Raw genomic sequence first — 57671 nt, 5'->3', positions numbered from 1 at the left:
CTTCCCGGGTCTTCGCCTTGGCCCCGATGCGAAGGTGGACGCCATCGGCGCGAGCGTAGGTGCCGATACCGACGCCGGAGGCGCCGTAGAGCGGCTTCGCCATCTCATCGACAGTGCCTTCGCCGATGCCTACGGTCTTGATGGTGCGGGTGACGAGGACCTGTCCGTCGGAGCGCCGCTCAAGTTCGGGTTGGACTTCCTTGAGCCACATGCGCTCCATCTCTGGAGGGACGCCGGGCATGCAGACGATGATCCGGTGGTCGCGCTCGACCCACCAGCCAGGGGCGGTGCCGCGAGGGTTGTCGATGGCTCTCGCGCTTGGGATGAGCCACGCCTGCTTGATGTTTGATTCGGGCATGGGGTAGCCGCGGCCGGAGAACCAGGCGCGCAGGCGGGTCTCCAGGTCGGGGTCGACTTTGGGGTCTTCGCCGAGGACCTTCGCGATGCCTTCGCGCGTCATGTCGTCTTCGGTCGGTCCGAGTCCACCGGTGCAGAAGATGATGTCGGAGCGGTTCCAGGCGCGGTCGAACGTTTCGACGATGCGGCCGATGTTGTCGCCGACAACGGACTTGTAGAAGAGGTCGATGCCGAGCTCGGGGAGGCGCTGGGCGATGTAGGCGCTGTTGGTGTCGATGATCTCGCCGAGAAGGATCTCGGTGCCGATGGCGATGATTTCTGCTTTCACGGTGGCAGTGTAGAGAGCACGCGTGAGCGTGTGAATCGCGGCGAGCGCGGATTCAGATGCGGGCCAACTCGCGCTGCATCTGAGCGAGCCCCATCGGCCCGAGGTCGAGGGCATGGCGGTGCCAGTCTCTCAGGCTGAAGGCTTCGCCATGGCGCTTCTTCGAAGCTTCGCGCGCTTCGAGCCAGCAGCGTTCGCCGACCTTGTAGCTGATCGCCTGGCCGGGTGTGCCGAGGTAGCGGATGACTTCGCTTTGCATGAAGTCGGGCGGGAACTGGGAGCGCTGCAGGCAGAACTCCTGTCCGAGGTCGGCGTTCCAGGTCTCGCCGCCGTGGAAGGCTTCGGAGGCTGGAATGCGAAGGTCGAGGTGCATGCCGATGTCGACGATGACACGGACGGCGCGCATCGCCTGGGCGCGGAGCATCCCGAGGTAGTAGTCGGGGTTTTCGAGGTAGCCGAGTTCGCCCATGAGGCGTTCGGCGTAGAGCGCCCAGCCTTCGACGTAGCCGGAGGTGCCGCCCATCAGTCGCTGGAAGCGGGAGAGTTCAGCCGCGAGGTACTTGGCTGTCGCGCGCTCGAAGTGGTGGCCGGGTACACCTTCGTGGTAGGCAATGGAGACTTCGCCCCAGAGCGGAAAGCGAGACTTGCCGCCGGTGGGGTACCACGTGCGGCCCGGCCGTGCGAAATCCTCGCTGGGGCTGGTGTAGTACATCGCGAGGGAGCCGCCCGGCGGCGCGATCATCGCTTCGATCTTGCGCAGCGGGCCGGGGATGTCGAAATGAACGCCGTCCATTTCCGCGATGGTGCGATCCTGGAGGTCCTGCATCCACTGCCGGAACTCCTCGACACCATCAATAGCGCGGTTGGGGTCCGATTCGAGGAAGAGCTTCGTTTCTTCGATGGAGGCGCCGGGAAGGATTTTCGCGCAGGTCCCCAGCATTTCGGATTCGATCCGGTACAGCTCGTCCCAACCCCAGCGATAGGTCTCTTCGAGGTCGAGCTCGACCCCGTTATAGACACGCGAGGAGAGCTGGTAGAGTTCGCGGCCGACGCCGTCCTTTTCGACGGCACGGTCCATGAACTTCTCGGAGAGGTAGCTGCTGAAGCCGGAGTAGGCGGCCGCAGCTACATCGGCACCTCTTTCGATATCGGACCGGAGTCCGGGAGACGGGATGCCGACCGCATCGAACGCATCGAGCAGGCCGTGGAAGAACGACTTCGAACCATCCGCGCCGGCGTAGGTGGCCGACTGTTTGATTGCCTGCGCGACCTGGCGGCGGGCCGAGGCGGCGCCGATGCGGAGGCCCTCTTCGAGGGAGACGCGGAATGTTTCGGCGCCCCATGGAATGAGGGCCAGGCGTGCGGCGATGTTCCGCCAGTCTTCCTCCGTCGCACGCGGCATGAGGTCGAAGGACATGCGCATGGTGGTGGTCGCGTTGCGGAAGCCGCTGAGGCGGTACTGATCGCCGGCGGCGACGAGTTCCTCGCGCAGCGACAGCACATCTTCCATCGCTTCTTTCGCCACGCGGTCACGGTCACCGGTGACTTCAGCGGCGGCGAGCTTCGCCAGGGTCGCGCGGCGGAGGGCGGAGTGGGCTGCAACTCCCTCGGGTGAGAAGTCGGTCATCTCGGAGTCGTGGCCGGGCACGCCGATGGCCGTCGCTGCTATGGGATCGAGCGCCGCGATCTGGTCGACGTAGTCACTCGCGATGTCATAAATGGCTGTCATTGCCGCCCCCGGGAAGACTGGTGGCGACGAGGGTATCACGGGTTCGGGCAGCGGTTTGAGACTCAAGTCCAGGGCAGGCCGGCGCTTTTAGCCGTGAAGTCATCGTGCATGGCGGCGCCAGTCGCGACAGCTTCGCGGGAGTAGATCGTGGCTTCGGCGCCCTTGCGGTCGCGGACCACGCCTCCCGCTTCACGCACGAGGAGGAGGCCCGGAGCGATGTCCCACGGCTGGAGGTCCGAATGGATGTAGATGTCCCAGCGCGCGGAGGCAACATAGGCGAATCCGAGGGCCGCCGAGCCAGAAATGCGCAGACTCTGCATGCCCGGCCAGACGGCCTGCGCGAGTTCGAGCTGGCGTGCGCCCCGCTCGGCGTCGTACCCCATGTCGATGGCGACGACCGCTTCCGCGAGGGTGCGGCAGTCCGAGACGGCGATGCGCCGGCCATTGCAGAAACAACCTTCGTCCTTAAAGGCGAAGTACGTGTCGCCCAGGAGTGGATGGGTGGTGACGCCGAGGACGGGTTGGCCTGCGTGGCAGAGCGCGAGGTTGAAGCCGAAGTGGGGGATGGCCCGGGAGAAATTCTTGGTCCCATCGAGCGGGTCGACAACCCACATCCAGTCGTCGGACCGGGTTTTGCTCTCGGATTCCTCACTGAGGATGGCGTGGCCAGGGAACTCCTCTCGGAGAATCGAGAGAACGATGTGTTCCGCGGCGAAATCGGTTTCGGTGACCACGTTTCCGCGGCCTTTCACGCCTGCAAGCGACGCCTGGCCGTAGCCCTGGCGGATGAGTGCGGAGGCCGATTCGGCACAGCGCATGGCTACATCTGCCGCGGACTCTCCGGACGTGCCGTGGGGGAGTTCCATCGCCGCGATGCTACGAGGCTGGGGCGCTTGGTGCATCGCGACTGCCGGTGCGCATGCCGATCACATCTTCTCGGGGGCAGCCATCCCCATCAGGTCGAGCACCCGCGCGAGTGCGACTTTCGCGGCGAGGACGAGACGGAGGCGCGCTCGGGAAAGATCGACGTTATCGGTGATGACCTTGAGCGACGAGTCGTTCGCCTGCTTGAAGGCGTCGTTGAAGCCGTGGAACGCGTTGGCGAGCGACATCGCGTAGTGCGGAAGCTGTTGTGGCTCCAAGGAGGTTACGACGATTTCGATGACGTCGGTGAGCCGCATCATTTCGCGGATCAGGGCCAACTCCGAAGGGTGCGTGAGGAGGGAGACATCGCCGCCTTCAGGCGTCAGTCCCTGGTCGCGTGCGCGCTCGAGGATGGAGCAGAGCCGAGCGTGAGCGTACTGGACATAAAATACGGGGTTGTCACTGGACTGCTTCACGGCAAGGTCCAGGTCGAAGTCCATCTGGGCGCCCGGAGAACGAAGAAGGAAGAAGAAGCGAGCGGCATCTGCGCCGACCTCGTCCACCAGCTCGTCGAGGGTGATGATTTCGCCGCTTCGCTTGGAGAGGCGGACGACTTCGCCGCCGCGTTTCAGGGTGACCAATTGGTAGAGGAGGATGTGGAGCCCTTCAGGGTCTGCGCCGACGGCCCGTGTGGCCGTCTTCAGGCGCGAAACGTGCCCGTGGTGATCGGCTCCCCAGACGTCAATTACGACATCGAAGCCGCGCCGGATGAACTTGTCCCAGTGATAGGCGATGTCGCTGGCGTAGTACGTAGGGTGGCCATCGGAGCGGACGACTACGTTGTCCTTATCTTCGCCGAGCTCGCTGGAGGAGAACCAGAGGGCACCTTCTTTGTCGACGAGGAGGCCCTTCTCACGAAGGATGCCCATGGCGATGCCGTAGGCGCCTTCCGGGTCGTAGAGTGACTTCTCGCTGAACCAGTGGTCGTAGCGGACTCCAAACCTGTCCAGCGTTTGACGGATGTTCCGGACCATGAGTTCGATGCCGAGATTACTGAGGTCGGACGGTGCAGGGAGACCCTCTGGGCGGAGGAAGCTGTCCCCTGCTTCGTCACGGATCTGCTTCGCGAGGTCAGCCATGTATTCGCCCGGGTACCCATCCTTCGGGATGTCGACGTTCCGGCCGAATTGCTGCTGATAACGTGCGTAGAGGGTGTCGGTGAACGTGTCTGCCTGTGTGCCGGCGTCGTTGACGTAATACTCCCGGGAGACCTCGTAGCCTGCTGCCCGGAGGGCGGAAGCGAGGGCATCGCCGATGGCCGCGCCGCGACCGTTGCCAACGTGGAGCGGTCCCGTCGGGTTCGCGGAAACGAACTCAACCTGGGCCCGGCGGCCGGTGCCGAGGTCGACATCAGCGTAGTTCGCTCCTTCCCGGATGACGTGCTCCACCTGGGCCTGGATGAAGGAACTGGAGAGCCTCAGATTGATGAAGCCAGGCGGGGCAACTTCAACGGGCTCGAGTAGTTCATCGGTCTTGATGTGGCGGGCGATGGCCGCCGCGACCTCGAGTGGTGGTTTCATCGCCGCGCGGGCGAGGCGGAGGGGCAATGCCGTCGCGAAATCGCCGTTCGCCGGGTCCTTCGGTCGTTCGATCACGGCCGGCGGCAGGGGAACGTCCGGAAGGTCCCCGTGGTCGACGGCTTCCTGGGCCGCGCGATCGACGAGGTCGGCGAGGTGGGTGCGAATCGTTCGGGTATCGGGCATTGAGCCAACAGCGTACAGGGGTGCGCAGGGAAGGGCGAAAGGACGCGCGACCAGTAGCAGGGCGAAAGCTACAAAATGTGTCCATTCTGATCTCGTCACACGGGAGGCGGACGTCTACCGTTTCCGGCATCTCCCGCAAGGAGCCAGACGATGGCCCTCCCGAAGATCCGCTTCACGCGGCAGTCCTCCCCCGCGAAAGCGCAGACCGAAGAGGCCCTTCGCGCACGCGCTGCGGAAGCGATCGGCGTGAAAGTGGTTGACGCCGATCGGAAGTCTGAGGGCGAGACGATCGCCGACTCGACGGTCAGCACTGACAAGTTCGAAACGCTCATCGAGGAGCGGAAGAAGGGAGACGAGGAAACAGCGCTCGCTGACGAGGCCGATGAGCCGCGCACGAAGGATCCGCGTGATGGGCTCTCGGGCGCCGGGACGACTGATATCGCGTCGATCTTTGGTGAAGCGCCATCGACGGCGGATCAGCTGGCCGCTGCTGCCGGGGTGGGGGCGGACAAGCTGGCGCGGGCGCAGGCCGCGACCGGTCATGGTGGCGGAACAACCGCGGGCACGGGTGGGGAACCAGGGACCAGTTCCGGTTCCGGGAGCACGAGCAGTGGCGGCCCGAAGGGGAGCGATGGTGGCCCGACGGGGAAGTGGGGCCTCGGAAGCGGGCGCACGACCGACCCGGGAAGCGGATTCGGGGATGTCGCTGGCGGCGGCGAGGAGGCGGGGTACGGCAAGGGAATGTTCGCCCAGGGGGCGTTGAGCGGCGTGGCACCAGTCGGCTATGACGAGGAGGAGGGGGTCAGAGCCGGTGCGGGCATGAAGGAGCTCGCGGAGAAGTACAAGGGTCTTCCTTCGGTGAGCCCGGACAAGATGCAGGGAGGGTACTTCGCGGACTTCCGGCAAGCAGTCGACGCCGCTGACGAGTTAAGCACTCAGTCCCACGCGAGCAAGGATGGGGTGGTCACGAGCCAGAAGAAGGCAGACGGGACCATCATCGTGACGAACCGGGATAACGACACGACGACACGGTTGAGCCCGGACGGCTCATCGGAAACCACGCAGACGAGCACCGGGAAGGTGGTCGACAGGACACCCGCGCCGAGCCAGCCAGTCGATGAAACGGCGCCGCTGCCACCGGAGATCCAGGCGTCCCTCGACGCGACCAAGGCGCACCTTCGGACGTTGAAGCCGAACCCCGGGAGCGGCGATATCGACCCCAACGACGACCGAAGTGCAGTGGAAGCCGGGGGCGGGGAGCCTGAGGACCTGAAAGCGAAATTGCTGGTAGACCCGCCGCGAGCCGAATCGGGCATCGGGGCACGGGGCGGGCGGACTCCCGGGATGCCCGGGCTGCCGGGCGATGTCGATCCGACCGAAGATACGTTCATCCCGGGGCAGCAAGGTCCGGAGGACGACCCTTTGGCGGGGCTCAACGATCCCACACTCAAGCCGCGATCGGCGAATGAGGAAGAGGACGATGACGACAACGACGATGACGATGACGATGACGAGGCGTAGGGGCGAGAATACGGACGGATGAGTTACACACTCGGTATCGACCTGGGGACCACCTACACAGCTGCCGCAGTAACGCGCGACGGGCGTACGGAGATCTTCCAACTCGGTGACCGGACTGCGTCGATCCCGAGCACGGTCCTCTTACGGGAGGATGGCGAGATGCTGGTCGGCGACGCTGCAGCACGCAGATCGGCGACTGAGCCGGGGCGTGGCGCCCGGGAGTTCAAACGCCGCCTCGGCGACCCGGTGCCGCTACTACTCGGCGGCACTCCCTACAGCGCCGAAGCGCTAAGCGCCCACGTGCTCAAGACCGTGCTTGCCGACGTAGCTGCTCGCGAAGGCGGCGCGCCTGATGCGGTGGCGGTCACCCACCCCGCCAGTTATAGCTCCTACCGGATGGACCTGCTCTCCGGGGCCTGCCGGCAGGCGGGAATCGCCCGGCCGGTGTTCTGCTCGGAGCCGACGGCTGCGGCCGTTTACTACGCTTCGCACGAGCGGATCGCACCTGGCGAACGGGTTGCGGTGTACGACCTTGGGGGGGGCACATTCGATGCAGCCATCCTCGAGAAGACCGGGGACGATTTCAGTCTCGTCGGTCAACCGGACGGCATCGACCGGCTCGGAGGCATCGACTTCGACCAGTCGGTTTTCGGCCATGTGGCGGACTCCCTCGAGCTGAACCTGAAGGCGATCGGTGAGACGGACACGGGCCGAGCGGCCCTCGCTCGCTTGCGCGAAGAATGCCGAGAGGCCAAGGAGTCACTCTCCTCGGATACCGAGACGACCATCCAGGTTCTCCTTCCCGGAGTGCAGACCCAGGTGCGACTCACGCGGGCGGAGTTCGAAGCGATGATCCGGCCGCGCATCGAAGAAACCGTTGCGGCGCTGCGCCGGGCAGCTGCGAGCGCAGGTCTCGAGCTCGAGCAGGTCGACCGTGTGCTCCTCGTGGGTGGCAGTTCGAGGATCCCACTCGTGGGCCAGATGGTGTCGGCGGCAGCGGGTTCACCGGTGATGGTTGATACGCACCCGAAACATGCGATCGCCCTCGGGGCCGCGATGATGGCGGCACGGAGCCTGGTCCCGGCATCGCCGGAGCCAGTGCCGGTCCTGACCGGCGCTGCGGCGCCAGCAGCGAAGGCGAGCGTGCCGCCACCGCCGGCCGGGCAGCCTCCATCAGCGGACGGGATGAGAGAGGGAGGTGACCCGGCCGGAAGGGGAAAGCCGGACAGGCTGATGGTGATCGGGCTCGGTGGGCTCGCCGGAGTGCTCGTCATTGCGGGGGCGGCCTTCGCGTTGACTCGGGACGATTCGGGCGATGAGAAGCCAGCAGATGTCGTTGGCGGAGGCGCCACGGCGACGCCAGCGTGGACAAGCGCACCAGCACCGACCGGGACGATGGCAGCGGCGATCACCAACGCGCCAACGGCCGCCTCAACGACCATCGCAACGCCGGCTTGGACGGCTACTTCGGCGCCGACGTGGACGCCGGTGGTTGTCGCTACGGCCGCGCCCACGGCGACGCCAGTCCCGACCGCGTCGGCCGCGATCAAGGGCATCACGGTTTCGTACGGGAACTACATGGTGGACTTCACGACCTCCTCCCTCGTGCTGAACGGCGTGAGCGGTGTCGTGCATCTGCATTTCTTCTGGGACACGGTGCCGCTGGCGAACGCGGGAGCGCCTGGCGCCGGGCCATGGTTCGTTTACGGGGGCGCGTCACCATTCACCGGGTACTCGGTGGCGGAGAAACCAGCAGGAGCGAAGCAGATGTGCGTCCTGGTCGCCAATCCCGACCACAGTGTCCGGCCCGGGACCGGTAACTGCTTCACATTGCCGTGATGCCAGGCACCAGCGGGCCAGAGTGTTTCACCGAGGGACCCCCTTGAACCTGGACGAGGCCGAGGGGGTGCTGCGCGACACCTCCGACCAGGTGGTTGTCCTTTGCCGGGAGCTGGGCCGCGAAGACCTGGCCGTGCGGACGGAAGACGTCGTTGCGCGGATCGGCCGGGATGTCCTTGTTGTCGCAGTCACTGGAGAGTTCAAACGGGGCAAATCGTCGCTGGTCAACGGGCTGCTTGGCGTCTGGGTGTGCCCGGTGGCGCCCGACAGGTCGACGGCGATCCCAACGATCTTCCGCCACGGTGAGGCGAACGCCGTGAGCCTGACGGTGGCGGAGGGCCAGGGCCAACGCGTGGTGAAGGGCGTGCCCGCGGACCTGAATGGCATGGTGCTTGAAGGCGACCGGGACGTGCCCGGGCTGCGGCGCCTGGTGGCGGTCGCGGAGATCCCAAACCGTTTCCTCGAAAGCGGCTTTAGCCTGATCGATACTCCAGGTGTCGGGGGGCTCGGACCGGGTTACGGCGAGGCGGTAGTGAACCTGGGAGGGGTCGCCGACGCCGCGATCGTTGTCGCAGATGCGGGCGCTCCATTGAACATGGACACGATCGCATTCGTGGAGAAGCTGTCGCGTGCGTGTCCGGCCCTGGTGGTCGCCTTGAGCCGGGCGGACCTATACCGGCACGGCGGAGCGGCGGGTGAGATTGGTGAACAACTGAGCGACCGAGGGATCGAAGCGGACGTGATTCCGATCAGCAATTCGCTGCGCAGGGAGGCTCTCCGCACGGGGGACGCGCAACTCAACGAGGAGTCTGGATTCCCGGCACTGCTCGCTGCGATCGAGAGCATCTCGTCCCGGAGGGAGGTCACGGCCCGAGTGGCAGCGGAGGCGAAAATTCGGGGTGTAGTGGGGGCGCTTTCTCGCGAGGTAGACGCTCGACAGGCGCGAGCCGCCTCTCCGATGCCAGACTGGGCAACGCTGGTCGCGGAGGCGCGGGCGGCGCTGGACTCTGCACGCAAGGACGCGGCGAGGTGGCCGACGATGCTCAACGACGGCGTGTCCGATGCCGCGACGGCGGCGGAGTTTGATCTGCGCGCCGGGTTGCGCCGGGCATTGAAGGAGTTCGAGGAAGAACTCGAGCTCGGTAGCGGCGCAATCCGAGTGGAGGAGTTCCGGGGGAGGGTCCAGGCACGAGTGCAGACCGAACTCGCGCCTGTTTTCGAAGCACTTGAGTCCAGGCTCGCCGGCGTGGAACGGGAACTGCACTCGCTGTTTGAGAGCGAGCCGGCGGACACTGATGTCACGGCGCTCCCACCGGATCTGCCCTCGGAGTGGGGCACGCCTCAGGGACGCCAGAATCGCGGCCTGAAAGCGGCTGCGGGCGGTGTTTATGGGGGTCTGCGAGGGGCGCAAAGCGGGATCATGCTTGTGGGTGTGTTCGCGGGCATTGCTGGCTTTGGGCTTGGCACACTGGCCCTTGTGGGAATTGGAGCGGCATTCGGCGGGAAACAGCTGATGGACGAGCGCGGGAAACGTGCCCTTTCACGCCGGCAGCAGGCGCGGACAGCGGTGCGGCAGTTCATCGACGAGGTACAGGTGCAGGCGGCCAGAACTGTCCGCGACGTCGCCAGGGAGCAACTCCGGCGCCAGCGGGAGGTTGCCGGGGAGCGGGCCGCCGCATGCGTTGCGCGGAGGGCAGAGGCACTGCGGCTGTTGGAGGAAGAGCGGGAACGAACTGTCGCCGAGCGAGCCGCTCAGGCGCGCGCGCTGGAAGCCTGGCGGTCGCGGTTGGACCGGGTCGGTGCTCGCCTGGCAAGCGGGAGCGACCGGTGAGGCCCGACTCACTCACCGGCCAGTTGCACCGGCTGTGCAAGGAGCTGGCGGAGACCGCGCCGGGCGAGCTTTCGCGCGTCGGTGTCGAGGCGGCCTCGCGGCTCGATGGACCGTTGCTGGTGGCCCTCGCGGGGCGAACCAAGGCGGGCAAATCCACGCTGTTGAACGCGCTGGTCGGCGAGCGGGTGGCGCCGACGGACATGTCCGAGTGCACACGATTCGTCACCTGGTACCGCGATGGACCGGAGTACAACGTGACCCTGGCGGGAGAAGACGGGGCAGCAACGAGGCTCGCGTTCGAACGGCAGGGAGGGCGGGCGCAAATCCGGCTGCCCGAGCCACCACCCCGGGACTTCAGCGAAATCACCGTATCACTGCCGTCCCGCCGTTTGCGGCGGGTCCAGCTGGCGGACACTCCGGGGTTTGACTCCACGGACGCAATGGTCGGGGCGAGAACCCGGCGCCTGCTCGAACGGCCGGAAGGGGAAGGGCTCCTCCCGCGGGTCGACGCTGTGGTCTACCTGCTGCGCCACGCGCACAGTGCCGATTTGGCTTTCCTGGATGTGTTCGACGAGAGCGGCGTACCGGGGTCGCCGATCCAGGCGGTCGGAGTGCTTTCCCGCGCCGATGAGTTGTTCGACGGCGGGCTGGAGGCTATGGATTTGGCCGCGCGGGTCGCAGACTCGCTCGGCCGGGAGCCCCAACTCCGCCCGTTGCTGGGCGCGGTCCACCCGGTGGGCGGCTTACTCGCAGAGACTGCGGTCACGCTGACCGAACAGGAATTCGGCTGGCTCACGGCGGTGTCGGCTGCGACGGCGGAGGAGCCGGGGCTTGCTCTTCTCTCCGTGGACCGGTTTTGCGATTCCGCTCCGGGCGACCTTCCGCTCGCGGTGCGAGAGCACCTGGTCCAACGCTTCGGGCTGTTCGGATTGCGGTGGAGCGTTGCCCGGCTTGCAAGCGGCCGCGTCAAGGATTCGGCCGGCCTCGCTTCCGCGCTGTCGGCCGTCTCGGGGTTGGACGCTTTGCGGGATGTGCTGGAGCGGCGGTTCGTTTCAAGGGCTCGGCGACTGGTGTGCCAGTCCGTGATGGCGTCGCTCGGCGCTGCGGCGATCCGGTTCGCAGACAGGGAGCCGGCGGCTGTCGCCGGGATCCGCGGCGAACTGGAGCGGATCCGGGCCAGCGCCCACGAACTGGCGGAGATCCGGTTGCTCGACGCTGTACTGACGGGAGAGGCGACCCTCTCCGTGGAAGAAGCCGGAGAGGTCGAGCGGATCGTCGGGGACGGCAGCCCACTGCAACGGCTTGGGCTCGGAGAGGGAGCGCCGATCGGTGACGCGCAGGCGACGGCTGCGGAGCGAGCGACATACTGGAAGGAGCGGGCGGAAAGTCCGCTGCTGATGCCGTTTGAGCGTGACCTCCTGGGGATTGCGGCGCGCTCGTATGAGGGCATCTACTCGGAACTGAGCCAGGCCCCGGGGTAGTGGCTAGGGCGTCCCCGCGACTGTCCGGGCGAAGAACGGTTCGACTTCATCGCGGGCCGACGCGAGTTCGGCCAACGCGGCGACGGTATTGGGGTCCACCGGGATCCAATCGTTGAACCAGAGCGACGGCTGCTGATTCGCGGGCCCGGTGACCGCCAGGAACTTGAGCGGGCCGAACTGTGAGTGGCGCCAGACCACGGGGTAAGAAAGTCTCACGCGGTACATTCGTCCGGGTACCGTCATCCAGAGGCCGAGGAAGCGTTGAACGTAGTGCGGGTCGCCGTTGAGGAGGTGCTGGACGGCGGCGCTCAAGTACGGTTGGCGGGCCGGGTCGAGGGCGGCATCGTCCCCGTAGTGGCCCTTCACGACGCCGATAGCCACAGAGAGTGCTTCATCCCAGTTCACGAGCCGGTCGGCGAACCGTGGAGTGCTGAGCATGCTCAGGAATCCGCGCTCGAACGGCCCATTGAGTTCTCGATGAAGGTTCACTTCCCACAGCCTCTGGATAACCGGGTTCGCAGCGGCGACTTCGAACAACTCGGTCGTCACACACGACGGGTGGGGTGAGGCAGCGATTTCGGCCGCCGCTTCTTCAAGCGTGAACCACTCGCTGGCGAGCCGAGCGGCCGGCGACCGACCATCCGCGGCATAGCCCGCGCCCTCCATGATCTCCTGGCGGGCGAAGGCATCGGCGGAAAGCCAGTCGAGAAGGGTCCCGAGGGAATCCCTGCCCGGATGCCGGACGCCGGTTTCGTAGGCCTTAATCGATGAGGGCGAGATCCCGGAGCGGGCCGAGAGTTGGTTGCGGGTGATGCGCTCTTGCTCGCGCAGGCGGCGCAGGAGGTCGAACCATGTCGTCACGAGGCGGTTCTAACCCTCGCTGAAGGGGAAACTGCCGGAACGGGCGAGACACCTGAGCTCGCGCGCCGCCGACTCAGCGCGGTCGATTACGTCCCGGGGGTAGCCGTAGAGCTTCTGATGGACCTCGAACTCGTCCTGATCGAGGAGTTCGATGCATCCATTTGGGCGGACGGTGACGTCCAGGTCGAGGTCGATGTAGCCGATCTGCTGGCCGTCATAGGTCGGCGGGGTCGTGACGTTGCAGTACCAGAGTGCGAGGGGACAGCCTGGACGGGAGAGGCGGAACACGTTGTACCAACGGTCGCGCCAGAAGTAGACGAGTGAATCGTAGGGAGAACGAAATTCACCGCGGCTGGTGTAGATGGGCGTGCGGGCGCGGTAAGAAGCGACGAGCAAGTTGCCGTCGTCGGAGACGACGTGGAACGGCTGGATCCAGTGAGCAGTGCCGTCGTACTTGGTTGCTCTCAAGAGTGCGCGGGTACCCGGCCGGGCAACTGGGGCTGGATGCACGTCCATTGGCGGATGATACACAGCGGACTGGCTACGCAAGCAGGCTTACGTGAAGTTGAGCGAAAAAAGGCTCAGTCGGCGACGATGGTCAGGCCAGCGATGACGCCTGCCAGCAAGCTGGCGGCGGCCAGAACGTAGCAGAAAATCACCGCGCCCTTCGAGAACGTCTGCTGGATGTCGTGATGCATCGGCGCCGCATTGGGGTCTTCGTGCCCGTGGGCTGCGTGGCTGTCTGCCATGGATAGTGCTCCAGCAAGAGGTAAGGCAAATTGTGGAGTCCGCGCGGCTTGTGCGCATGTTGGACAGGGTACTGCGGTAGGCTCTCCACCGTGAGGCAGCGCCGGCCGAAGCAACTGGTCGTGAAGACCATCACGGTCCCGGAGAACCTCCAGCGCTCCTGTGAGGACTTCAACGCCGGCCGCTTCTTCGAAGCTCATGAACACCTGGAAGAGATCTGGCAGAACGAGCGAGGTCCTGTGCGGGACGCATACAAGGGGCTCATCCAGATCGCTGCGGCGTTCGTCCACCTGACCCGAGGCAACTACCCGGGCGCGGAGCGGCTGCTGCGGACCGGGACGGGCTACCTGGAGCCATTTCGTGCAGCGGGCGCACTCGGGTTCAACATCGAGGCGATCGCGAGCGCGGCTGAAGAGGCGCACGTGCGGCTGGTGGCAGGCGGTGTCAGAGCATTCACGACCCGCCAGCGTCCCAACTACGAGGTGGACCTTGCCGCACTCAGGCGGCAGGCGGTCCGTGACGGCGCGTGGGGGTTCGATGAGAGCGGCGATGCGCTGGAGATGGAAATCACGGTTGCGGGCTGACGTTTTCGGAATCACCCAAAAGAAGGTTTCCGGGATGTGGAGACGGGGCTAGTCTGAATCTCATTGGTTCGAGCGAGTGAGGGGGAAGACATGAGCGACGCCCACGGAGTGGCGGACGAAGTGGTCATCGAGGCGCGTGGCGTCGTGAAGACGTACGACACCGGACTTGTCCAGGTGAAGGCATTGCGGGGTGTGAACCTGCGAGTACGCAAGGGTGAGATGGTCGCGATCATGGGGCCATCGGGTTGTGGAAAGACAACCCTCCTGAACAGCCTCTCCGGCCTGGACGACTTCGACGCCGGGACGGTGACGATCAGCGGCCACGACATTGCGCGCATGCCGGACGACCGGAAGACGGAGTTCCGGGCGAAGGACATGGGGTTTGTTTTCCAGACCTACAACCTGCTCCCGGTGCTGACGGCCGTTGAGAACGTGGAACTCCCCCTGATCGTCTCGGGCACGCGTCCGAAGGCGGCACGGGAAATGGCGTTGACCTCACTGGATCGGGTCCGGCTGCGGGATTGGGCGAACCAGCGGCCGTCGCAGCTTTCAGGGGGGCAGCGGCAGCGCGTCACCATTGCGCGAGCCCTCGTGAATCGGCCAGCCATCATCTGGGCGGATGAGCCCACCGGCGCGCTGGATTCGGCAACGGCGACCGAAATCATGGACCTGATCGTCGAACTCAACGAACAAGAGCATCAGACGTGCGTCATCGTGACCCACGACCCGAAAGTCGCGGCCCGTTGTCACCGCACGATCCAGATGGCCGACGGCCTGATCGTGCGAGAAGACAGCCAGGCTGAAATGGCTGCTGTGGCGGCCGGGCATTAGCGCAGGAGAGGCCTGATTGAACGAGCTATTCGGCGTCTCGATGAACCTGATCGCAGCGGTTTGCGTGGCCGCTACGGCACTGATCCTGGCCGCGGTCGCGTTCATCGCGTGGCGAAACCCGGTCATGTTCAAGATGGGGCTGCGGAACATCCCCCGGCGGAAGGCGCAGACGGCCCTGATCATCGTCGGGCTGATGCTTTCGACATTGATCATGAGTGCCGCGTTCGGGACGGGCGATACGCTGACCACCTCGGTAACGGCTGAGGTCTATTCGATCCTTGGCGAGGCCGATGAGTGGGTTTCGTGGGATGCCGAGAAGGAACCACGTCCGCTGGAGGAACAGGTTATCCCGCTCGAGACGGTCGAGCAGTGGCAGGCGAAGTTCGCAGGCGATCCGGATATCGAGGCCATCGTCCCGTTCCAGCGGGAATCCCTACCAGTGCTCAACACGCGGACGAAGCTGAACGAGCCTTCTGCGAGGATTGTCGGGTTCCGGGCGAAGGACGCCGCTTCCCTGGGGGGACTCAAGGACAGCGCCGGGCGCCCAGTGACGCTCGCCGGCAACGAAATCGCCATTAATGAGGACCTCGCTGGCGAGATAGACGGGAAGCCCGGCGACGTCCTGTTGGTGTACTACAAGGCGGAGCCGATCGAGTTCGTGGTGAAAGCGGTCGTGCCATCCGGGGTGCTTTCGGGCGCCATCGACCCGTCCGCAGCAAGCGGCGCCGCCGTGGATTTCGAGACGATCGCGAACCTCACGGGACGGGGACAGAACGCGGACGCGGTGATTGTTTCGAACACGGGTGGTGTAAAGACCGGGCTGGCGCGTTCCGACATTGCGGTGGAGAAGCTCGAAGCGGAGCTGGAAGGCACGCCCTACACGGTTTCGGCACTCAAGAAGGAACTGGTGAACTTCGCGGAGCTCATCGGTTCGGCGTTCACCACGATCTTCGTGGTCTTTGGACTGTTCTCCATCGCCGCCGGTGTGCTCTTGATCTTCCTGATCTTCGTGATGCTCGCCGCAGAGCGGAAACCCGAGATGGGGATGGCCCGGGCGGTTGGGGCGAAGCGTCGCCAACTCGTTGAATCGTTCCTGGCGGAGGGTATGGGCTACGACCTGGGTTCCGCGGTGGTCGGATTGATCGCCGGCATGGGCGTCACCTACGCGATGGTGGAAGTGATCAAGATCTTCGCCGGCGACAACCTCGGCCTGGACCTGACGGTGACGTTCACGGGGCGAAGCCTCGTGGTCGCGTTTTGCCTGGGTGTGATAGCCACCTTCCTGATGGTCTTTGCGTCGTCATGGCGGGCGAGCCGGCTGAATATCACGGCGGCAATCCGTGACTTGCCAGAGTCGCACCCGGTAAACCCGGAGGCTTCGACGTGGAAGGGGTACTACCGGGCGGCCCTGAACGGCATTGTCGCGCTGGCGCTCCCGATCGGGCTCTCGCTGCTGCTGGTCGGGCCGGTCGGCATGGTCATGGGCCTGCCGTTGGCGCTGGCCGGACTCGTCAGTCCCTGGGTCTTCGCGCTCCGCGGGTCCAACACCGCGGCACCGGCCGATCATCGGACCAGTGAAGGCCCCCCGAAGTGGCCCTGGATCCTTGGCGCGGCCATCCCGGTTGTAGGGTGGGTGCTCATCCTGGCGCCGTACTGGATAGCTGTCGGTCTGGTCGTGTTCTTCCGGGACCGCCGTCCGGCGACGCTTCCGCCGTGGCTCGGCGTCCTCTCCCTGCTTGTCTGGCCGGTCGCGCTGGTGACGGTGCTCTTGCAGGCCTGGCGCGTCCGGATCTCCTGGGCAGCGGGAGTGGCGACAGCGTTCGGCGTCGCCGGGATCGCGCTGACCTACGGAGGAATGGACCGTGACTCGGCGTTCTTCTTCTTGCTCGGAGTTTCGGCCGTCGCCCTCTGGATTGCGGTGACGTTGCAGTACTTCGGCCTGTCGGATCGGTTCTCGTTCTCGGCCGTGAGCGCCCTGGTGCTCGTGCTGTGGTATCTGCCCTCGAAATGGGTTGAGCCGGTCACGGGTCCGTTGAACGGCGACATCGAGATGTTCTTCCTAAGCGGGATGGTGATGGTCACCTGTGGGACGTTCATCATCGTCTACAACGCCGACATCATCCTTCCGGCGATCGCCAGGCTCGGTTCGCGGTTCGGGCGCATTGTGCCGGCCCTCAAGACGGGGGTGGCCTATCCGCTGACGTCGCGGTTCCGGACGGGAATGACGATCGCGATGATCGGCCTGATCATGTTCTCACTCGTGATGATGGCGGCGATCAACACGAACGTAGCGGCGATCTATTTGAACGACGACACGCGGGGCGGGTACGACAACGTGATCGGCGTAAACCGGAACAATCCGATCGAGGACATCCGCGCGGCGATCAGCGCCGGCGGCGCCGACGCTTCGGCGATTTCGGCCGTAGGGGAACTGCGGACAGCAGCCGCCCAGGAGGCGCAGGTAGAGAACCGCGACGAGTTCAAAAATGCCGAAAACGACGAGGGCGACAAGATCGTAACGGAATGGAGCCGCTATCCCGTTTTCGGGGCGGACGCGGGCTTCATGGCTTCGAACAAGTTGACGTTGAAGTTCCGAGCAGAAGGTTACGCAAGTGACCGGGACGTCTGGGCGGCCATGGGTGGGGATGCCTCCCTCGCGCTGATCCCATCGTCGGTGACGGTGGCGCAGCAAGGGTTCGGCGGCGGACCGGCGACCGGGGACCTCTTGCGGCTCAACCCGGTGGAGGACGGATTTGCGCCGTTCACGCTGACGCTTCGAGATCCCGGCACCGGGAAGGAATCGACGGTGACGGTCATCGGGCAGATGAGCGATGCCGCGGACACGTTCTTCCAGATAACGAGCCCGGACTTCTCGATCGGGATCCTGACCGGGAAGCAAACGGTGCTGGAGACGTTCCCGCAGTCCCAGGGGCAACGCTACTACCTGACGCTCAAGGCCGGAGTCGATTCGAAGGAGTACGCCAAATCGGTGGAGGCCGCGCTGGTCCAGGCCTCAGCCGATTCGATCCACCAGCTGCTCGACGACCAGCAGAAGATCCAGAACGGATTCATGCTCGTCTTCCAGGGTTTCATGGGATTGGGCCTGATCGTCGGGATCGCCGCGCTCGCCGTAATCGCCTCGCGGGCGGTTGTCGAGCGGAGGCAACAAATCGGGATGCTGCGGGCGATCGGGTATCAGCGCGGGATGGTCGCACTGAGCTTCCTGTTCGAGTCGGGCTTCATTGCGCTCTCCGGGATCTTCCTGGGGGTGGCGCTGGGGCTTTCACTCGCCTGGGTGCTCTACGTCAGCGACGACTTTGGAGACACCAACGGGATGCCCTTCGCTGTCCCGTGGCTGAACCTCGGGATCATCTGCGGCATCGCGTTCGTGGTTTCGATGTTCATGACATTCCTGCCCGCTCGCGCAGCTTCCCGGGTGCCGGTGGCTGAGGCCCTGCGGTACGAGTGAACCGGAAGCGATAGACTCCCGCGATGGACCGCCCGGAACTGCTTGGAACGGGTATGTTCAGCCTCGAAGGCCGGGTTGCGGTAGTGACCGGGGCCGGCCGGGGGCTGGGACGATCGATGGCACTCGCACTGGCAGCGGCGGGAGCGGACGTGGTTGCGGCCAGCCGGACTATGACGGAGATCGAGTCACTCCGGGATGAGATACGGACGTTGGGGAGGCGCGCTGAGGCGGTGACCTGCGACACGACGCGCGAGACCGCATGCGAGCGCCTGGCCAGCGAAGCAGTGGAGCGGCTCGGGCGTGTCGACATCCTGGTGAACAACGCCGGGATCAACATCCGAAAGCCCGTACTCGAACTTGCCGCGGAGGAGTACCGGGCAGTCCTCGCGACGAACCTCGAAGGCTACTTTCTTTGCGGGCAGGCGATTGGGCGCCGGTTGGTTGCCCAGGGCACAGGAAAAGTCATCAACATCTCGAGCATCATGGGGACTGTTGCCCTGCCTGGTCAGGCGGCCTATGCGAGTTCGAAAGGGGGCGTGGAGCAACTCACCAAGGTGATGGCACTGGAGTGGGCGCCGTTCAACGTGCAGGTGAACGCGATCGGGCCGACCTACTTCGAGACGGAACTCACGAAACCGCTCTTCGAGGACGAGGAGCGCCGGGAATTCATCACGGGACGGACGCCGATGGGCCGCTGGGGCAAGGCGCACGAATTGGCCGGGGCCGTGATCTTCCTCGCCAGTGGCGCGAGCGACTACATCACTGGCCAGACGTTGATGGTCGACGGTGGCTGGACAGCCTGGTAGCAGAAACGCCCCTCAGGTGAGGGGCGTTTCGGGATTGAAACCAGTGCGGTTGGCTCAGACGAAGTAGCGGCCAACGCGCGTAGTGACCTGGGCGCGAAGAAGGCTGATGCGGCTTGCCGCAAGGTGATCCTCGCTGGACGTGTCGCCATCGGCGGTGTCGTCCTTCGATTCGTTGAAGTACTCCTCGCGATGGAGCGCTTCGGGGCTCGGCTCGCCGGGGACGAGGATCTGGAGGGTGGATTGGTGGATGAACATGTGTGGTCAACTCCTCCGTACAGGTGAATTGTGCGGTCTTTCACAACCACCGTAGCAGAAGTTTCGGCGGGAATTGACGAAGCTGAAGGAATTTCAGGCTGATGTTGAAGGGTTCCATAGCTGCCATAGGCTGAGGACATAACCGTCCGGGGCCATGACCTGGCATTCCAGGGTGCCCTCGTACTCGAAGGGGGGCGCGATCGATTGGCCGCCGAGCTTGCGTGCCAGTGCGAATGAATCGGAGACGGAATCGACCTCGAACCGGAGTTCGGCGCCGATCCCGCGGGCGACGCCTTCTCGCGAGAGTGCCTGGAACCACGGGTGGCCGCGGTACGACTCGTCATCGTGGACCGTCACAGCGGCTTCTCCCGCGCGAAGAGCGGCAAAGCCCGGGTGGCGTTGGTCCATTTCAAGCCCGGCGACTTGCTGAAGGAAGTCGGCCAACGCGAAGACGTCGGTACTCCAGAGCGTGATCCCAAGCCGGCATTGTGTTGCCATTTGCGGCCTCCGCCGAGCCCTCCCACCGGTGGGCACTATAACGAACGGTCAACTAGAAATCGCCGAACTCGTCATAACTGTGGGCGTTACGTGAACCAACAGCCGGATTTCCGTCGGCTTCGGCCTATGCCGGGCGGAATTTCGGCAGTGCAACGTCCTCATGTTGCTCGAACTCGACAATAACAGGCATGCCGACGCGGATCTGGTCGTTGGGGATCCCGACGACGTTCGTGGGCAGGCGGGGACCTTCTTCGAGTTCGACGATGGTGACGTTGTACGGAGCGATCGCGGCCCAGCCAGGGTGGTATTTCTGGTGCATGACGCCGAAGGTCCTGACGGCGCCGCGACCGCTCGCCTGTTCCCAGGTGAACTGATCCGAGAGGCAGCCGTCGCAGTGCGGCCGGGAGGGGAGCCGCCAGAGCCCGCATTCTGCGCAGCGCATGAGCATGAGCTTGCCAGCCATCGCTCCATCCCAGAATTCTTGCGAGGTCTCATCGGCTTCCGGCAATGGCCGGGGGAAGTCTTCAGACATTGTTTGGTACCTCAGTTCGCGTGGGGGCTCAGGATGAGGCAGGCGTGATAGCTCAGGCTGCCGCCGTTGCCCGTGGCAAGGATGACGTCGTTCTTGACCTGGCGATCTCCGCCGTGGCCGCGTCCCTGGATGATGGCCTCGGAGAGCGGAGTCATGCCCCACATGTAGTAGGCCGAGAGTTCGCCACCGCCGGTGTTTGTGGGCAAGGAACCACCAGGTCCGAGCTTGCCGTCTTCGACGAACGGCCCGCCCTCACCCTTCTTGCAGAACCCGTAATCTTCAAGTGTGACGAGCACCGTGTAGGTGTAGCAGTCGTAGACCTGGCAGCTCGAGATGTCGCTGGGGCCGACGCCGGCCATCCCGTAAGCGGTCCTGGCGGCGAGCTTTGCCCCGGTCTCGGTTTCCCAATTCGAGCCGGTCCGGGAGTTATCGCCGGGGTGGCCCTGTCCCATGCCCCAGACGTAGACCGGGGGTTGGGGCATTTCCCTGGCGGCGGCAGCCGAACTGACAATGACGGCGACGGCGCCATTGGAGACGAGGCAGCAATCCAGCAGGTGGAGCGGCTCGATGATCCAGCGGGAGTTGTGGTAGTCCTCCATGGTGATCGGACTGCGCATCTGGGCGAGGGGGTTCATCGTCGCCCACTGGCGCTGGCCGACAGCGATGGTACCGAGCTGGTCCTGGGTGGTCCCGTAGTCAGCCATGTGGCGCCGCGCGGCGAGCGCGTAGGGGGTGTTGGCGCCGTAGTAACCGGAGGCCGGGTAGAGGCCGGACATGCCGCGAGGGCGCTGTGGGTTGCGGGCCGCGCCGCCGTAGGCAGCCCCGGCCGACGACCCGTCCTTCAATGGCGCATCGGCGAAGACGCAGAGGACGTGGTTGGCCATGCCCGAGGCGATGGCGAGCGAGGCATACTGGACCATCTGGGCGGCAGTGGAGCCGGCGGCGTTCATGTGGTTGAGCAGGCGCAGGTCCTGGAGTCCAAGGTAGTTCTGCAGGCCCAGTGATACACCGCCCCCCGTCGTGCCGGTGACGCCAGCGTTTATGAGGAGACCGTTGATCTGGTCTTTGCGAAGGCCGGCATCCTTGATGGCGGTGCGCGTGGCGTCGGCTGCCAATTCCATGGTCGACTTGTAGATCCGGCCCATCGGTGTCATCCCGAAACCGGTGATCGCGGTAGCGCCGCGCATTGGATGTCCCATAGTAGTGTGGCTCCTTGTGGGGCCGATTCTACCGGCTGGCGCGGGAAGGAGTAGCGGTCCTGGAGGGCGTCGGTGACAGGTGCAAACGAGAGGGCTCTGCGAAACCGGTGGTGGCCCGCTGAAGCAGCGCAGGGCACAATTCGTGGGTGAGTTACCGAGTAGGAATCATCAATGTCACCGGCTATGCAGGAATGGAAGCGGCACGCCTGCTCTGGAAGCACCCGGGAGCGCGAATCGTCGCTGCCACGGGGCGTTCCCTGGCCGGCAAGCGTCTGGGAGAGGCGTTCCCGCACCTTGCCGTCTACGGTGACTTCCGTATTACGGAAGAGATCGAGGCGGAGGTCGACATCGTTTTCTCGGCGCTGCCGACGGCCGAGAGCGCGAAGGCATGCGCGCCCTTCGTGCGGGCAGGCACCAAAGTGGTGGATATCGCCGCGGACTTCCGGCTCAAAGAGCCGGGAGCGTTCGAGCACTGGATGAGCGGAGGAAACCCGCATCCGGCCCCGGAACTCCTGGCGCAAGCGGTCTACGGACTTCCGGAATTGAACCGCGACCGGATTGCAGGCGCGAACCTGGTCGCGAACCCGGGCTGTTACCCGGCGGCAGCAATCCTGGCGCTGGCGCCTGCGGTCGCGGCCGGGCTCGTATCGGACCCCGTGGTGGTGGACGCGAAGTCGGGCATTTCGGGAGCGGGGCGCGGCACCGGCGGTAGTTACGGCTATAGCGAAGTGAACGAGGACCTGAGCGCCTACAAGATCGCGAACCACAACCACCAGCCCGAGATCCAGCAGGAACTGGCGAACCTCCGCGAAGGGCCGCCGCCGAAGGTGACGTTCGTCCCTCACCTGGCGCCGATGACGCGCGGCATCCATGCGACCTGCTACGCCCCGCTCACGCGGGCTGTGACGCGGGCGGAAGTCACGCGGATCTACCGGGATTTCTATGCGGCAGCACCGTTCACGGATGTCGTGGAGACGCCGCCTCACACGAAACAAACACTCGCGAACAACATGTGCCTCGTCCATCCGGCAATCGATGAGCGAAACGGGATGCTGATCGCGATCGGGGTGCTCGATAACCTGGTAAAGGGCGCGGCGGGGCAGGCAATCGAAAACATGAACCTGATGCTCGGACTCGACCAGACGGCGGGACTCGACCTCCCGGCGGTGTACCCGTGAGCGAGCCGCTGCTCGACCTTTCGGGCCATTCAACGACGCCGCAGGGTTTCCTCGCCGGGAGTGTCTATGCGGGAGTGAAGACGTACGGGGAAGGCAAGCTTGACCTGGGCATCCTGGTTTCGGAGCGGCCGTGTACCACTGCCGCAACGTACACCCGGAACGTTCTCCATTCGGCTTCGGTGGACATTAACCGGGCGAGGTTGGCGGCGCGGCCCGCGCGTGGCGTGGTCGTCAACAGCGGAGTTGCGAACTCCAGCACGGGTGAGCGAGGGATCGCGGATGGTCGCCAGTTGACTGCATGGGCGGCCCAACGCGCCGGGGTAGAGGCGGAAGACGTGCTCGTTTGCAGCACCGGAGTGATCGGCCACTACCTGCCGATGGACAAGCTGGAAGCCGGCGTGAAGGCGATCGAGCTTTCGCGCGATGGCGGTGCGGCACTCGCCCGCGCCATCATGACTACCGACACGCGACCGAAGTCGGCTGCTGTGCGGTTTGGCGAGTACACGCTCGGTGGGTGTTGCAAGGGCTCGGGGATGATCCACCCGAACATGGCCACCATGCTCGCTTTCCTGACGACGGATGCACCGGTGGAGCAGGGCTTCCTTCAGCAGGCGCTGAGCGAGGCCGTCGACCGCTCGTTCAATCTCGTTTCGATCGATGGCGACACGAGCCCGAGTGACACGGTACTGCTGTTCGCAAACGGGGCGGCCGGGGGAGAGATCATCGCGGCCGCTTCGCCACTGGCAGGCGATTTCCGCGCTGCACTCGGGGCGCTGTGCGTGTTTCTCGCCAAGGAGATAGCGCGCGACGGAGAGGGCGCCACACGGGTGATCGAGTTCCGGGTGACCGGGGGTGCGACCGAGGCCGAGGCGCGGACGATGGTCCGCCTCCTGTCGACCTCCTACCTGCTCAAGAGCGCAGTCCATGGCGCCGACCCAAACTGGGGGCGGGTGACGGCAGTGATCGGAAGATCAGGACTGACGGTCAATGAGCCGGGCGTCGCGATCTCTATTTGTGGGATCAAGGTGTTTGAAAAAGAGCGGCCCACCGAGTTCGACGCGCTTGAGCTCTCCCGGGCGATGAAGGCGGATGTCGTCGGGATCGACGTCGACCTGGGCGCCGGTGATGGTGAGGCCACTGGTTGGGGTTGTGACCTTTCGGCCGAGTACGTCTCGATCAACGCGGATTACCACACGTGAGCCCGACGGGGCCGCTCGTCATCAAGATCGGCGGGAGCACCCTTGGCAGCGCGGACACCACGTTCCGGGACATCGCGGCGCTCGCCAACTCCGGCGAAGTGCCGATCGTCGTCCACGGTGGTGGCGCCGAGGCGAGCCGCTGGCTGGAAGCGATGCAGATCCCATCGCGATTCGAGCGCGGACTGCGTGTGACGGATGAACGAGTTCTGCCGGTCGTGGTCGCGGTCTTCGCCGGCCTCGTCAACAAGCGCATCGTGGCCGCAATCAATGCCGCGGGGGCCTCGGCGGTGGGGCTGTGCGGGGCCGATGGAAGGACTCTCGAGTGCCGGCTTGCGGACCCTGCCCTGGGTTTCGTCGGCGAGCCGGTCGCGGTCCATCCAGAAGCCGTGATGGCCCTTCATGCAGCAGGGATTGTTCCCGTGATCGGCCCGATAGGCTTTGTGCCCGGGGGCGAGACGGACCAGCTGGTAAACATCAACGCCGACACCGTCGCGGGGAACCTCGCGGCCGCCGTCGGTGCGAGCAGGCTGGTGTTCCTCACGGACGTCGAGGGCGTCCGGGGCGCGGACGGAACTGTGGTTCGGAGGCTTACCGGCAAGGATGCGCGTTCGCTGATTGCCGACGGGACGGTTGGCGGCGGGATGATCCCGAAGGTCGAAGCCTGCCTCCACGCCCTGGGGCTCGGGGTCGAGGTGCAGATCGTCGATGGAAGACACTCGGGCATGTTGCTGGCGTCGGCCGGGGCGGGCACGACATTCGCACGGGACGGCGCCTGACGCCAATTGTTCACATTCGGCGGTATGCTTGGGGGGCAGGCCCCCCGTTCGCGGGGCAGAGAGGCAGATCGTGGACGAGACCGAAGCGCCGCCGGCGCCCACACCGAATGTGGACGAAGTGGTTCCCAGCCCGGCGAAGCCTGTGTACGACCTCGACGATCCGGCGCTTTACATCAACCGGGAGTTGAGCTGGCTCGAATTCAACCAGCGCGTGTTGGAGGAAGCTCTCGACCCGCGGAACCGCTTGCTCGAGCGGGTCAAGTTCCTGGCGATCACCGCAAGTAACCTGGACGAGTTCTACACGAAGCGGATGGGTTGGCTGAAACAGGCCTATGCGAAAGACCCACGGTTTACGACCGTTGACGGGCTGACTATCGCCGAACAGATGGAGCAGGTGATTGCGCGGTGCAAGCGCATGCACGCGGCGATCGACGCCGCGTGGCACGAGTCGCTGGGGCCCGAGCTGGCGGACCACGGGATCAAGATCGTGCGGTTCGGCGACCTCGAGGCGGATGCGCGCGGGACGCTCACGGCGTACTTCGAACAGGCGATCTTCCCGGTCCTTACTCCGCTTGTTGTCGACCCGGCGCACCCATTTCCATTCATCTCTTCGGGGAGCCTCTCGCTGGCGCTGAACGTCCGGCACCCTGGAACCGGGCAGGACCGGTTCGCCCGAATCAAGGTCCCGGGAAACCGGCCCAGGTTCGTCGATGCGGGCGACAACCGGTTCGTCCTCCTGGAGGACCTGATCATCTCGCATGTGGGGATGCTTTTTCCCGGCATGGACGTGACCGAGTCATACGAGATCAGGGTCATCCGCAGCGCCGAAATGGGCAGCCCGGGAGAAGAAGCCGACGACCTCCTCGAGGTGATCGAGAGCGCCCTGCGCCGCCGACGGCTCGCCCAGGCGGTTTCTCTCGAGGTGAGCGGAGACCTGACCGACAGCCGGCGAGAGCTTCTCCTGGAAGAACTGCAACTCCGGGAGGGCGACGTCTATTCCACGGCGGGGCCGCTCGGACTTGCCGACCTGTTTCAGCTGGCGAGCCTCCCAATCTCGCATCTTTGCGATGTCCCGTTCACCCCGGCGACGCCATCGTGGTTCCAGGGGTCGAACGATTCCCCGTCATTCTTCTCGACGTTGCGGGAGCGCGACATCCTCGTGCATCACCCTTACGAGTCGTTCGATAAGACTGTCGTCCAGTTCGTAGAACAGGCGGCGGAAGACCCGCAGGTCCTGGCGATCAAACAGACGATGTACCGAACTTCGCCGGACTCGCCGATCCTGGAGGCGCTGATCGAGGCGGCTGGGCGCGGTAAGCAAGTTGCCGTCCTGGTGGAGCTGACCGCGCGCTTCGATGAAGCAAACAACATCGAGTGGGCGCGAAAGCTGGAAAGCGCGGGCGTCCACGTGGCCTACGGACTGCCGGACCTGAAAATCCATTCGAAGATCAGCCTTGTCGTGCGGGAGGAGGCCGCGGGCGTGACGATGTACGCGCACGTTGGCACGGGGAACTACAACTCGCGCACGGCCAGGACCTACACGGACCTTGGGTTGTTCACGTCCGACGCCCGGATCTGCGGCGACCTTCTACGGGTTTTCAACTTCCTGACCGGATACGGGGAACTCGCCGAGACCGAGGTCTTGCTCGCTGCGCCGGTGAACCTGCGACGGGAACTCGTCCGGAGAGTGCAGCGCGAAATCGCCCATGCGCGGTCCGGACGCCCGGCACGAGTCGCCTTCAAGATGAATGCACTCGAAGACTTCGAACTGACGAGGCTTCTTTATGAGGCGGCCCAGGCGGGCGTGCAGGTGGACCTGATCGTCCGCGGGATTTGCCGGTTGCGGCCCGGGCTTCCGGGGCTGAGTGAGAACGTGCGCGTTGTCAGCGTCATCGGCCGGTTCCTGGAGCATTCACGGGTCTACTACTTCGCGAACGACGGAGAACCGGAGTACTTCATCGGCAGCGCCGATGTGATGAAACGCAACCTCGATGAACGCATCGAGGTGCTCGCGCCAGTGCGTGGCGCAGAGCACCGGCGGCAACTCGATGATCTCCTGGCACTGATGCTCGAAGACCGCCGCCAGGGCTGGCGGCTGCTGGATCGCGAGTGGAGCCGCGACTGCTCAGTGACGGCCGAGGGCGCGCACTCCCTCCTCCTGGCCCGGGCGCCGTTCAGCTAATTGGCCGTTCCAGAAACAGCACCGAGCGCCTACCATGACTGCCGGAGGATGTCATGACTGATTGGGTTGCCGAAGAAAGCCAGTACCTGTTCCAGAACTATGGCCGTCAGCCGATAGTCCTTGAGCGTGGCGCCGGCACCCGCGTATGGGACGTAGAGGGAAACGAGTACCTCGACTTCGTTGGCGGTGTCGCCGTCAATATCCTCGGCCACGCTCACCCGGTGGTAGTGAAAGCGCTCGCCGAACAGGCATCTACGCTCATTCACACATCGAACCTTTTCTACACCAAGCCGATGATCCAGCTCGCGAAGCTGCTTGTGGAGAACTCCTGCCTGGACCGCGTGTTCTTCTGCAACTCGGGGACGGAAGCGGTCGAGGGGGCTATCAAGCTCGCCCGCCGCTGGGGCCTCGACACTCGGGACGGTGCGCACGAGATCATTACGACGGTTGACGGTTTCCATGGGCGTTCGCTCGGGGCGCTGGCCGCGACCGGGAACGCACGCTATCGCGACCCTTTCGGCCCGCTCATGCCCGGGTTCCACCACGTCCCATGGAACGATTTGGAGGCGATCAAGGCGGCCACGAATGAGAAGACCGTGGCCGTGATGGTCGAGCCGATCCAGGGCGAAGGCGGCGTGAACATGCCGGCGCCGGGCTACCTCCAGGGCATTCGTGACTGGTGCGACGAGGAAGGCCTGCTGTTCATTCTCGATGAGGTACAAACCGGTATCGGCCGGACCGGGTCGCTGTTCGCCTACGAACAGGAAGGCGTCGAGCCGGACATCATGACCCTGGCGAAGGGCCTCGCCGGTGGCGTCCCAATAGGTGCTGTGATGGCGCGCGAAGACATCGCCGCCCACCTGGTGAAAGGCGACCACGGGAGCACGTTCGGCGGGAATGCCCTGGCGGCGGCGGCCGGATACGCGACCGTCAAGCATGTGATCGATGAAGACCTCTCGGCCGCGGCACGGAATGCATCGGAACGGTTGGTCTCGCGGCTGAGGTCGATGGAAGACCGGCTCGCGGTTGTCAACGAGGTCCGCGGGCGTGGGCTGTTGATCGCGGTGCAGTTCACGCGGGACTGCGCGAGCGATGTGGTGGATGCATGCCGGCGACGCGGACTGCTGGCGAACAACGTCCGCCCCAATGCGGTCCGCCTGATGCCCCCGTTGAACGTTTCAGATGACGAGATTGATCGCGCCTGCGACATTCTTGAGGAAGCCATCGTGGACGCGACCCGAAGCGTCGCGAAGTAGCGGGCCAACGGGCCCGAATTGGGGGCTGTTCCATGGGTGATTCATTCCAAGACTTCACGCTCGCCGCGGTCCAGGCCGCGCCGGTCTACCTCGACCGGGACGCCAGCATCGAGAAGGCCTGCGGCCTGATCGAGCAGGCCGGCGCCAAAGGCGCCGACCTCGCGGTGTTCGGTGAAACCTGGGTTAGCGGCTATGCGTCCTTCGCGGCGTGGGCAAACCACCCTGCGTTTGGCGGACTGCTTCGGAAGTTCGTGCTGAACGGCGTCGAGATCCCCTCCCCGGCGACGGATGCCCTCTGCAGAGCAGCGCGGCAAGCGGGCTGCGATGTTGCCATCGGCGTTGCCGAGCGAGACGGCACCACGGGCGGGAGCATCTACGCAACGTTGCTCTTCATCGGACGCGAGGGCGTGATCCTGGGCAAACACCGGAAGTTGAAGCCGACGATGTACGAGCGGACTGTCTGGGGCGAGGGTGATGGGAGTTCGCTGCGGCTCTACGACCGTCCGTACGGGAAGTTAGGCGGTTTGAACTGCTGGGAGCACCAGATGGTGTTGCCTGGATACGCGCTTATTTCCCAGGGACTCCAGGTCCATGCCGGCGTGTGGCCGGGCGGGACGTTCACCCGGCAGGAGGTCCTGAGCCGTGCGTTCGCAATGCAATCTGCCGCGTACGTCGTGATGGTCGGCGGATTGCTCCGCGAGAGCGACATTCCGGCGGACATCCGCGACCTGGCGATGACCATCGACGGGAGGGTTCGCCACCTCGTCACGCCTTGCGATGGGGACTCGGCGATCATTGGTCCGGATGGGGAGTTCCTCGCAGGGCCGCTCTTGAACGAAGAAGGCATCCTCACTGCCAAAGGCAACACCGGCACCGTCATGTTCCAGAAGATGATCGCCGATCACGCCGGGCATTACACCCGGCCGGATGTGTTCGAGTTCCGGGTGAACCGGACTTCGAAGCGAATCGCGGAGTTCAGGGAAACTGCGGGCGACGTTCGGCTGGTGCACAAGGCGATCGGGGAGGGGGCGATTTCCAGCCGCGGCGACCTCCTGGGAGCGCTCGACGATCTCAACATCGACCTTGAGCGTCTGCCGCGGGAGAGCGCCTGATGTGGGTCGCGTTCCTGGCGCTACTGGTGGGTTCGATGGCAGTGATCATCCTCGGTTGGCAAGGCTGGCAGGAGAAATTGCCGCGACAGCCGTGGGCGGGAATCCGAACTCCTTATGCCATGGCGAATGATGAACAGTGGAGACTGGTGCATCGCTACGGAGCTCCGTACCTGATCTTCGGCGGCGTCGCGGTGTTCGCCGGCGCGCTGGCGATGCTCCCATTCGCCATTGCGGGCGCTCTGCCGAACGCGTTCGCGGCCTCGGTTACGATCGCCTTGGCTGCCATTCTCTTTGTCTCGGCGATCGTCTCCTGGCAGAAAGGCGTGGGCGGAGCCAAGGCTGAGCTCTCTCGCTGATTTCCCGTTGACGGCCGCAGGCCGGATACTCAACGGTACTTCTTTCACAGGTCATGCCCGTGCCCAAGCTCGTTCTCGCCTATTCCGGCGGACTCGATACGACAACCGCGATCAAGTGGCTCTCCGTCGAACAGGGTTACGAAGTCGTTGCCCTCAACATCGATGTGGGCATGAGCCGCGAACAGCCGGTTGTCGAATCCCGGGGCATGGCCGCGGGAGCGCTGAAGGTTCGAATCATCGATGCGAAAGAGGACTTCATCCGCTACTTCGCCTTCCCTGCGCTGGCCGCGGGTGCGATGTACCAGGATGCGTATCCCCTGGCGACTGCCCTCGCGCGCCCGCTGATGGCAAAGCTGCTGGTGGATGTGGCCCACGAAGAAGGTGCGACGGCCGTCGCCCACGGCTGTACAGGCAAGGGAAACGACCAGGTCCGCTTCGATGTCGGCATCCAGACGCTCGACCCGAGCCTGAGCATCGTTGCGCCCACGCGTGAGAACGCGATGGCGCGGGACTATCAGATCGAATACCTGAGGCAACACGGGGTCGATATCCCCTGGGCAGCGAAAGGCCCATTCAGCATCGACGAGAACATCTGGGGGCGGAGCGCTGAGGCGGGTGTCCTCGAAGATCCGTGGACTGAGCCCCCCGCCGATGCTTACGAGTGGACGCGAGATGCAGAACAGGCGCCTTCAGCACCCGCATATGTCGAGATCGACTACCAGTCGGGGATGCCGATCCGCTTGAACGGCGAGGAACTGGGGCCGGTTGCGATCGTGGAGCGCCTGAACGAACTCGGCGGCATCCACGGTGTTGGCCGGATCGACCACATCGAGGACCGGCTGGTCGGGATCAAGAGCCGGGAGATCTATGAAGCGCCGGCGGGCGTCATCCTGCACACTGCCCACCGCTCGCTCGAGGCCATGACCCTTTCGAAGCAGCAGGTGAAGCTGAAGAAAGCGGTCGCCATCGAGTATTCCGAGTTGATTTACAACGGGCTCTGGTTCAGTGCCCATCACCAGGACATCGCAGCATATGTGGCCAGCACGCAACGGCACGTGACCGGCACCATCCGGGTGAAACTCCACCGGGGCCGTGCGACCGTCGTCGGGCGCAAGGCGGCGCAGTCGCTCTATGACCGCGGCCTCGCGACGTACGACCGGGGCGACACGTACGACCAGTCGGCGGCCATCGGGTTCATCAATATCTGGGGCCTGCAGACACGGACGCAGGTGCGCACGCAACTGCTGGCGGACTTGCCGGATGCACTCCGGATCGCGATGCCACAGGACCATGCAGAGCAGGGGGAGAAGTGATGGCGCTCGAAACCGCGCACACGACTGATATCCGGTTCGAAGGCTTCACGCCCGGGACGGAGATCTGGGGAGTAACGCAGGCGAATTTCCTCGTGCGGCCCAGCGGCGCCCATGGGAAGGAAACGGCTGTCCAGCTGAACGACCCGGCCGCGCGAATGCTCGCCGAGGCGACGGGTAACGTGGACTCCGCCGAGTTCCGCGAGCGCGCCGCACAGGCAGCGGGTGAAGCTATCCTCACCGACGTGGCCGCCCGGGGCGCTTCACCGGAGTCGATCATCGTGGCATCGAACGGGTATTTCGCGGACTTTCCGGACCTGCTGGAGCGGGTGAAGGCCGCGTTGGCCTGATGACGCGCGAGTGGTGGCGGGACGCGGTCGTCTATCAGATCTATCCGCGCAGCTTCCAGGACAGCAACGGCGATGGAATCGGCGACCTCGAAGGGATTATCCGGCGGCTCGACTACCTCAACGACGGAACCGAAACGTCTCTCGGGGTAGACGCGATCTGGCTATCGCCTACCTTCCCCTCGCCGATGAAGGACTTCGGCTACGACGTTTCGGACTACAACGGCGTCCACCCGGACTTCGGGACCATGGAAACAATGGACCGGCTTATCGCCGAGTGCCACGCCCGCGGGATCAAGCTCTTGCTGGACTGGGTCCCGAACCACACGTCCGACCGCCACCCCTGGTTTATCGAGTCGGCGAGCTCCCTGGAGAATCCGAAGCGGGATTGGTACTTCTGGCGTTCGGCGAAGCCCGACGGCGGACTTCCGAACAACTGGCGAAGCGTCTTTGGCGGTCCTGCGTGGACGCTTTCGGAAGAAACGGGACAGTTCTACCTCCACTCGTTCCTGAAGGAGCAGCCGGACCTGAACTGGCGCAACCCCGAGGTCGAGCGGGCTATGCACGATGTGCTGAGGTTCTGGTTCGAACGCGGCATTGATGGGTTCCGGATAGATGTAATGGGCATGATCCTGAAACACCCGGATCTGGCCGATAATCCGGTCAATCCCAGGTGGCGCCCCGGCGACCGCGAACGAAGCAGCCAGATCTGGCTAAACAACCGCAACTACCCGGATGTCTTCGGCGCGGTGAAGCGGATTCGCCGCGTCTTCGACGAGTACCCGGAGAAGACGGCCGTCGGCGAGGTGTTCGGAACGGCCGAGGAGATCTCCGCTTACTACGGCGACGATCGGGAGCCAGGCCTGCATCTCGCGTTCAACTTCCAATTCATCCACGAAATCGAGCCGTGGCATACGCCGTGGGACGCGGAGATCATGAAGCGAATCGTGCGGGATGCCGAGCGCGCCATCCCGGCCGGATCGCAACCATGCTTTGCTTTCGGGAACCACGACCGGATGCGGTTCATCACGCGTCATAACGAAGACGGTCGCGGAGTCGAGCGAGCCCGGGCGGCAGCCATCGTGCTGATGGGACTGCGGAACACGCCTTTCGTTTACTACGGCGAGGAGATCGGCATGGAGGATGTCGAGATCCCCGAGGAGCAGTTGCAGGACCCGGCACGGCTGCGGACGTTCGGCAGGGACCCTGAGCGGACACCGATGCAATGGGACGCGACGCCGAGCCGCGGGTTTTCGGAAGCGGAACCATGGCTCCCGTACGGCCGCGCAGACCGGAATGTGGACGAGCAGTTCGCTGACGACGGTTCGCTTCTGTCGCTGTACCGGGCGGCGATCTGGCTAAGAAAGCGCACAGCATCGCTGCGCGAGGGGGCGTACCGGGAGCTGGAATCACCCGACGGCACCTGGCTGTTCGAGCGCGGGGCGACGGGCGCGGCAGCGGCAGCTTACGTGGCATTGAATACAACCGGCCACGCGGTGCAAGTAGCGGTCCCGTCGCCGGGGACGGTCGCCCTGGCAACGCTACGCTCGGAAGAGGGTCGCCGGGTGGGTCAGCATATCGACCTGGAGCCGCTCGGGGCGGCGATGGTCATCGCCGATGGTGAACGGAGTATCCTCGGGCGATGACCGACCGTCGCCGAGTCCCGATCGACGAAAAGGGCATGCCTGTCCGCAAGGAGGATGTCGGCGCCGACGCGGAGGGGTGCGAATGCCCGCGACTTGACCGCGAAGGTTGGGACGGAGTGGAGAGTGACTGGTCGGACATTACTTTCGTGAAGACGATGACGAATGCCGTGATGGGCGTGCCTGTCGGATACGACGGGGCACGGGATGAGCTGCGGCGGAAAGCCGCGAAGGCGGGCGGGACGATCCCCCAGGACGCCATGCTGCTCAATGGGCGGGGCCGGTTCCGGCGGCCGGTCATGCTTGAGGTTGAAGGCGTCGCCGCCGACAGCGAGGTCGAGCGGCCGGGGGGCGTGGCGTATACGCGCATCTTCGAAGCGCCCTGGGGACAGCTCGGGAAGGTGGCCGAAGAGACCGAACGTGAGGCCGAGGCGAAGTACGGCCGTAAGCCTGATGCGATCTGGATCTGGTACCTGACGTGCCGGTACTGTTCGAAGGCGAGGAACTTCGAAACGCTGGTCGCGGCACACTTTGGACGTCCCCGCTAGTCCCGTGGTGACGGGATCGACCTGATTCGGATACCATTCCTCCTACCTCCGGCCCTGACGGCCGCGAATTGGCAGGTTGCCAGCGTGACGAGTGAAGCAACTCGGGTGGGCGAAAGGCGGCGCACGATATTGCGCCGGCGATACTGGCTCGCCCTTCTCCGGCCCCGCGGCGCGTAGCCGGCGGGGCGTCCAAACCGGACCAGCACTGTGCCTTTAAGGCCTTCTTTTCATGACCCGTAGTCAGCGAGGTATCCGATCGTGGCCGATCGCTATGAACCCCATGTGATTGAACCCAAGTGGCGGAAACGGTGGGAGGATTCGAACCTCTACGCCGCCCGCGACGATGACCCCCGACCGAAGTGGTACGCACTCACGATGTTCCCCTACCCGTCCGGGGACCTCCACACAGGGCACTGGTACGCGATGGCGCCCAGTGACGTCGCTGCGCGGTATCGCCGGATGCGGGGTTACAACGTGATGTTCCCGATGGGGTTCGACTCCTTCGGGCTGCCCGCCGAAAACGCGGCGATCAAGCGGGGTATCGACCCTCGGGAATGGACGTACCAGAACATCGAGCGAATGCGCGGCCAACTTCGCCTGATGGGGGCGGGTTTCGACTGGGAGCGGGAGGTCATCACGAGTGACCCAGAGTTCTACCGGTGGACGCAGTGGTGGTTCCTGCAGTTCTACAAGCATGGGTTGGCGTACCAGGCGGAAGCCCTGGCGAACTGGTGTCCCGGCTGCCAGACAGTGGTTGCGAACGAACAGGTGCTCGACGGAAAGTGCGAACGATCCGACGACGTGGTCGAACGCAAGATGATGCGGCAGTGGTTTTTCAAGATCACGGCCTACGCCGAGGAGCTCCTGCGTTACGACGGAATCGATTGGCCGGACCGCATCCGGAATATGCAGCGAAACTGGATAGGCCGGTCTGAAGGCGCCCATCTCGACTTCACGGTCGACGTGGACGGCGTGGATTCGCCGTTGACGGTCTTCACCACGCGCCCGGACACGGTCTACGGCGCTACGTTCATGGTGATCGCGCCCGAGCACCCACTCGTCACGCGGGTTACGACCCCTGAGCAGCGCGGTGCGGTGGCGGAGTACGTGGCCGCTACCGGACGGACTTCGGAGGTGGACCGGCTTTCGACCGAGCGTGAGAAGACCGGGGTCTTCACCGGCGCCTATGCGGTCAACCGGTTCAACGGCGCGCGAATTCCCATCTGGATCGCGGACTACGTGCTGGTGACCTACGGGACGGGTGCGGTGATGGCGGTTCCTGCGCACGACCAGCGCGACTTCGACTTCGCGAAGAAGTACGGGTTGGAAGTCATCCCGGTGTACGACCATGCGGAGGTCGACGTGACCAAGCCGCTTGCCGCGGCGATCCCGTACGGCGGCAGGATGATCAACTCGGGCGGCTTCGATGGGACGCCTTCGTCCGACGCGATCCGGAAGGTAGTCGAGCACGCCGAGGCAGCAGGTGTGGGCAAAGGCGCTGTGACCTACCGCCTGAGGGACTGGTCCGTCTCGCGGCAGCGCTTCTGGGGTGCGCCGCTGCCGTTCATTCACTGCGGCGCCTGCGGAACGCAGCCGGTGCCCGACGAGGACCTGCCAGTCACCCTGCCCGAGAAGGTGGAGTTCCGGCCGACCGGCCAGTCCCCATTGACGCTGCTCGAGGACTGGGTGAACGTCCCCTGCCCGAAGTGCGGCGGCGCTGCGAAGCGTGAAACCGACACATTGGACACGTTCATGTGTTCCAGCTGGTACCAGATGCGCTACGTAGACCCGCGCAACCCCGAGCGTCCGTTCTCTGCGCAGGCGGCTCGTCAGTGGTTCCCAGTCGACCAGTACACGGGCGGGGCCGAGCACGCGGTGATGCACCTGCTCTACACGCGCTTCTTCTGGAAGGCCGCGCGCGACATGGGAATGGTCGAAGGTGATGAGCCGATGAAGCGACTCTTCAACCAGGGGGTCATCCTCGGCCCGGATGGCAACCGGATGTCAAAGAGCCGGGGCAACGTGGTGGCTCCGGATGAGCAGGTGGAGAAATGGGGCGCTGATGCGTTCCGCTGCCAGCTCATGTTCGTTGGGCCGTGGGACCAGGGTGGGCCATACAACCCGACGGGGATGTCCGGCATTGTGCGCTGGCTGCATCGCCTTTGGAGCCTGGCGACGGATCCTTGCGAACGCACGGCGGCGCCCAATGTGGAAGCAACCCGCGAATTGAGAAGGGCGACCCACAAGACCATCCTCGCAGCCACCGAGGAGATCGAAAACTTCCGCTTTAACACCCTCATTTCCCGGCTAATGGAACATACGTCGGCGATGCAACGCGCCCGCGAAGCCGGCGCAGTCGACGGCGAGGCGTGGGAGGAAGCACTGCAGACGGCACTGCTACTGACGGCTCCACTGGCGCCGCACATCACTGAGGAACTCTGGGAGCGTCTCGGTCACGGCTACAGCATCCATACATCGTCCTGGCCGGTCGCTGACTCTGAATTGGCGGCCGATGAGGCGGTAGAGATCGCTGTCCAGGTCAATGGCAAGGTCCGGGACAGGGTCTTGCTTCCCCTGGGTTGTTCCGAAGCCCATGCGGCGGCTGCTGTCTTCGCTCTACCCAAGATCCAGGAGCAACTGGGTGGGTCGGAACCGCGGCGCGTGATCTACGTACCGGGAAAACTCTTCAGCATCGTGCTGTAGCGCGCCTGCGCGACGTAACGTTTTGTGGTTAAGTCAGGTGTATGCGGGACGTAAATCGTTCGTCAAATTGCGAGCCCGATGGGTGGACGGAGGGTTGAGGCGCGAATATGGTGCCGAGAGGCGGGGTGCGCGCCGGCACCCTCGATGGCTCCCAAGGAGGACGCATGCAAATCAAGAAGTCCCCCCGGGATTCTGAGTTTCCCAGGATCCCGACGTTCGAAAACGCAGACTATGAAGTGGAGAACAGCGCGCAGATGGAAGACCGGGCCCCGGGTGCATTCAATGTCCGGCCCAGCCGCCCGGCGGCCGCGGCAGCCGACGAGACGACGGGACCGGGCCTTGCGGCCGGCCGGTCACAAAGCGTCGTGGATCGCCACTCTTCATTCGACGGTCACTTCGAAACTGAACACGACTTGCGGGTCGAAGGTACGGTCAGCGGCGAGGTCGTCTGTCACGGGCTGTTCACGGTTGAGCGCGATGCAACGGCCCGTGCCCGTGTCCAGGCACAGGATGCGCACATCCACGGGCGGATGGAGGGCGACCTCGTTTGCGCAGGCAAGCTTGTGCTCTCGGGGACGGCACAGGTCACGGGGACACTGAAGGCGGCACTGCTCGTGATCGAGGAAGGGGCGACGGTCAGCGGGACGGTCGAGACTCTGCAGGCATCGGCGTCACCGCGAAAGGTAAGCGCGGAACCCGTGGCCGCGCGCGAAAACCCGAGCGAGGTGGCGCACCAGCCGGCGACGGTTACGCGGCCAACGCGGCGGGACCTCCCGTCATTCGCGATCGTTTCTTCGGACGAGCGCGCGACCGCCGACCGCAACTAGCAGGGTGGCGATACGAAGCGAAAAGGGCACCCGTCAGGGTGCCCTTCGTGCTTTCGAACACAGGTGTGGGGTTTCAGGAGACTTTGAAGTAGACCGTACCGTCGACAACCCAGGTCTCCGCGGCTTTTCCCTGGCGCTTGGCTGCGCGACTTATGCGAAGGGCGATGCCGCGGCCAGTTTCGCCGCGATTAGGGACGAGCTTGCCGACTTTTCCTGAGCCGACAGCCTCGACGAATTTTTCGTACTCGCGCATGCGCGCGGCGAGCCGTCCGGTCTGTCTTGCCGGACGGGGTGCTTCTGATTCCTTGATGACGGTGAAGTCTGCCATTGCGTGGGTCCTCGTTGGATGAATACGCACGGGGCGCAGCACCATTGTCCGCGCCTGTGACGATGAAAGCTAGCGCTTTTCTTGAAGGCTATTCGTGCTCACGCGAATCGAGTCCAGGAATGCCTGCATTTGTGCTTCCAATCGGCGGAGCACCTCGAGCGCGTAGTGGTCTGCATCATCCAGCTGTTTGCTCGCAGCTTCCGCTGCTTCGCTGAGATGCGCTGCAGCGGTGGCGTCTGCTTCAGCGATGACCTGACGCGCGCGCGCTTCAGCATCCATGAGGAGCTGGGCGCCGCGATCCTGAGCTTCACGGAAGACGGAGTTCTCCTCAATTCGGCGGGCGCGTTCGTGTTCACCGCGTTCCAGGGTCTGGCGCGCTGCTTCGTGTGCCTCTTCGACAATCTGTTCGCGGATTTCGAGCAGTTGTTGCGCCTGGCGCAAGTCGGAAGGCACTGCGAGGCGCATCTGATCGATGACATCAAGCATGCGTTTGCGATCGACAACGAGGTTTCCACCGACGGGCAGGCGGCGGGCCTGAATGACCAATTCCTCAAGCGAATCGATCAGTTCGAGGATTTCCAGGTGTGCCCCACCAGGGCTCACGATGGGTTACTCCTGCCCGTACTTCTTGCGGAGCGCAGTGCGGACGTTTGCTGGAACGAGCTCGGCGACGTCGTAGCCGAGGCGGGACACCTCGCGGATGCGCGTCGCACTGATGAAGAGATTTTCCTGAATCGCCATGAGATAGACCGATTCGAGGTTCGGGGCCATTTTCCGGTTCATTAGCGCCTGATCGAACTCGGATTCGAAGTCGCTAATGGCGCGGATGCCGCGGACGACGGCGACGGCGCCCTTTCGTGTCGCGTATTCCACCATCAGACCGTCGAAAGATTCGACTTCGACGGACGGGAGATGCTTACAGGCGGTCTGGACGAGTTCCACTCGCTCCTGGGCGGTGAAGAGGGAGCCTTTGTCGCGGCCTTTGACGACGGCGACTACGACCCGGTCGAAGAGGTGGGTCATCCGGGTAATCAGGTCCAGGTGGCCATTGGTCACCGGGTCGAAGCCGCCCGGATAGACTGCGATCCTCATTCCCCCTCCTGCCGAAGATAGAACGCGACCGCGCTATCCCCGTAAACGCGCCGTTCCTGCAATTGCAGGCCCGCCGGGCGCTGGGGCGGATTGTAACGGCTTGCGTGTTCGTAGACGACTATGCCGCCTTCGGCGAGCAGCGCTCCCGTGGACATGAGCGTTTCCTCAGCCGCAGGGTCGTTGTAAGGCGGGTCCATGAAGATGATGTCGAATGTGCCACTGAGCGTGGTCAGGGCGGCGGGAAGGCGTCCCCGCACGACTTTCCCGCCGGCTGCCAGCGAAGTCCGGGCGAGGCTCTGGAGGATCGCGTGGATCGCGCCCGCTTCGCCCTCGACGAAGGTTGCGGCGGAGGCCCCGCGGCTGAGGGCTTCGATGCCAAGCGCCCCGGTCCCGGCGTAAAGGTCGAGCACAGTCGCGCCGTCGACCCGTTCGCCGAGGATATTGAAGATGGCCTCGCGGACGAGCCCAGAAGTCGGCCGCAGGCGGACGCCTCGCGGCTCGGTGAGCGGGATGCCGCGGGCAGTTCCACCGGAAATCCGGACACCTTTGCCTGGCATCAGCGGGCCGGCGTCGCGGTTGGTGAGGGTGTGGAGGTGACCGGGCGGGCCTTGACGTTGACCTCGATCGAATTCTCGAAGAGGGATACGCCATCGCTCAGGGTCAGAGAAATCGTGTATGTCCCGGCCTGTGCCGGGGTGAACCAGTTGGCGGAGCCGCGGCCCGTGTCTTCGATCGTGCCCTGGTTGTCTTTCACCTTCCACTTCGGGTTCAGGTCCTGCGGATTCGGCTGAAGCAGGATCGGTTGGCCGCTGGTGATGAAGGGTACGAGCGCCGGCCAGATGTTGCCGAGGAACTCGTTGGCGCTCGCATCTTCGACGGCGACGCCGCCGAGTTTGTAGGTGCCGACGAGTTCGAGTTTGAAGCCGATGCTGAAGAAGTTCTCGAGGTAGATGGTCCTGCTCCCGGCGCCCTGGGCCTGCTTGTAGCTGAACGCCACGGTCGCGGTGTCGGCAGACCAGCGAATGCCGGTGAGCCCTTCGTCTTTGTCGATGTTCGTGCCCGCGATCTTGATGTTGGTGGAGGTCGTGATGGCGTCAGCTTCGGCCCGCACGGTGACGCGGGTGGCGATGCTCATGGCCTGGGCAAGGCTCATCACGTTTACGGTCTCGCCGCCGGTTTCCGTGGCATATGGCGAGACTGTCAGGATGAGCTTGGCCGGTGCGACGCGCTCAGTCAGGTATTGCAGGATTTCTGGCATGGTCAGCCGGAAGGTGGCCTGGTCGCGGTAGGGAGCCATCTTAATGAGGTCTGCCGTCTTTGCCAGCTCTGTCCAGTCGTAAGCCCCTTCATCGACCCGGTTCTGGGCCTTGATCGGGGATGGGAGAGTCAGCGTGAGTTGCTTGTTCTGGGCATGCAGCTGGTTGTAGAGGTCACCGATGAAGAGCGTGAACGAGGTCCGGGCGGTGACCGGCAAGTCCAGGTAGGCGATGTCGACGCCCTTGATGTTGTCTTTCGCCAGGCGGGAGACGATCTGTTGAACGTGGTTCGCGCGAGACTCACGACTGGCGAGGATGTTCTCAACGATCGCGACGTCTCCCCTAACGGAGTTGTTGGAGGCGATGACCGGATACACCTCGAAGCCTTCGGCCTTGATGGTGCTGAGCTCTCCGCTGATGGCCCCGTCGGACGCTGGCTTGAAGTCGATCGGGTGGACGATGGAGACGCGGCCGGCTGCGTCGCGGTGGAGCGGGGCGTTGTGCGGCAGGTAGGCGACGACCTGACCCCCAGGGGCATTGCGTCGCATCACGGCCATGATGCCCGGCGTGCCGGTGAACGTCGCAGCGACGACCTTGCCCTGGGCGTCGAGGACGGCGGGCGCTATCGGCTCCCAGTTGTTGGTTTCATCGATGTACCGGTAGAAGCTCAGGGCGGCGCCGTCCGGGACTTCGGTCGTGAGTTCGACCGCGATTGACAGGTCGTTGCCCGGGGCGACGGCTCCCTTGTCCTGGTTGTAGGCGAAGATGCGCGAGACAAACTCATAACCTTCGGGCGCCTCGATCTTGCGATCGCTCGGACAGTAGTAGTCGGTGCAGCCGGCGCCGCCGCACATGCGGCCGATGAGGAACCAGACGAGGATGATGACACCGAGGGCGATGGCGCCGAGCACGAACAATTGGCGGCTTCCACGCGACTGACGCGGGCCGCCATACAGCGATGGCTGGCTGCTCGCCCCCCAGGGAAGTTGGCTGCGACGGTTCATTCGGCGACGCCCACGCGGCGCGGGACGGTAGTTTCAGGATCGCTGAGCAAATCGAACCTCAGTCTCGATTATCCGGCCATTGCGATTGAGGACAACTTTCGCTGAATCTCCAGGCTGGTAGGGCATGATCGCGTTCAGGAGCGGGGAAGCCGTCGTGATCGCCGAATCGCCAATCCGGGTCACGATGTCTCCGGGGATTATGCCAGCGGTTGCCGCAGCCCCTCCCGGTGTGACGGCGGCAATGAGCGCGCCTTCGCGCACGGTGCTTCGCGAAAGCCTGGCGAGGACCTCCGGCGTGAGGTCGACGTGTTCCGCGTCGAGGCTCGGTCGCGGATAGGTTCCACCCGCGCGAATGATCCCCTGCGCGATGAGCAGCACGCGGCTCGCCGGAAGCGCGAACGCAAGACCTTCCGCGGTGCTCCCCGCCCGGGTCTGGCGGACGACTGCCGTTGGCATGCCGACGAACTGTCCCTGGATATTGACGAGTGCCCCGCCGCTGTTACCCGGGTTGACGGCGGCGTCGGTCTGGATCAGGTCCGACTGGCGGACACCATCGAACACACGGACGCGGTCCAGGCCGCTGATCACGCCGACGCTGACGGAACCATCGAATTCCGCGAGCGGGTTGCCGATGGCGAGGACGCTTTCGCCGAGGCGGAGCGCCTGGGAATTGCCAGGTTCGATCGGCGTCAGCTTGCCTGGTCCAATCTGAAGGACGGCGACATCGGTAAACGGGTAGTCGTGGCCGATGACGACGGCGGGGCGCTCGGTGCCGTCCTGCAGGATGACCTTCAGGGTGTCGGTGCCGAGGACAACGTGAGCGTTCGTGATGACGTGTCCTTCGGCATCGAGAACCACACCGGACCCGACGTCCTGTTCGGAGCCTCCGGCTACCAGCCTCGTGCTTTCGATGCGGACGACTGACGGCCGGGCGCGTGCCGCCGCGTCGGCGATGGCACTGGTTTGTTCGACCGAGAGGGATTGCTGGCCGGCAGGGATTTCGGTGCTTTCGTCCTGCACGGCGTCGTCGGAGAAGAGGAGGACAAGGCCCCCGGCGACGACGCCGCCGACGAGGGCGGAAAGGCCGGCAACCAAGGCGACGGCAATCCGTGTCCCGGACCGCCGGGCGGTGCTGACCGATGGGGTCGGTGGTGGAGGCGAGGGCGGATCCACCGTTTCGGGACGACGCGAGTTTGCCGGAGCGGAAGCTGTCCACGAGGGCGGAGGAGTCCAACGCGTCGGCGCAGGCGGGTCAGGCTGGCCGGTGGGTTCGGGCTTGTGGTCCAACGCGGTTGCTTCCTTACGAGGTTTGCGGGCGGCCATCGCGCGCCGGTATACTCCGCTTGGACTGGGGCCAAAACAGGCCTCGGTCGCTTTTTATCCGGCGCAAGCCGTAGGGTACGACATGACAGACAAGCCCGTTCCGCTGACGCGTGAAGGTAAGGCAAAGCTCGAAATCGAGCTCGAACAGTTGCGCACGCGCCGCCGCGAAGTCGCCGAGATGATCCACAACGCCCTCGAACAGGGGACGAGCCAGAACGATGCCGAATACGACGACGCGAAGCTCGAACAGGGCCGTGTCGAAGGGCGAGTCATGGAAGTCGAGGATCTCCTCCGGCGGGCGCGGATCATCGACGAAGACGGCGCCCACCATGCCGGACGCGTGATGATCGGGAGCGGTGTCGAACTCGATTGGGACGGCGCGAAGCGGCACTACCAGATCGTCGGTGCGCCGGAAGCGGACGCTGCGCACGGGAAGATCTCGAATGAATCGCCCGTCGGTGCAGCGCTGCTGGGGAAGGCCGTTGGCGACGTAATCGACATCAACGCGCCCAAGGGTGTGATCAAAGTGAAGGTCCTCAAGATCGACTGATCGTGGCGGCCTGTTCGTACGTGCGGGCCGCCAGCAATGGCGGCTCGTTTGGTTCTGGAGGAATCGATGGATGAGCTGATGGCGCAACGTGTCGCCAAGGCCGAAGAGATGCGTGCCGCAGGCATCGATCCCTACCCGCTGCGTTCGACGCGGTCGCACACTGCAGCTGAAGTCACCGCCCTGGTGGAGCGCCTCCCTGACGGCGAGAACGAGGTCGCCGGGGTTGAGGTCGACGCTGCGGGACGCGTAGTGGCGAAACGCGACATGGGCAAGGCGACCTTCATCGACCTGCAGGATGGCTCCGGCAGGATCCAGGTGCTCGTCCGTCAGAACGCGATCGATGACTACGAGTCGCTGCGACTGATCGACCTTGGCGACTTCGTCGGCGTGCATGGCGCACCGATTCGCACGCGCACCGGTCAACCGACGATCCAGGCGACCGGATGGACGATGCTGACGAAGGCGCTGCATGCACCGCCGGAGAAGTTTCACGGACTGGCGGACCCGGAACTTCGCCAGCGCCGGCGGTACCTGGACCTGATGGCGAACGACGAGACGAGACGCGTCTTCGCTATTCGAAGCAAGGTTGTCGCAGCGATCAGGCGGTTTCTTGACGCTCGCGGGTTCCTGGAGGTCGAGACGCCGATCCTGCAGGAGTCAGAGAGCGGGGCCGCCGCGAAGCCGTTTGCCACGCACTTCAACGCCATCGACGAACCGCGCGTCCTGCGGATAAGCCTTGAGTTGCACCTCAAGCGCCTGGTCATCGGCGGATTCGAACGGGTGTACGAGATCGGCCGGAATTTCCGGAACGAAGGCATGAGCTTCAAGCACAACCCCGAGTTCACGATGATCGAGACCTACGAGGCGTACACGGACTATCTCGGCGTTGCGGCGATGACCGAAGAGATGGTGAGTTCAGTGGCCCGGGAGGTGCTGGGGACGACAGCGATCCACTTCCGCGGCCACGCGATCGACCTTGCCGCGCCGTGGCGGCGAATCACGTTCGTCGATGCGATGCGCGAATACGGTGGTCCAGACCTCGAGGAATTCACGACGACCGAGGCCCTGCGGCAGGAGCTCAGGCGCCGCGGTGTTGCGGCGCCTGACACCGCAGGCTATGGGAAGCTCTGCGATGAAGCGATGTCGCACTACATCGAGCCGAACCTCATCCAGCCGACCTTCCTGATGGACTATCCGATCGAGCTTTCGCCGCTTGCGAAGCGAAAGCCAGGGAACGACCGCCTCGTCGAGCGGTTCGAATGCTTCATCGCGGGTTTCGAGTGCGGCAATGCCTACACGGAGCTAAACGACCCGATAGAACAACGCAAGCGCTTCGAGCACCAACTGCTGCTCAAGGAAGCCGGTGACGACGAGGTCGAGCTGGTCGACGAAGACTTCCTGTTTGCACTTGAGCACGGGATGCCGCCGACGGGTGGGTTCGGCATGGGCATCGATCGGCTGATCATGCTCCTGACCGGACAGGATTCGATCCGGGACGTGATCCTGTTCCCCCCGATGAAGTCGCTGAAGGAATGACGGCCGGACCGTTCGAACGCCACCACACAGCGACGGCGTACGTGGTCGCGCAGGGGCGGACGCTGTTGCTCTGGCACCACAAACTGCGGATGTGGCTCCCGCCCGGCGGTCACCTTGAGCCGAACGAGGACCCGGTGCAGGGTGCGACGCGAGAGGCATTCGAAGAGAGCGGGCTCGAGGTGGAGGTGATCGCACCGCCTGACCTGCTGGTCGTGGATTCCCCGGCCGTTGTGCCGCCGCCGGCGGTGATCCTCATCGAGGACATCGTGCGGCCTGACCAACCCTTCCACCAGCACATCGATCATGTGTACTTCACGCGGTCGCTGCACCAGGTGGATTTCGCACACCCGATCCCCCACGGACCTGCCCACTGGTTCACTGCCGAGGAACTGGCGGAGTCGTTTTCGCTGCCCGCGCCCGATGGTACGCTCGTGCCGGTCGCCGAGGATGTCCGGCTCCTTGGCCTCCGCGCCCTCATCGCCGCCCAACAGGAGCCCTGAATGCTGAGCTTGCAGTTCATCCGAGAGAACGCGGACCGCGTGAAGCGCGATGTGCTGCTTCGGAACACCACTGCCCCGGTGGACAGGATCCTGCAGCTCGACGAGGAGCGGCGTGCCATCCTCCAGCAGGTGGAGGCGCTGCGAGCCAAGCGCAACACGGTGAGCAAGGCCATCGGCGCCACCAAAGATGCGGCCGACCGGGAAGTGCGCATCGTCGAGATGCGCCTTGTCGGGGACGAAATTGAGCGGCTCGATACCGGCCTGAACAAGATCGAAGCCGAGCTCAAGGAAAAGCTCTACGAAGTCCCGAACATCCTCGACCCGGACGTGCCGAAAGGACCGGATGAGACTTCGAACCAACTGGTCGAAGTGGTCGGGGACTTGCCCAGATTTCCCTTCGCCCCGAGGCCCCACTGGGAGCTCGGCGAGATCGTCGGAGGGTTGGATATCGAACGCGGCGCCAAGATGTCGGGGTCACGGTTCTACACCCTGAGGGGACCGCTGGCGAAGCTGCAGCGGGCGCTCATCCAGTTCATGTTGAACGAACACGGCCGTGCCGGGTTCACCGAGGCGTACTTGCCGTACATGCTGACCGAAGCGTCGCTATACGCGGCCGGGCAGCTGCCGAAGTTCCGCGACAACCTCTACCGCGACTTTGAAGAGGATTACTACTTCATCCCGACGGCGGAAGTCGCGTTCGTGAACCTCTACCGCGACGAGATTATCCCGGCGGGGCAGCTGCCGATGCGCTTCGTCGGCCACACGCCGTGCTTCCGGCGGGAAAAGATGAGCGCCGGGCGGGATGTGCGCGGCATCAAGCGCGGCCACCAGTTCGAGAAAGTCGAGATGTTCGTGTATTGCGAACCCGAACAAAGCGAAGCAGAACTGGAGGCGCTGGTGGCTCGGGCACGGTCGATCCCGGAGATCCTCGGGCTGCCGTACCGTGTCCTTGCGCTGTGTTCGGGCGACATTGGATTCAATTCGACCAAGACATTTGACCTGGAGATCTGGGCGCCGGGGCAGGGAGAGTGGCTCGAGGTCAGTTCGGCCTCGAACTGCCTGGACTTCCAGGCGTGGCGGGCGAACATCCGTTACCGGCCCGGCGGGGAGCAGGGCGTGCGCCACCCGCACATGCTCAACGCGAGCGGGCTTGCGCTGCCACGGACGGTGATCGCGGTGATGGAGAATTACCAGCGCGAAGACGGCAGCATCGAAGTCCCGGAGGCACTGCAGCCGTACATGGGGATGGATGTGATCCCCGCAGTGACGGGCTAACTAACCTTCCCGTTCGGGCCAGAGCTCTTCGCGGGTTATACTCGCGGTGTGCGAATCTTCAACCGCCGTAAGCCTGACTGGGACTCGATTCTGGAGAGCGTGTTCACTCGGAACCATGAGAGTGACCCCGGAAGGTTGCTGTTACAGATGATCGACGCCGTCTCGGTGCCTGCGACGGGAATGGCACCCCTGATATTGGGCGTTTCGGCGTTGGGCAAGAACGGTGTCCGGGACACCCCGCAGGCTCGAACCGCGGCATGCGTCATCGCCGTTGCCATGGCGCGCCGTCTAGTTCTGGCCCTTGCCGAGAACGACCCGGCCGTCGACCCAACCTCACCCAGCCGTGACGGAGCGACCGCCATCGCAGCTGTGTTTGGCGGGTGCTCGTTGTCCGGCCTTGGGATCGGTTTCTGTGCGACCAACTGCGGCGCGACCGCCGGCAGGCAGTACGTTCGGAATAGAACCTGGTTGACGAACTGGTAGTTGACCAGCCTGATTCGAGGGGCGCCATCCCGGTGCCTCCCGGCGAGCCGCTCTGGATCCCAACGAAGCCTCGGACAAGTTGCTCTCGGCCTGCCAACTTTGCTCTGCCGCCGAGGCGCCAGCGGCTGCCTACGAGATCTGGCGCCGAACTTGTCAGCCCTCAGCTAACCTTCCCGTTCGGGCTGGCCGCGGCGACCTGGCTCGGCCGCTCGAGGATTTCGTCGATGAGGCCGTAGTCCTTCGCGCCGGGCGGATCCAGGTAGAAGTCGCGGTCGGTGTCGTGCTCGATGCGGTCCATTGGCTGACCAGTCGTTTCCTGGATGATGTTTCGCAGGACCTTCTGGAGACGGAGCGTTTCTTTCGCCTGGATCTCGATGTCACGGGCCTGGCCCTGGGCGCCGCCGAGGACCTGGTGGAGGTGAATGGTCGAGTGCGGGAGCGCAAAACGCTTTCCCTTCGCGCCGGCGGTGAGCAGGATCGTGCCCATGCTGGCGGCCATGCCCATGCAGAGCGTGGCGACCTTGGGCCTGATGAGCTTCATGGTATCGACGATGGCGAGTCCGGCCGTGACGCTTCCGCCAGGGCTGTTGATGTACATCATGACGTCCTTCTCGTCGTCTTCGCGGGCGAGGTAGAGGAGTTGCGCGATGATGACGTTCGCGACCATGGCGTCGATCGGCGTGCCGAGGAAGACGATGCGCTCCTTGAGGAGCAGGGAGTAGATGTCGTAACCGCGTTCGCGGCGACCATCCGATTCGATGACGAACGGCATGATGGCCGAAGGGCGCACGATATCGGCATCGGGGCGCCTGCCCGAGACGATGTCCTGGATGAGGTCGTAGCTCTGCGACATGTGCATGCCCTCCTGGGCGGGAATCCGGGGTATGGGATCCAGTGTGGGGTTTGGACCGGTCTTGGGAAAGACTGCCTGAACGGGTAGTCGGCAGGGCCGCCTATCCACTTAACCCGCCCTCAAGCACACTGGATACATGACATCCCGCCGTCCCGATGTACGGAACATCGCCATCATTGCTCACGTAGACCACGGGAAGACCACCCTGGTCGATGCCCTCCTCAAACAATCCCACGTATTCCGCGAAAACGAGACGGTCGGGACACTCATCCTGGATTCCAACCCCCTCGAACGCGAGAAGGGGATCACGATCATGGCGAAGAACGCCGCAGTGGATTACCGCGGTGTCCGCATCAACATCATCGACACCCCGGGCCACGCCGATTTTGGCGGCGAAGTCGAGCGCGTGCTGAACATGGCCGACGGCTGCCTCCTGCTCATCGATTCGGTCGAAGGCCCCATGCCCCAGACGAAGTTCGTCTTGCGCAAGGCGCTCGAAATCGGCCTCCACGCGATCGTCGTCGTGAACAAGATCGATCGGCCGAACTCGCGGTTCGCGGAAGTCATCCACGAGACCAGCGACCTTTTCCTGGACCTGGCTACAAAGGACCATCAGCTCGACTTCGAGACGCTCTACGCGAACGCTCGGGACGGGTACTCCGGGACTTCGCCCGACATAACGTCGGGGACGATGCAACCGATCCTTGATGCGATCGTCGACCATGTCCCGGGGCCGGAAATAAACGAAGGCGCGCCGTTCCGCATGCTCGCGACGACGCTGATGTACGACAGCTATCGCGGGCGCATCGCCGTTGGCCGCATCACCGATGGCAGCATCAAGGCCGGCGAGAGCATCATCCGTTTCAACCACGAGGGCGAGACCAGCCAACACCGGGTTGCCCAACTCTTCGGGTTCACCGGTCTGGGCCGCGTCGAACTCCAGGAAGCCCACGCTGGCGACATTATCGCCATGACCGGCATCAGCGATGTGCTGGTCGGCGAAACGCTTGCCCACCCGTCGGTGACCGAGCCGCTCCCGGTTATCACCATCGAAGAGCCGGCGATGAAGATGACGTTCCGGGTCAACGACTCGCCGTTCGCCGGGCGCGAGGGCCAGTTCGTCACCAGCCGCCAGATTCGCGAGCGGCTCTTCCGCGAAATCGAGACCAACGTCGCCCTCAAGGTGGAAGACGGCGAAAGCGCGGAGCAGTTCATCGTCAGCGGACGGGGTGAGCTTCACCTGGCAATCCTGGTGGAGACGATGCGGAGGGAAGGGTACGAATTCGCGGTTACGCGGCCTGAGGTCATCATCCACGATGGGCCGCACGGCAAAGAAGAGCCGTTCGAGCGCCTGTTCGTGGAAGCACCCGATTCTTCGACCGGGTTCCTCATCGAGACACTTTCGGGCCGCAAGGCGCAGATGGTCGGGATGCACCAGGACCACAACGGCAACGTCCGGCTCGACTTCGAAGTGCCGACGCGCGGTCTCATCGGCTTCCGCGACACGTTCATCAGCGGTACCGGCGGCGAGGGAATCATGAACACTGAGTACCTCGGCTACCGCCCGTGGGCGGGCGAGATCACGCGGCACCGCAACGGTGCGCTTGTGGCATCGGAGACTGGGACGGCGCTGAGCTTCGGCATCGCCAACGCCCAGGAGCGAGGGATGATGTTCATTTCGCCCGGGGACGAGGTGTATGGCGGCATGGTGGTTGGCCTGCACGCGAAGGACACCGACCTCGATGTGAACGTCTGCAAGGCGAAGCAGCTCACGAACATCCGCAGTTCGACGTCGGACATCGCTGTGAAGCTGGTCCCGCCGTCTCCCCCGAGCCTGGAGCGGAGCCTCTCCCTCATCGGCAACGACGAGATGGTCGAAGTGACGCCGAAGACTCTGCGTATCCGGAAGATCGAGTTGAACCCGACGATCCGGGCGCGTGAGAGCAAGCGCCAGAGGTACGCGGCGATGGAAGCCGCCAACGCGTAGGGGGCCGGTTCCGAACAAACGTTCTTGACAGTGCGAACAGGCGTTCTTATCTTTCCCGCCGAAAGGACGGGAACCAATGGAACGTTGCTGCCACGGACTGGTGAAATCGACCTGCGCAGGGTGCGCTACACGGAGTAGGCCCCCGGTCTACCTGAGCGGCGGCGGGGGTACCTACCACAAACAGGCGTCGTGTCCGGCATTCCTTTCCGGCCGCCGTAAGGCGGTCCGCTTCGGCTACGAGAACCGAGAGGTCGAGAGCGTTCTGCTGTATGCGGCGAACCTTCGGGACTTCGTCCCTTGCCAGGCTTGCTTCGGCAAGGCAGCGTTTGCCACTCGTGCCGGGTAGTGGCCCCGCGTAGAATTCCGCCATGCGCATCGACGACCTGGACACCCCCTGCCTGCTCCTCGACCTGGACAGGGTCAACAAGAACATCGCGACAATGATGGGCATCCTGGAAGGGACGGGCGTCAGCCTGCGGCCGCACTTCAAGACGCCCAAGTGCCCGGCGGTTGCCGAACTGCAGCTGAAAGCAGGTGCGATCGGTATCACCGTCGCCAAACTCGGCGAGGCAGAAGTGCTGGCCGATGCGGGCCTCGGGCCGATTCTCATGGCGAACCAGGTGGTCGGTACCACGAAGATCGACCGATTGATGGCTCTGCTGGCGCGTGGTGTGGACATTACGACCGCGGTCGAATCGGATTTCAACATCGACGAACTGGTGGCTGGAGCGAGGCGTTCCGGGCAGCGGCCGGCGGCGGTCATCGAGGTCGACGCCGGCTTGCGGCGATGCGGCTCCCCGACGCCGGCGGAGAGTGTCCGGTTGGCGAGGCGGCTGGTCGACGAAGGGATCGACTACCGCGGGATCATGGGTTACGAAGGGCACATGTACGGTCAGCCCGAAGATGCCGCCCGGGCGGAACTGATCCACACGGCACTGGCAACGGTAAACGACCACGTCGAAGCGCTGGCGGAGGCCGGGCTGGCGCCGAAGATCGTCTCGACCAGCGGCACCGCGAGCGTGCTGATCGCCAGCAAGACCGCGGGCGTCACGGAGTTGCAGGCCGGGACGTACGTGTTCAATGACTCTCACAACGAAGAGTTCATCCCGGGGGTGTTTGAGAACGCACTTACGCTCCTCATGACGGTCATTTCGGTGAAGGACCGCTACGCCGTGGGGGACGCCGGAGCGAAGTCACTTACCAACGAATTCGGCCCGCCTATGTCGGTCGATGGCACCGTGAAGGTTGCGCGGCTGAGCGAGGAGCATTGCACGCTCACGGGCGAAGGCATCGCGAAGCTGAAGCCGGGACAGCGCATCGAGGTCGTCCCCAGTCACGGCGACACCACCCTCAACCAGCATGACGTCTACTACGTCCGGCGGGGTGAGGAAGTGATCGACACGTGGCCGATCCTCGCGGCGCGGAAGTTCCGGTAGCCGTCGTAGACTGGTAGACACAACAGCAAACGAGGAGTTCCAGCAATGCGCGAGTGTCCCTGGTGTGGGCGCCAGAATCTTAACGTGTACGGGTATTGCCAGGGCTGTGGCCGCGGCTTCGATGGCCCGGAAAAGAAGGACGACAGCAAGCCGAAGCGTCGGATCTGGCCTTTCGGCGGCAGCCGCGCGTAGACCCTCGGACTCGTGGCGAATTGCCGCGGGCGCGAAACAGGATGATTGGGCAAAGGACGGTTCTCGATTGACCCCAACTCATAGCGGAGCGCTTCAGATCGTCCGCGAGTCCCTGGCATTCCTGCGTGCTTCGGTGGCAGATCTTCCTGAAGCTGCCATGGAATGGAAGCCCCTGCCGACCGCCAGTACGGTATCCGTGCTCGTCGTCCACGCGATCACCTCGACCCGCTTCTTCCTGCGGGCGGGCACCGGAGTAACCGTTTCGATCACCGAGTACCGTGCGAATGACCGGGCCAGAGCGTTCCGGACCACGGGCGTGCCGAAGGACGACCTCCTGGCGATGATCGATGCATTCAGTAGCGAGGCGGAGTCGATACTCGCGGGCGGCGCGGAGGAACAACTTTCCAGCACGATCGTGATGTCGACGACCGACGGGCTCCCGGTGCCGACGCGGAATGGCGCCGCAACGATCATGGCGGCGATCGCGCACCTTCGGGAGCATGTCGGCCACCTTCAACTCATGCACGACCTCTGGCTGGCGGCGAACCCCGTCTGAGCGCGCGGATCCCAAATCGTGAGGAATACTGGCCGGGCAGCCAGTATTCCAGATAGAATGCTCCGAACGCGGAAGCGCGGATCCGGAGGATGTCAGCATGCAAGAGCAGAACAGCGAATTCGAATTTCGCGGGATCAACCACCTTGCGCTCGTTTGTAAGGACATGGAGCGGACCGTCGACTTCTATACCAACATCCTGGGGATGCCGCTGACGAAGACGATCGAGCTCCCGGGGAACATGGGGCAGCATTTCTTTTTCGACATCGGCAAGGGAGACGCGCTGGCGTTCTTCTGGTTCCCGGACGCCCCCGATGCCGCTCCCGGGGTGTCGGCGCCGAATGGAATGCCGGGCGAGGGGGAACTCGCGTCGGCTCACGGCTCGATGAACCACGTGGCGTTCGATGTGCCTGCGGAGAAGTTCGAGGAATACCACGCGAAGCTGGTGGCCAAGGGCGTGCACGTCACCCCGATCATGAACCACGACGACAGCCCCAGGCAGGTGAGCAAGGAAGTCCATGAAGGGACGTTCATACGGTCCTTCTACTTCCGAGGCCCCGACGGAGAGTTGCTCGAGTTCGCGACCTGGCTGCGCGCGCTGCGGCCCGACGACGTGAAGCACAAGCCGGCGAGGTCAGTGGACGTCGAACGGTACCGGGGGCTCGTCCCGGCCGGCGACTGACGCCGAGGGCGGCCCTGCACTGGCCCCGCACATGACGTGACAAGATGGTGAATCGCATCGTCGCTCCCTGATGGCGGGCGTCGGCACCGTCGTTTTGTTGAGTCAGGCACGCGGGGGAGTGATTCCCGAGTTCGGGCGTGCCACGGGCGGTCGTCCATGCGAAGACTCATCCTTATCGCCGCACTCGCGGCCGTGCTCGTCCTGCCGGAATCGGCAGCAGCGGACGAGGTAGACCCGGGCCTGTTGTGGATGGACGGGCGGCTGAGCGACCTGACGGAAGGCTCGGTGGTTGCTGAGCCGAGCTACTCGGCCCAGGACACTTCACCCGTCCAGCGGGCGGAGCAGAACGGGTCGTTCATCGTGACGTACAAGGGAGCCTTCCCGGAGGACGCGAAAACCGCATTCCAGTACGCCCTGGACACATGGAGCCGGTACCTGGATGTCACCGTGCCAATCCGGGTCGAGGCGAACTGGAAGGTGCTTGGAGCCGGCAAGCTGGGAACGGCGGGGCCGACCAAGTTGCTCTCGGGTTTCCCGGGCGCGCCGTCGGGCCACTGGTATCCCATCGCACTGGCGAACCAGATCGCCGGGACGGACCTCGACGCGAAGTCCGTCGACATCACGTCGAACTTCGCCAGCACCCAGAAGTCGTTCTATTTCGGGACGGACGGACGGACTCCGCGAGGCAAGTTCGACTTCGTTTCCGTGGTCATGCACGAAATCGGGCACGGTCTTGGTCTTACGGGGACTGCGGATGTTGTTGGCACGAATGGGACGATCGGCAGCCCACCGAAGTACACGGCGAGCGCGATTTACGACGTCTTCGTTGTGAACAGCAACGCAAAGCCCCTCTTCGGCGGGTTCAAGACCAAGACTCCTGAACTGAAGCAGGCGCTGACGAGCGGGGGCCTGTTCTGGTACGGCGCGAACGGTGTGGCGGCCACTCCCGGCACTGCCCCGAGGCTGTTTGCACCAACCACGTGGAGCGACAGCAGCGTCTACCACCTGGACGAGGAGACGTTCGCCGCGGGTTCGGCGGATAGCCTGATGAGCCCGATGTTGGATGACGAAGAGTCTCAGCACCGGGTTGGCCCTGTGATTCGCGGCATCCTGAGCGACATCGGATGGACCCTCGCCCCGGTTGCGCCAGCTTACCTGTACTTCCTGGACGTTCCGGCCGGAACGCAACCCGGCGAACTGCTGCTCACTCAGCCCAAGGTCGCGGTGCTGAACGGGCGCGGGTACACCGTCGCCGAGGACAACGAGACGGTGATCACCCTCTCGCTCGTTGGCACGGGCGGAGATGCCGCCCTGAGCTGCGACGGAGGGCTTGTGAAGACCGCAAAAGAAGGGCTGGCGAAGTACACCGGCTGTCGAATCGAAGGCACCGGGATCGGGCTCCGGGTCGTCGCGTGGGCGGAAGGTCTCACCTCGGCCGAGAGCCCGCCGTTCGTCGTGATTCGCCGAGGGAACTTCCGGGGACTGACTGCCGGCGTGAGTCGAGACGAGTGATCCGGTGCTGGCGCCTGGCGACCAGCAACCGTGATCAGGTCCGGGGCGGGCGCTAGACTGAATCCGCATGAGAATCGCCCTGCTGGCCGCTGTCGCGATGGTCGTCTCGTTGGCGTTCGCGCCCAATGTGTTCGCGCACGCAGAGCCTGCCACTGCCAGGCCCGGCGACGGCGCCGTGCTGACATCGGCCCCTGCTGAGGTTGTCCTGGTGATGAGCCAGGAACTCGCAAGGCAGGCCGGTGGGAATGACGTGGATGTCTTCGATGCCACCGGAACAGAAGTAACGACGGTCGCCGCCGTCATCGACAATAACGACCGGACGCGTCTGTCGGTGGCGCTGCCCTCCGGGCTGCTCCCCGGCCGCTATACGGTGAAGTGGAAGTCGTTGAGTTCCGAGGATGGTGACTCGGCCGACGGCGAGCTCTCGTTTACGTTCGACCCGAACGGAATGGCGAGTGCGGGCAAGGAGAAGCTGCGCGAGGACCTGCTGAACCCCGGTGGTACTGCCTCGCCCACGGGCAGCGCGGGCACGATGTCGGTCGATAGCGACGACGATGGCGTCACCTGGGTGCTTGTCGTAGCGGCGGGTCTTGGGATGTTCGTCCTTGGAGCGGGCGGGACTTTCCTCCTGGTTCAGAAGCGGCAGTGAAGTGGGCCGCGGCCTTCGTGTTGGCGGTCGCCGGGATCACCCTGGCGCTCGGGCGGCCGGATGCGGCCCTGGGGCACGCGGCGTTGCGAAGCTCAGACCCGGCGGCAAACTCCTTTCTGCAGCGACCGCCTTCGCAGCTCTCGCTCGTTTTCACTGAACCGCTTGAGCCGATGTCCAGCTCCATCCAACTCCTGGACGCTGGCGGACGGCCGGTGACCACGGCGCCCGCGACGGTCTCGGGCATGTCGATGACGATGGCTCTCCCGCAGCTGCAGCCGGGCATCTACAACGTCCTCTGGGCGAATGTTTCGCGGGTGGATGGCCACGCGATCCGCGGGTCTTTCCCCTTCACGGTGCTGAACGCAGACGGGAGCATGCCGGACCAGGTGAATTCGTTTGAGGGCATGTCAAACGACGCCGACCGCCTGCCGCGCGCCGATGGGGTCGCGGTGAGGGCGCTTTCCCTTCTCGGGCTGGTCGTCGCGGTCGCCGGCGCGGTCGTGACGCTGTTGTTCGGTGTGGACGCCGATAGCCGGACTCGCCGGGGCCTGGCCATGGCGGTGTACGCGGGGGTTTCGATCCTGCTCGCGGCCACACTGCTGAACTTTGCGACGTTGCGGGATGCGTACGAAGGCGTCCCGCTGCGGGAGTTCATCCTGGAGACGCCGAGTGGTGGCTACTGGCTGACGCGGATGGGGCTCATCCTGTTGATGGGCGTGGCCACGACGTTCATCCTCGACGCACCGAAGCGGACGGCAGGCGCGCTGCTCGCCTGTTCCACGGGCTTCCTCTGGGCGTTCACGGCGACGAGCCACGCCGCGGCGGGCACGGGCAGTTCGTGGGCGAAGGTCATCGATCTCGGACACGGTGTTGCCGCGGCCGGATGGGTTGGCGCAGTCGTGGGAATAGCTCTGGCAGCGCGCCTCGGGCGTCCTGGGCCCTCCTGGCACAGCTTCGTCCCCCGGTTTTCGTTGTTGGCGTCCGCCTGTGTCCTCGTGCTCCTGGGCACCGGATTTCTCGGGGCGCTAGTCGAGATAGACGAATCGAGGAAGCTCTGGGAAACGCGCTACGGCTTGGTCCTGCTGGTGAAGCTCGGGTTGGTCGTGCCGCTCCTGGTGATTGCCGCATACAACGCCAACCGCGGGAAGCATCTGCTCACCGCCGGAAAGGAAACGGCTCAGCGCAGGTTCGTGCGGCTCGCCGTCGCAGAAGTGGGCCTCGGACTCGTCGTGTTCCTGGCGGGGGCGATGCTCACGCAGACAACCGTCTCCAAGTCAATCGCGATCGCTCCCGAGCGGAAGCCGTTCGACCAGATACAGCCGGCGGGAGACCTTCAGCTGCGGCTCGCGATCGACCCGAACCAGACCGGGCTCAACACCTACCGCGTGGAGCTCGCCGGGACTTCTGGCGCCCGCGCCGAGGCCGAGCGCGTGCGGCTGACGTTCCGCTACCAGGAGGACGCAACCATCGGCGCGTCCAGTCTGACGCTGGCGGGGACGGAGTCGGGTGTCTTCCTTGGCCAGGGCCCATTCATGACACTGGAAGGCCGCTGGCGAGTCGAAGTCGAGGTGCGGCGAGCCGACGTCGACGACGTCATCGGGTTCTTCGATGTCCGCCCGGCGGGAGTCGCGGTTGTTACCTCGAAGGCGGGCGGTGCGTGGGCGAACCCGGCGCCGGGGCTCACCTGGAACCAGTTCGGCGGGTTCGTCTTCGTCCTGGTGGGCCTCGGCTTCGCCCTCGCGCGGCCGCCGCTGCGCCGTCTCGGACGTGAGGCATCCTGGGCCGCCAACAGTGCGACGATGGCCGGCTTTTCGTTCGGGGTGTTGCTCCTGTTCGGCGTGCATGCGCATGAACCGGCCGACGGCCTCCCTTCGAACCCGGTCTACCCGGATGCCAACTCCATCGCGCAGGGACGGACGTTGTACATGCAAAATTGCGTTTCGTGCCACGGCCAGACCGGCGTCCCGCCGAAGGGGTTGGACCTGAATCCTTATCCCCTGGACCTTACGGTCCATGTCCCACAGCACCCCGACGGGCAGCTGTTCAAGTTCATCGACGAGGGCGTCGCCGGGACGCAGATGCGTGCATGGGGCGAAGGTGCGGGCCGGCTCAGCGAGGAGCAGATGTGGCACCTCGTGAACTTCCTGCGGACACTCACGCCCGTCGAACGTTGACCGCGGCGGGGCCGGGAGTCCTCGACGCTCGAACAGGACATAACAGAAAGGTCAGTTGGGGGGCAGTGGTCCGGTGAGGGATGCTCGCTGCGAAAGCTCCAACCAGTTGCCGTCGGGGTCCCGGACGAAGCCGAAGCGCGCGACGGCGCCCATCGTCCGAGGGGCCATGCCTGGGGTTGCGCCGAGCGCCACTGCGGCTTCGAACTCCTTGTCAGCGTCCCAGACCTGGACGGTCAGGTAACGATAGCCGGGAGCGCGCATGTCGCCGACCGGCTGCTGGGCAGGGTCGTGCTGGAGTTCGATTCGCGTTTCGCCGCAGACAAACGTGTTGTCGCCGAGTGACTCGAAGCCGAGGGCCGTTCCATAGTGGTGTCGGGCTGCCTGCAGGTTCGAGGCCGCCAACACGATCGTGATCCCAGCGTCCCCTGGTCGCCCAGGAACGAGTGTGACGGCGTTTCCCTCGGGGTCGTGAAGTCGGACTGGAGATGAGACCTTCGCGGTTGGCACGATGAGTTCGCGAATGCCAGTCGCGCTTGCCGTGGGCATCGGCTCGCGGGACTCGTTGATCTTGAGGATGCCGCCACCGAGGCCGTGGCGATGCTGGCGGCTGCCCCCGCCGGTGGGCAGGAGTTCCTGGAATGGCAAACCGACTTCGTCCTGCCAGAAGACAAGTGAGGCTTCGATGGTGTTCGTATAGAGGCCGACGTCGAGGTGATTCTTCGCGAGTTTCAGGGGAGAGATCCTTTCGGCGACGCTAAGGAAGATGGTCTATGATTCCGCCTCAGCACGGTCCCGAAACTGAGCCACGGCGAGGGAGGCAGCGACATGGTAACGATCATTGGCAACGTGAAGCCCGAGGATGACTACACCCACCCGCTTGGGCCGGAAGAGAACTTCAACGAGTCGGTGTACTTCAACTTCTTCGACCGGGAGAAGCAGATGGGCGGATTCATCCGCATGGGCAACCGGGCGAACGAGGGTCATGCCGAGATGACCGTCATCGTTTACCAGTCGGACGGGTCGGCGTTGTTCAACTACAAGCGGCCGCAGATTTCGCACAATGATGGCTGGGACGCGGGCGGCCTCAAGGTGGAAGTCCTGGTACCTGGAGAGAAGATCCGGACCACGTTTGTCGGGTCGGTCGTCTACCTGGCGGACCCGCGGGAGATGCGGGAGCCGTCGGTCGCATTCAAGGAGAACCCGCACAAGAAAGTCAGGCTCGACCTGGTCCACGAAGGGGTCGGTCCCATATACGGCCACGTCGCCGAACCCGGTGGCGCCGGATCACAGAATGACTTCGCGCGTGCCCACTACGAACAGCACATGAAGGTAACCGGGACGCTCCAGGTGGAGGATG

53 protein-coding genes (2 of these 53 cut by a window edge) are annotated in these 57671 nt (G+C 64.6%); 34 read left to right on the top strand and 19 right to left on the bottom strand.

Annotation, left to right across the window (positions count from 1 at the left end):
* From IPG14_RS05550 to argS, 4 genes are all read right to left on the bottom strand, one after another.
* Nucleotides 1–685, bottom strand: partial view of a competence/damage-inducible protein A gene (locus IPG14_RS05550; protein WP_343391145.1) — the 5' portion only. The gene continues 554 nt to the left of window position 1, outside the view; the window shows 685 of its 1239 coding nt (coding positions 1–685); the start codon lies at nucleotides 683–685; the stop codon falls past the left edge of the window.
* Between the two features lie 52 nt (nucleotides 686–737).
* Nucleotides 738–2411, bottom strand: coding sequence for a DUF885 domain-containing protein (locus IPG14_RS05545; protein WP_343391144.1), 1674 nt, complete (start codon nucleotides 2409–2411; stop codon nucleotides 738–740).
* 62 nt (nucleotides 2412–2473) lie between these two features.
* On the bottom strand, nucleotides 2474–3277 hold the full coding sequence (locus IPG14_RS05540; RefSeq protein ID WP_343391143.1) for an inositol monophosphatase family protein: 804 nt from the start codon (nucleotides 3275–3277) through the stop codon (nucleotides 2474–2476).
* Between the two features lie 60 nt (nucleotides 3278–3337).
* The gene (gene argS, locus IPG14_RS05535) at nucleotides 3338–5038 is read right to left on the bottom strand and encodes an arginine--tRNA ligase (RefSeq protein ID WP_343391142.1); all 1701 of its coding nucleotides are present in this window, start codon (nucleotides 5036–5038) and stop codon (nucleotides 3338–3340) included.
* 150 nt (nucleotides 5039–5188) lie between these two features.
* Between argS and IPG14_RS05530 the strand changes: the two genes are divergently transcribed.
* The 4 genes from IPG14_RS05530 to IPG14_RS05515 are packed head-to-tail and all read left to right on the top strand — an operon-like array spanning nucleotide 5189 to nucleotide 11710.
* Nucleotides 5189–6559 (top strand): hypothetical protein, encoded by a 1371-nt coding sequence (locus IPG14_RS05530; RefSeq protein WP_343391141.1) that lies wholly within the window; start codon nucleotides 5189–5191, stop codon nucleotides 6557–6559.
* Nucleotides 6560–6577: 18 nt separating this feature from the next.
* Nucleotides 6578–8398, top strand: a complete 1821-nt coding sequence (locus IPG14_RS05525) for an Hsp70 family protein (RefSeq protein WP_343391140.1) — start codon at nucleotides 6578–6580, stop codon at nucleotides 8396–8398.
* 43 nt (nucleotides 8399–8441) lie between these two features.
* Nucleotides 8442–10229, top strand: a complete 1788-nt coding sequence (locus IPG14_RS05520; protein WP_343391139.1) for a dynamin family protein — start codon at nucleotides 8442–8444, stop codon at nucleotides 10227–10229.
* Entirely contained in the window at nucleotides 10226–11710 is a 1485-nt protein-coding gene (locus IPG14_RS05515; RefSeq protein WP_343391138.1) for a dynamin family protein, read from the top strand. The genes IPG14_RS05520 and IPG14_RS05515 overlap by 4 nt, the downstream gene beginning before the upstream one ends.
* Before the next feature lie 3 nt (nucleotides 11711–11713).
* Here IPG14_RS05515 and IPG14_RS05510 read toward each other — a convergent pair whose 3' ends face one another.
* The 3 genes from IPG14_RS05510 to IPG14_RS05500 form a co-directional block, all read right to left on the bottom strand.
* The gene (locus tag IPG14_RS05510) at nucleotides 11714–12571 is read right to left on the bottom strand and encodes a helix-turn-helix transcriptional regulator (RefSeq protein WP_343391137.1); all 858 of its coding nucleotides are present in this window, start codon (nucleotides 12569–12571) and stop codon (nucleotides 11714–11716) included.
* A gap of 9 nt (nucleotides 12572–12580) precedes the next feature.
* Nucleotides 12581–13087: a DUF402 domain-containing protein gene (locus tag IPG14_RS05505; RefSeq protein WP_343384370.1), complete on the bottom strand. Its 507-nt coding sequence runs from the start codon at nucleotides 13085–13087 to the stop codon at nucleotides 12581–12583.
* 65 nt (nucleotides 13088–13152) lie between these two features.
* On the bottom strand, nucleotides 13153–13320 hold the full coding sequence (locus IPG14_RS05500; protein ID WP_343384371.1) for a hypothetical protein: 168 nt from the start codon (nucleotides 13318–13320) through the stop codon (nucleotides 13153–13155).
* Between the two features lie 90 nt (nucleotides 13321–13410).
* On the opposite strand from IPG14_RS05500, the gene IPG14_RS05495 reads away from it, so the two are divergent.
* The 4 genes from IPG14_RS05495 (at nucleotide 13411) to IPG14_RS05480 (ending at nucleotide 19008) form a co-directional block, all read left to right on the top strand.
* Nucleotides 13411–13902 (top strand): DUF309 domain-containing protein, encoded by a 492-nt coding sequence (locus IPG14_RS05495; RefSeq protein WP_343391136.1) that lies wholly within the window; start codon nucleotides 13411–13413, stop codon nucleotides 13900–13902.
* Nucleotides 13903–13992: 90 nt separating this feature from the next.
* Nucleotides 13993–14733, top strand: coding sequence for an ABC transporter ATP-binding protein (locus IPG14_RS05490; protein ID WP_343384373.1), 741 nt, complete (start codon nucleotides 13993–13995; stop codon nucleotides 14731–14733).
* 16 nt (nucleotides 14734–14749) lie between these two features.
* The gene (locus IPG14_RS05485) at nucleotides 14750–18202 is read left to right on the top strand and encodes an FtsX-like permease family protein (RefSeq protein WP_343391135.1); all 3453 of its coding nucleotides are present in this window, start codon (nucleotides 14750–14752) and stop codon (nucleotides 18200–18202) included.
* A gap of 23 nt (nucleotides 18203–18225) precedes the next feature.
* A complete protein-coding gene (locus IPG14_RS05480) occupies nucleotides 18226–19008 on the top strand; it encodes a glucose 1-dehydrogenase (RefSeq protein WP_343384375.1) in 783 nt (260 codons plus the stop codon).
* A gap of 54 nt (nucleotides 19009–19062) precedes the next feature.
* Here the strand turns inward: IPG14_RS05480 and IPG14_RS05475 are convergent, their stop codons facing one another.
* The 4 genes from IPG14_RS05475 to IPG14_RS05460 all read right to left on the bottom strand — a co-directional run bounded on the left by IPG14_RS05475 (nucleotide 19063) and on the right by IPG14_RS05460 (nucleotide 21492).
* The gene (locus IPG14_RS05475; protein ID WP_343384376.1) at nucleotides 19063–19263 is read right to left on the bottom strand and encodes a hypothetical protein; all 201 of its coding nucleotides are present in this window, start codon (nucleotides 19261–19263) and stop codon (nucleotides 19063–19065) included.
* A 93-nt stretch (nucleotides 19264–19356) separates the two neighbouring features.
* The gene (locus tag IPG14_RS05470) at nucleotides 19357–19761 is read right to left on the bottom strand and encodes a hypothetical protein (RefSeq protein ID WP_343384377.1); all 405 of its coding nucleotides are present in this window, start codon (nucleotides 19759–19761) and stop codon (nucleotides 19357–19359) included.
* 124 nt (nucleotides 19762–19885) lie between these two features.
* Nucleotides 19886–20293 (bottom strand): OB-fold domain-containing protein, encoded by a 408-nt coding sequence (locus tag IPG14_RS05465; protein WP_343391134.1) that lies wholly within the window; start codon nucleotides 20291–20293, stop codon nucleotides 19886–19888.
* A gap of 11 nt (nucleotides 20294–20304) precedes the next feature.
* Nucleotides 20305–21492, bottom strand: a complete 1188-nt coding sequence (locus IPG14_RS05460) for a thiolase family protein (RefSeq protein WP_343391133.1) — start codon at nucleotides 21490–21492, stop codon at nucleotides 20305–20307.
* A gap of 146 nt (nucleotides 21493–21638) precedes the next feature.
* Here IPG14_RS05460 and argC point away from each other — a divergent pair, with 146 nt between their 5' ends.
* From argC to IPG14_RS05395, 13 genes are all read left to right on the top strand, one after another.
* Complete coding sequence (gene argC / locus IPG14_RS05455) at nucleotides 21639–22670, top strand: N-acetyl-gamma-glutamyl-phosphate reductase (protein ID WP_343391132.1); 1032 nt, start codon at nucleotides 21639–21641, stop codon at nucleotides 22668–22670.
* Nucleotides 22667–23869, top strand: a complete 1203-nt coding sequence (gene argJ / locus IPG14_RS05450) for a bifunctional glutamate N-acetyltransferase/amino-acid acetyltransferase ArgJ (protein WP_343391131.1) — start codon at nucleotides 22667–22669, stop codon at nucleotides 23867–23869. Before argC ends, argJ begins: the two co-directional genes overlap by 4 nt.
* Entirely contained in the window at nucleotides 23866–24645 is a 780-nt protein-coding gene (gene argB, locus IPG14_RS05445) for an acetylglutamate kinase (RefSeq protein WP_343391130.1), read from the top strand. Before argJ ends, argB begins: the two co-directional genes overlap by 4 nt.
* Before the next feature lie 70 nt (nucleotides 24646–24715).
* Nucleotides 24716–26827 carry a polyphosphate kinase 1 gene (gene ppk1, locus IPG14_RS05440; RefSeq protein WP_343391129.1) on the top strand — a complete coding sequence of 704 codons (2112 nt, stop codon included), beginning with the start codon at nucleotides 24716–24718 and terminating at the stop codon, nucleotides 26825–26827.
* A gap of 53 nt (nucleotides 26828–26880) precedes the next feature.
* The gene (locus IPG14_RS05435) at nucleotides 26881–28083 is read left to right on the top strand and encodes an acetylornithine transaminase (protein ID WP_343391128.1); all 1203 of its coding nucleotides are present in this window, start codon (nucleotides 26881–26883) and stop codon (nucleotides 28081–28083) included.
* Nucleotides 28084–28115: 32 nt separating this feature from the next.
* Entirely contained in the window at nucleotides 28116–29195 is a 1080-nt protein-coding gene (locus tag IPG14_RS05430) for a carbon-nitrogen hydrolase family protein (RefSeq protein WP_343384385.1), read from the top strand.
* 35 nt (nucleotides 29196–29230) lie between these two features.
* Entirely contained in the window at nucleotides 29231–29551 is a 321-nt protein-coding gene (locus IPG14_RS05425; RefSeq protein ID WP_343389534.1) for an SdpI family protein, read from the top strand.
* A gap of 53 nt (nucleotides 29552–29604) precedes the next feature.
* Nucleotides 29605–30864: an argininosuccinate synthase gene (locus IPG14_RS05420; RefSeq protein WP_343384387.1), complete on the top strand. Its 1260-nt coding sequence runs from the start codon at nucleotides 29605–29607 to the stop codon at nucleotides 30862–30864.
* On the top strand, nucleotides 30864–31211 hold the full coding sequence (locus tag IPG14_RS05415) for a hypothetical protein (protein WP_343391127.1): 348 nt from the start codon (nucleotides 30864–30866) through the stop codon (nucleotides 31209–31211). Before IPG14_RS05420 ends, IPG14_RS05415 begins: the two co-directional genes overlap by 1 nt.
* Nucleotides 31211–32854 carry an alpha-amylase family glycosyl hydrolase gene (locus IPG14_RS05410; protein ID WP_343391126.1) on the top strand — a complete coding sequence of 548 codons (1644 nt, stop codon included), beginning with the start codon at nucleotides 31211–31213 and terminating at the stop codon, nucleotides 32852–32854. Before IPG14_RS05415 ends, IPG14_RS05410 begins: the two co-directional genes overlap by 1 nt.
* The gene (locus IPG14_RS05405; protein ID WP_343391125.1) at nucleotides 32851–33399 is read left to right on the top strand and encodes a hydrolase; all 549 of its coding nucleotides are present in this window, start codon (nucleotides 32851–32853) and stop codon (nucleotides 33397–33399) included. Before IPG14_RS05410 ends, IPG14_RS05405 begins: the two co-directional genes overlap by 4 nt.
* Before the next feature lie 258 nt (nucleotides 33400–33657).
* On the top strand, nucleotides 33658–36102 hold the full coding sequence (leuS, locus tag IPG14_RS05400) for a leucine--tRNA ligase (RefSeq protein ID WP_343391124.1): 2445 nt from the start codon (nucleotides 33658–33660) through the stop codon (nucleotides 36100–36102).
* Nucleotides 36103–36266: 164 nt separating this feature from the next.
* Nucleotides 36267–36929 (top strand): polymer-forming cytoskeletal protein, encoded by a 663-nt coding sequence (locus IPG14_RS05395; protein ID WP_343391123.1) that lies wholly within the window; start codon nucleotides 36267–36269, stop codon nucleotides 36927–36929.
* A 73-nt stretch (nucleotides 36930–37002) separates the two neighbouring features.
* Here IPG14_RS05395 and IPG14_RS05390 read toward each other — a convergent pair whose 3' ends face one another.
* The 6 genes from IPG14_RS05390 to IPG14_RS05365 all read right to left on the bottom strand — a co-directional run bounded on the left by IPG14_RS05390 (nucleotide 37003) and on the right by IPG14_RS05365 (nucleotide 41704).
* On the bottom strand, nucleotides 37003–37257 hold the full coding sequence (locus IPG14_RS05390) for a hypothetical protein (protein WP_343384393.1): 255 nt from the start codon (nucleotides 37255–37257) through the stop codon (nucleotides 37003–37005).
* Nucleotides 37258–37326: 69 nt separating this feature from the next.
* Complete coding sequence (locus IPG14_RS05385; RefSeq protein ID WP_343384394.1) at nucleotides 37327–37860, bottom strand: hypothetical protein; 534 nt, start codon at nucleotides 37858–37860, stop codon at nucleotides 37327–37329.
* Between the two features lie 6 nt (nucleotides 37861–37866).
* Complete coding sequence (gene coaD / locus IPG14_RS05380) at nucleotides 37867–38349, bottom strand: pantetheine-phosphate adenylyltransferase (protein ID WP_343384395.1); 483 nt, start codon at nucleotides 38347–38349, stop codon at nucleotides 37867–37869.
* Nucleotides 38346–38906 carry a 16S rRNA (guanine(966)-N(2))-methyltransferase RsmD gene (gene rsmD, locus IPG14_RS05375; protein WP_343384396.1) on the bottom strand — a complete coding sequence of 187 codons (561 nt, stop codon included), beginning with the start codon at nucleotides 38904–38906 and terminating at the stop codon, nucleotides 38346–38348. Before rsmD ends, coaD begins: the two co-directional genes overlap by 4 nt.
* The gene (locus tag IPG14_RS05370; protein WP_343391340.1) at nucleotides 38906–40516 is read right to left on the bottom strand and encodes a glycosyl hydrolase family 18 protein; all 1611 of its coding nucleotides are present in this window, start codon (nucleotides 40514–40516) and stop codon (nucleotides 38906–38908) included. Before IPG14_RS05370 ends, rsmD begins: the two co-directional genes overlap by 1 nt.
* Nucleotides 40517–40642: 126 nt before the next feature.
* Complete coding sequence (locus IPG14_RS05365; protein WP_343391122.1) at nucleotides 40643–41704, bottom strand: trypsin-like peptidase domain-containing protein; 1062 nt, start codon at nucleotides 41702–41704, stop codon at nucleotides 40643–40645.
* A 310-nt stretch (nucleotides 41705–42014) separates the two neighbouring features.
* On the opposite strand from IPG14_RS05365, the gene greA reads away from it, so the two are divergent.
* The 5 genes from greA to IPG14_RS05340 all read left to right on the top strand — a co-directional run bounded on the left by greA (nucleotide 42015) and on the right by IPG14_RS05340 (nucleotide 46276).
* Nucleotides 42015–42482 carry a transcription elongation factor GreA gene (gene greA, locus IPG14_RS05360; RefSeq protein WP_343384399.1) on the top strand — a complete coding sequence of 156 codons (468 nt, stop codon included), beginning with the start codon at nucleotides 42015–42017 and terminating at the stop codon, nucleotides 42480–42482.
* 66 nt (nucleotides 42483–42548) lie between these two features.
* The gene (gene lysS, locus IPG14_RS05355; RefSeq protein WP_343391121.1) at nucleotides 42549–44018 is read left to right on the top strand and encodes a lysine--tRNA ligase; all 1470 of its coding nucleotides are present in this window, start codon (nucleotides 42549–42551) and stop codon (nucleotides 44016–44018) included.
* On the top strand, nucleotides 44015–44518 hold the full coding sequence (locus tag IPG14_RS05350) for an NUDIX domain-containing protein (protein WP_343391120.1): 504 nt from the start codon (nucleotides 44015–44017) through the stop codon (nucleotides 44516–44518). The genes lysS and IPG14_RS05350 overlap by 4 nt, the downstream gene beginning before the upstream one ends.
* The gene (gene serS, locus IPG14_RS05345) at nucleotides 44519–45793 is read left to right on the top strand and encodes a serine--tRNA ligase (protein ID WP_343391119.1); all 1275 of its coding nucleotides are present in this window, start codon (nucleotides 44519–44521) and stop codon (nucleotides 45791–45793) included.
* A gap of 48 nt (nucleotides 45794–45841) precedes the next feature.
* On the top strand, nucleotides 45842–46276 hold the full coding sequence (locus tag IPG14_RS05340) for a hypothetical protein (protein ID WP_343391118.1): 435 nt from the start codon (nucleotides 45842–45844) through the stop codon (nucleotides 46274–46276).
* Between the two features lie 160 nt (nucleotides 46277–46436).
* Here the strand turns inward: IPG14_RS05340 and IPG14_RS05335 are convergent, their stop codons facing one another.
* Nucleotides 46437–47069, bottom strand: coding sequence for an ATP-dependent Clp protease proteolytic subunit (locus tag IPG14_RS05335; RefSeq protein ID WP_343385225.1), 633 nt, complete (start codon nucleotides 47067–47069; stop codon nucleotides 46437–46439).
* Between the two features lie 196 nt (nucleotides 47070–47265).
* Here IPG14_RS05335 and typA point away from each other — a divergent pair, with 196 nt between their 5' ends.
* The 7 genes from typA (at nucleotide 47266) to IPG14_RS05300 (ending at nucleotide 56314) form a co-directional block, all read left to right on the top strand.
* Nucleotides 47266–49116, top strand: a complete 1851-nt coding sequence (gene typA, locus IPG14_RS05330; protein ID WP_343391117.1) for a translational GTPase TypA — start codon at nucleotides 47266–47268, stop codon at nucleotides 49114–49116.
* A gap of 368 nt (nucleotides 49117–49484) precedes the next feature.
* Nucleotides 49485–50552 carry an alanine racemase gene (locus IPG14_RS05325; protein ID WP_343391116.1) on the top strand — a complete coding sequence of 356 codons (1068 nt, stop codon included), beginning with the start codon at nucleotides 49485–49487 and terminating at the stop codon, nucleotides 50550–50552.
* Nucleotides 50553–50673: 121 nt separating this feature from the next.
* Nucleotides 50674–51300, top strand: a complete 627-nt coding sequence (locus IPG14_RS05320; RefSeq protein WP_343391115.1) for a DinB family protein — start codon at nucleotides 50674–50676, stop codon at nucleotides 51298–51300.
* 97 nt (nucleotides 51301–51397) lie between these two features.
* A complete protein-coding gene (locus IPG14_RS05315) occupies nucleotides 51398–51979 on the top strand; it encodes a VOC family protein (RefSeq protein ID WP_343384407.1) in 582 nt (193 codons plus the stop codon).
* Between the two features lie 156 nt (nucleotides 51980–52135).
* On the top strand, nucleotides 52136–53491 hold the full coding sequence (locus IPG14_RS05310) for a hypothetical protein (protein ID WP_343391114.1): 1356 nt from the start codon (nucleotides 52136–52138) through the stop codon (nucleotides 53489–53491).
* 67 nt (nucleotides 53492–53558) lie between these two features.
* Complete coding sequence (locus IPG14_RS05305; RefSeq protein WP_343391113.1) at nucleotides 53559–54140, top strand: copper resistance CopC family protein; 582 nt, start codon at nucleotides 53559–53561, stop codon at nucleotides 54138–54140.
* Nucleotides 54137–56314, top strand: a complete 2178-nt coding sequence (locus IPG14_RS05300; protein WP_343391112.1) for a copper resistance protein CopC — start codon at nucleotides 54137–54139, stop codon at nucleotides 56312–56314. Before IPG14_RS05305 ends, IPG14_RS05300 begins: the two co-directional genes overlap by 4 nt.
* Nucleotides 56315–56365: 51 nt before the next feature.
* Here IPG14_RS05300 and IPG14_RS05295 read toward each other — a convergent pair whose 3' ends face one another.
* Nucleotides 56366–56959 (bottom strand): VOC family protein, encoded by a 594-nt coding sequence (locus tag IPG14_RS05295; protein WP_343389548.1) that lies wholly within the window; start codon nucleotides 56957–56959, stop codon nucleotides 56366–56368.
* 180 nt (nucleotides 56960–57139) lie between these two features.
* Between IPG14_RS05295 and IPG14_RS05290 the strand changes: the two genes are divergently transcribed.
* Nucleotides 57140–57671: the 5' portion of a hypothetical protein gene (locus IPG14_RS05290; RefSeq protein ID WP_343384412.1), read on the top strand. 431 nt of this gene lie beyond the right edge of the window; the window shows 532 of its 963 coding nt (coding positions 1–532); it begins with the start codon at nucleotides 57140–57142; the stop codon falls past the right edge of the window.

It is taken from the genome of Candidatus Amarobacter glycogenicus (assembly GCF_016704105.1).
Classification (GTDB): Bacteria; Chloroflexota; Dehalococcoidia; order Tepidiformales; family Tepidiformaceae; genus Amarobacter; species Amarobacter glycogenicus.
The sequence above is the reverse complement of the archived record's forward strand: the minus strand, read 5'-3'. Positions and strand labels throughout refer to the sequence as shown.

Coding starts and splice junctions, on each gene's coding strand:
- IPG14_RS05545 (WP_343391144.1), bottom strand. CDS start 2,411: ATGACAGCCATTTATGACATCGCGAGTGACTACGTCGACCAGATCGCG.
- IPG14_RS05475 (WP_343384376.1), bottom strand. CDS start 19,263: ATGTTCATCCACCAATCCACCCTCCAGATCCTCGTCCCCGGCGAGCCG.
- rsmD (WP_343384396.1), bottom strand. CDS start 38,906: ATGCCAGGCAAAGGTGTCCGGATTTCCGGTGGAACTGCCCGCGGCATC.
- IPG14_RS05310 (WP_343391114.1), top strand. CDS start 52,136: ATGCGAAGACTCATCCTTATCGCCGCACTCGCGGCCGTGCTCGTCCTG.
- IPG14_RS05350 (WP_343391120.1), top strand. CDS start 44,015: ATGACGGCCGGACCGTTCGAACGCCACCACACAGCGACGGCGTACGTG.
- IPG14_RS05480 (WP_343384375.1), top strand. CDS start 18,226: ATGGACCGCCCGGAACTGCTTGGAACGGGTATGTTCAGCCTCGAAGGC.
- IPG14_RS05315 (WP_343384407.1), top strand. CDS start 51,398: ATGCAAGAGCAGAACAGCGAATTCGAATTTCGCGGGATCAACCACCTT.
- IPG14_RS05325 (WP_343391116.1), top strand. CDS start 49,485: ATGCGCATCGACGACCTGGACACCCCCTGCCTGCTCCTCGACCTGGAC.
- IPG14_RS05470 (WP_343384377.1), bottom strand. CDS start 19,761: ATGGCAACACAATGCCGGCTTGGGATCACGCTCTGGAGTACCGACGTC.
- IPG14_RS05465 (WP_343391134.1), bottom strand. CDS start 20,293: ATGTCTGAAGACTTCCCCCGGCCATTGCCGGAAGCCGATGAGACCTCG.
- IPG14_RS05415 (WP_343391127.1), top strand. CDS start 30,864: ATGGCGCTCGAAACCGCGCACACGACTGATATCCGGTTCGAAGGCTTC.
- IPG14_RS05320 (WP_343391115.1), top strand. CDS start 50,674: ATGGCCCGGAAAAGAAGGACGACAGCAAGCCGAAGCGTCGGATCTGGC.
- IPG14_RS05410 (WP_343391126.1), top strand. CDS start 31,211: ATGACGCGCGAGTGGTGGCGGGACGCGGTCGTCTATCAGATCTATCCG.
- typA (WP_343391117.1), top strand. CDS start 47,266: ATGACATCCCGCCGTCCCGATGTACGGAACATCGCCATCATTGCTCAC.
- IPG14_RS05490 (WP_343384373.1), top strand. CDS start 13,993: ATGAGCGACGCCCACGGAGTGGCGGACGAAGTGGTCATCGAGGCGCGT.
- IPG14_RS05390 (WP_343384393.1), bottom strand. CDS start 37,257: ATGGCAGACTTCACCGTCATCAAGGAATCAGAAGCACCCCGTCCGGCA.
- greA (WP_343384399.1), top strand. CDS start 42,015: ATGACAGACAAGCCCGTTCCGCTGACGCGTGAAGGTAAGGCAAAGCTC.
- IPG14_RS05435 (WP_343391128.1), top strand. CDS start 26,881: ATGACTGATTGGGTTGCCGAAGAAAGCCAGTACCTGTTCCAGAACTAT.
- serS (WP_343391119.1), top strand. CDS start 44,519: ATGCTGAGCTTGCAGTTCATCCGAGAGAACGCGGACCGCGTGAAGCGC.
- IPG14_RS05505 (WP_343384370.1), bottom strand. CDS start 13,087: ATGGACGTGCATCCAGCCCCAGTTGCCCGGCCGGGTACCCGCGCACTC.
- IPG14_RS05305 (WP_343391113.1), top strand. CDS start 53,559: ATGAGAATCGCCCTGCTGGCCGCTGTCGCGATGGTCGTCTCGTTGGCG.
- IPG14_RS05540 (WP_343391143.1), bottom strand. CDS start 3,277: ATGGAACTCCCCCACGGCACGTCCGGAGAGTCCGCGGCAGATGTAGCC.
- IPG14_RS05500 (WP_343384371.1), bottom strand. CDS start 13,320: ATGGCAGACAGCCACGCAGCCCACGGGCACGAAGACCCCAATGCGGCG.
- IPG14_RS05530 (WP_343391141.1), top strand. CDS start 5,189: ATGGCCCTCCCGAAGATCCGCTTCACGCGGCAGTCCTCCCCCGCGAAA.
- IPG14_RS05420 (WP_343384387.1), top strand. CDS start 29,605: ATGCCCGTGCCCAAGCTCGTTCTCGCCTATTCCGGCGGACTCGATACG.
- IPG14_RS05425 (WP_343389534.1), top strand. CDS start 29,231: ATGGCAGTGATCATCCTCGGTTGGCAAGGCTGGCAGGAGAAATTGCCG.
- IPG14_RS05460 (WP_343391133.1), bottom strand. CDS start 21,492: ATGGGACATCCAATGCGCGGCGCTACCGCGATCACCGGTTTCGGGATG.
- argS (WP_343391142.1), bottom strand. CDS start 5,038: ATGCCCGATACCCGAACGATTCGCACCCACCTCGCCGACCTCGTCGAT.
- IPG14_RS05405 (WP_343391125.1), top strand. CDS start 32,851: ATGACCGACCGTCGCCGAGTCCCGATCGACGAAAAGGGCATGCCTGTC.
- coaD (WP_343384395.1), bottom strand. CDS start 38,349: ATGAGGATCGCAGTCTATCCGGGCGGCTTCGACCCGGTGACCAATGGC.
- IPG14_RS05395 (WP_343391123.1), top strand. CDS start 36,267: ATGCAAATCAAGAAGTCCCCCCGGGATTCTGAGTTTCCCAGGATCCCG.
- IPG14_RS05430 (WP_343384385.1), top strand. CDS start 28,116: ATGGGTGATTCATTCCAAGACTTCACGCTCGCCGCGGTCCAGGCCGCG.
- IPG14_RS05525 (WP_343391140.1), top strand. CDS start 6,578: ATGAGTTACACACTCGGTATCGACCTGGGGACCACCTACACAGCTGCC.
- lysS (WP_343391121.1), top strand. CDS start 42,549: ATGGATGAGCTGATGGCGCAACGTGTCGCCAAGGCCGAAGAGATGCGT.